The organism is Nocardioides sp. W7, assembly GCF_022919075.1.
Classification (GTDB): Bacteria; Actinomycetota; Actinomycetes; order Propionibacteriales; family Nocardioidaceae; genus Nocardioides.
The window spans coordinates 1644393-1700334 of record NZ_CP095078.1 but is presented as its reverse complement, the minus strand read 5'-3'; the positions used below and the strand labels follow the sequence as shown (position 1 = coordinate 1700334).

54 protein-coding genes (2 of these 54 only partly in view) are annotated in these 55942 nt (G+C 72.3%); 17 read left to right on the top strand and 37 right to left on the bottom strand.

Annotation, left to right across the window (positions count from 1 at the left end; all coding sequences use genetic code 11):
• Positions 1-1223, bottom strand: partial view of an aromatic ring-hydroxylating dioxygenase subunit alpha gene (locus tag MUB56_RS08010; protein ID WP_244931376.1) — the 5' portion only. The gene continues 100 nt to the left of window position 1, outside the view; only the first 1223 of its 1323 coding nucleotides appear in the window; it begins with the start codon at positions 1221-1223; its stop codon lies off the left edge, out of view.
• A gap of 151 nt (positions 1224-1374) precedes the next feature.
• Between MUB56_RS08010 and MUB56_RS08005 the strand changes: the two genes are divergently transcribed.
• A complete protein-coding gene (locus MUB56_RS08005; RefSeq protein WP_244931375.1) occupies positions 1375-2142 on the top strand; it encodes an IclR family transcriptional regulator in 768 nt (255 codons plus the stop codon).
• A gap of 78 nt (positions 2143-2220) precedes the next feature.
• Here MUB56_RS08005 and MUB56_RS08000 read toward each other — a convergent pair whose 3' ends face one another.
• The 17 genes from MUB56_RS08000 to MUB56_RS07920 form a co-directional block, all read right to left on the bottom strand.
• Positions 2221-3096, bottom strand: coding sequence for a VOC family protein (locus tag MUB56_RS08000; RefSeq protein ID WP_244931374.1), 876 nt, complete (start codon positions 3094-3096; stop codon positions 2221-2223).
• Between the two features lie 88 nt (positions 3097-3184).
• Complete coding sequence (locus tag MUB56_RS07995) at positions 3185-4375, bottom strand: flavin reductase (protein WP_244931373.1); 1191 nt, start codon at positions 4373-4375, stop codon at positions 3185-3187.
• A 32-nt stretch (positions 4376-4407) separates the two neighbouring features.
• Positions 4408-5232, bottom strand: coding sequence for an ABC transporter ATP-binding protein (locus MUB56_RS07990; RefSeq protein ID WP_244931372.1), 825 nt, complete (start codon positions 5230-5232; stop codon positions 4408-4410).
• Positions 5232-6008, bottom strand: coding sequence for an ABC transporter permease (locus MUB56_RS07985; RefSeq protein ID WP_244931371.1), 777 nt, complete (start codon positions 6006-6008; stop codon positions 5232-5234). Before MUB56_RS07985 ends, MUB56_RS07990 begins: the two co-directional genes overlap by 1 nt.
• On the bottom strand, positions 6005-6883 hold the full coding sequence (locus tag MUB56_RS07980; protein ID WP_244931370.1) for an ABC transporter permease: 879 nt from the start codon (positions 6881-6883) through the stop codon (positions 6005-6007). The genes MUB56_RS07985 and MUB56_RS07980 overlap by 4 nt, the downstream gene beginning before the upstream one ends.
• 1 nt (position 6884) lies before the next feature.
• Complete coding sequence (locus tag MUB56_RS07975) at positions 6885-7871, bottom strand: ABC transporter substrate-binding protein (RefSeq protein ID WP_244931369.1); 987 nt, start codon at positions 7869-7871, stop codon at positions 6885-6887.
• Between the two features lie 205 nt (positions 7872-8076).
• Complete coding sequence (locus tag MUB56_RS07970) at positions 8077-9249, bottom strand: acyl-CoA dehydrogenase family protein (protein WP_244931368.1); 1173 nt, start codon at positions 9247-9249, stop codon at positions 8077-8079.
• A gap of 20 nt (positions 9250-9269) precedes the next feature.
• Entirely contained in the window at positions 9270-10121 is an 852-nt protein-coding gene (locus MUB56_RS07965; protein WP_244931367.1) for an alpha/beta hydrolase, read from the bottom strand.
• Positions 10122-10245: 124 nt separating this feature from the next.
• A complete protein-coding gene (locus MUB56_RS07960) occupies positions 10246-10968 on the bottom strand; it encodes an IclR family transcriptional regulator (protein WP_244931366.1) in 723 nt (240 codons plus the stop codon).
• Between the two features lie 3 nt (positions 10969-10971).
• Entirely contained in the window at positions 10972-11730 is a 759-nt protein-coding gene (locus tag MUB56_RS07955) for a helix-turn-helix domain-containing protein (RefSeq protein WP_244931365.1), read from the bottom strand.
• 136 nt (positions 11731-11866) lie between these two features.
• On the bottom strand, positions 11867-12646 hold the full coding sequence (locus MUB56_RS07950) for an enoyl-CoA hydratase/isomerase family protein (RefSeq protein WP_244931364.1): 780 nt from the start codon (positions 12644-12646) through the stop codon (positions 11867-11869).
• 32 nt (positions 12647-12678) lie between these two features.
• Positions 12679-14139 (bottom strand): aldehyde dehydrogenase family protein, encoded by a 1461-nt coding sequence (locus MUB56_RS07945; protein WP_244931363.1) that lies wholly within the window; start codon positions 14137-14139, stop codon positions 12679-12681.
• Positions 14136-15356 carry a CoA transferase gene (locus MUB56_RS07940; protein ID WP_244931362.1) on the bottom strand — a complete coding sequence of 407 codons (1221 nt, stop codon included), beginning with the start codon at positions 15354-15356 and terminating at the stop codon, positions 14136-14138. The genes MUB56_RS07945 and MUB56_RS07940 overlap by 4 nt, the downstream gene beginning before the upstream one ends.
• A 68-nt stretch (positions 15357-15424) precedes the next feature.
• The gene (locus MUB56_RS07935; RefSeq protein WP_244931361.1) at positions 15425-16573 is read right to left on the bottom strand and encodes a citramalate synthase; all 1149 of its coding nucleotides are present in this window, start codon (positions 16571-16573) and stop codon (positions 15425-15427) included.
• Positions 16570-18039: an MmgE/PrpD family protein gene (locus MUB56_RS07930; protein WP_244931360.1), complete on the bottom strand. Its 1470-nt coding sequence runs from the start codon at positions 18037-18039 to the stop codon at positions 16570-16572. Before MUB56_RS07930 ends, MUB56_RS07935 begins: the two co-directional genes overlap by 4 nt.
• A 5-nt stretch (positions 18040-18044) precedes the next feature.
• Positions 18045-19223: an acyl-CoA dehydrogenase family protein gene (locus MUB56_RS07925; RefSeq protein WP_244931359.1), complete on the bottom strand. Its 1179-nt coding sequence runs from the start codon at positions 19221-19223 to the stop codon at positions 18045-18047.
• A 69-nt stretch (positions 19224-19292) separates the two neighbouring features.
• Positions 19293-20879, bottom strand: a complete 1587-nt coding sequence (locus MUB56_RS07920) for a thiamine pyrophosphate-dependent enzyme (RefSeq protein ID WP_244931358.1) — start codon at positions 20877-20879, stop codon at positions 19293-19295.
• A 184-nt stretch (positions 20880-21063) separates the two neighbouring features.
• On the opposite strand from MUB56_RS07920, the gene MUB56_RS07915 reads away from it, so the two are divergent.
• Genes MUB56_RS07915 through MUB56_RS07905 form a run of 3 tightly spaced genes read left to right on the top strand, consistent with a single transcriptional unit; the run spans position 21064 to position 24157 of the window.
• Positions 21064-21954: a fumarylacetoacetate hydrolase family protein gene (locus tag MUB56_RS07915; protein WP_244931357.1), complete on the top strand. Its 891-nt coding sequence runs from the start codon at positions 21064-21066 to the stop codon at positions 21952-21954.
• A gap of 11 nt (positions 21955-21965) precedes the next feature.
• Positions 21966-22943, top strand: a complete 978-nt coding sequence (locus MUB56_RS07910) for a cupin domain-containing protein (RefSeq protein ID WP_244931356.1) — start codon at positions 21966-21968, stop codon at positions 22941-22943.
• 26 nt (positions 22944-22969) lie between these two features.
• Positions 22970-24157, top strand: coding sequence for an FAD-dependent monooxygenase (locus MUB56_RS07905; protein WP_280637378.1), 1188 nt, complete (start codon positions 22970-22972; stop codon positions 24155-24157).
• A gap of 255 nt (positions 24158-24412) precedes the next feature.
• Here the strand turns inward: MUB56_RS07905 and MUB56_RS07900 are convergent, their stop codons facing one another.
• From MUB56_RS07900 to MUB56_RS07880, 5 genes are all read right to left on the bottom strand, one after another.
• Positions 24413-25636 (bottom strand): multidrug effflux MFS transporter, encoded by a 1224-nt coding sequence (locus MUB56_RS07900; protein WP_244931354.1) that lies wholly within the window; start codon positions 25634-25636, stop codon positions 24413-24415.
• Positions 25637-25709: 73 nt separating this feature from the next.
• Positions 25710-27131, bottom strand: a complete 1422-nt coding sequence (locus tag MUB56_RS07895; RefSeq protein WP_244931353.1) for an MmgE/PrpD family protein — start codon at positions 27129-27131, stop codon at positions 25710-25712.
• A 34-nt stretch (positions 27132-27165) separates the two neighbouring features.
• Positions 27166-27993, bottom strand: a complete 828-nt coding sequence (locus MUB56_RS07890; RefSeq protein WP_244931352.1) for a cyclase family protein — start codon at positions 27991-27993, stop codon at positions 27166-27168.
• Complete coding sequence (locus MUB56_RS07885) at positions 27990-28859, bottom strand: CoA ester lyase (RefSeq protein WP_244931351.1); 870 nt, start codon at positions 28857-28859, stop codon at positions 27990-27992. Before MUB56_RS07885 ends, MUB56_RS07890 begins: the two co-directional genes overlap by 4 nt.
• Positions 28860-30059, bottom strand: a complete 1200-nt coding sequence (locus tag MUB56_RS07880; RefSeq protein WP_244931350.1) for a CoA transferase — start codon at positions 30057-30059, stop codon at positions 28860-28862.
• Positions 30060-30284: 225 nt separating this feature from the next.
• On the opposite strand from MUB56_RS07880, the gene MUB56_RS07875 reads away from it, so the two are divergent.
• Entirely contained in the window at positions 30285-30980 is a 696-nt protein-coding gene (locus MUB56_RS07875; RefSeq protein WP_244931349.1) for a helix-turn-helix domain-containing protein, read from the top strand.
• Between the two features lie 25 nt (positions 30981-31005).
• Entirely contained in the window at positions 31006-32106 is a 1101-nt protein-coding gene (locus MUB56_RS07870; protein ID WP_244931348.1) for a cupin domain-containing protein, read from the top strand.
• A gap of 16 nt (positions 32107-32122) precedes the next feature.
• Here the strand turns inward: MUB56_RS07870 and MUB56_RS07865 are convergent, their stop codons facing one another.
• The 5 genes from MUB56_RS07865 to MUB56_RS07845 all read right to left on the bottom strand — a co-directional run bounded on the left by MUB56_RS07865 (position 32123) and on the right by MUB56_RS07845 (position 37198).
• Positions 32123-33031 carry an NAD-dependent epimerase/dehydratase family protein gene (locus tag MUB56_RS07865; protein ID WP_244931347.1) on the bottom strand — a complete coding sequence of 303 codons (909 nt, stop codon included), beginning with the start codon at positions 33029-33031 and terminating at the stop codon, positions 32123-32125.
• Between the two features lie 61 nt (positions 33032-33092).
• Complete coding sequence (locus MUB56_RS07860; protein ID WP_244931346.1) at positions 33093-33908, bottom strand: MaoC/PaaZ C-terminal domain-containing protein; 816 nt, start codon at positions 33906-33908, stop codon at positions 33093-33095.
• Between the two features lie 120 nt (positions 33909-34028).
• Positions 34029-35192: an acetyl-CoA C-acetyltransferase gene (locus MUB56_RS07855; RefSeq protein WP_244931345.1), complete on the bottom strand. Its 1164-nt coding sequence runs from the start codon at positions 35190-35192 to the stop codon at positions 34029-34031.
• Positions 35193-35216: 24 nt separating this feature from the next.
• Positions 35217-36020, bottom strand: a complete 804-nt coding sequence (locus tag MUB56_RS07850) for an SDR family oxidoreductase (protein ID WP_244931344.1) — start codon at positions 36018-36020, stop codon at positions 35217-35219.
• Complete coding sequence (locus tag MUB56_RS07845) at positions 36017-37198, bottom strand: acyl-CoA dehydrogenase family protein (protein ID WP_244931343.1); 1182 nt, start codon at positions 37196-37198, stop codon at positions 36017-36019. Before MUB56_RS07845 ends, MUB56_RS07850 begins: the two co-directional genes overlap by 4 nt.
• A 111-nt stretch (positions 37199-37309) precedes the next feature.
• Here MUB56_RS07845 and MUB56_RS07840 point away from each other — a divergent pair, with 111 nt between their 5' ends.
• From MUB56_RS07840 to MUB56_RS07825, 4 genes are read left to right on the top strand one after another with little or no spacing between them, the layout of a single operon-like run.
• Positions 37310-38203: an enoyl-CoA hydratase gene (locus MUB56_RS07840; RefSeq protein WP_244931342.1), complete on the top strand. Its 894-nt coding sequence runs from the start codon at positions 37310-37312 to the stop codon at positions 38201-38203.
• Positions 38200-39375 carry an acyl-CoA dehydrogenase family protein gene (locus MUB56_RS07835; RefSeq protein WP_244931341.1) on the top strand — a complete coding sequence of 392 codons (1176 nt, stop codon included), beginning with the start codon at positions 38200-38202 and terminating at the stop codon, positions 39373-39375. The genes MUB56_RS07840 and MUB56_RS07835 overlap by 4 nt, the downstream gene beginning before the upstream one ends.
• On the top strand, positions 39372-40355 hold the full coding sequence (locus MUB56_RS07830; RefSeq protein WP_244931340.1) for an acyl-CoA dehydrogenase family protein: 984 nt from the start codon (positions 39372-39374) through the stop codon (positions 40353-40355). Before MUB56_RS07835 ends, MUB56_RS07830 begins: the two co-directional genes overlap by 4 nt.
• A gap of 25 nt (positions 40356-40380) precedes the next feature.
• The gene (locus tag MUB56_RS07825; RefSeq protein ID WP_244931339.1) at positions 40381-41487 is read left to right on the top strand and encodes an acyl-CoA dehydrogenase family protein; all 1107 of its coding nucleotides are present in this window, start codon (positions 40381-40383) and stop codon (positions 41485-41487) included.
• A gap of 16 nt (positions 41488-41503) precedes the next feature.
• Here MUB56_RS07825 and MUB56_RS07820 read toward each other — a convergent pair whose 3' ends face one another.
• Positions 41504-42253 (bottom strand): SDR family NAD(P)-dependent oxidoreductase, encoded by a 750-nt coding sequence (locus MUB56_RS07820; RefSeq protein WP_244931338.1) that lies wholly within the window; start codon positions 42251-42253, stop codon positions 41504-41506.
• 137 nt (positions 42254-42390) lie between these two features.
• Positions 42391-43020: a TetR/AcrR family transcriptional regulator gene (locus tag MUB56_RS25885; RefSeq protein ID WP_280637377.1), complete on the bottom strand. Its 630-nt coding sequence runs from the start codon at positions 43018-43020 to the stop codon at positions 42391-42393.
• Positions 43021-43146: 126 nt separating this feature from the next.
• On the opposite strand from MUB56_RS25885, the gene MUB56_RS07805 reads away from it, so the two are divergent.
• Positions 43147-44742 (top strand): AMP-binding protein, encoded by a 1596-nt coding sequence (locus MUB56_RS07805; RefSeq protein ID WP_244931337.1) that lies wholly within the window; start codon positions 43147-43149, stop codon positions 44740-44742.
• A 57-nt stretch (positions 44743-44799) separates the two neighbouring features.
• On the opposite strand, the gene MUB56_RS07800 is transcribed toward MUB56_RS07805, so the two are convergent.
• Both MUB56_RS07800 and MUB56_RS07795 read right to left on the bottom strand, forming a co-directional pair.
• Positions 44800-46017 (bottom strand): acetyl-CoA C-acetyltransferase, encoded by a 1218-nt coding sequence (locus tag MUB56_RS07800; protein ID WP_244931336.1) that lies wholly within the window; start codon positions 46015-46017, stop codon positions 44800-44802.
• Between the two features lie 31 nt (positions 46018-46048).
• Complete coding sequence (locus MUB56_RS07795; protein ID WP_244931335.1) at positions 46049-46819, bottom strand: SDR family oxidoreductase; 771 nt, start codon at positions 46817-46819, stop codon at positions 46049-46051.
• Positions 46820-47016: 197 nt separating this feature from the next.
• Between MUB56_RS07795 and MUB56_RS07790 the strand changes: the two genes are divergently transcribed.
• The 6 genes from MUB56_RS07790 to MUB56_RS07765 are packed head-to-tail and all read left to right on the top strand — an operon-like array spanning position 47017 to position 51182.
• Positions 47017-47826, top strand: a complete 810-nt coding sequence (locus MUB56_RS07790) for an SDR family NAD(P)-dependent oxidoreductase (RefSeq protein WP_244931334.1) — start codon at positions 47017-47019, stop codon at positions 47824-47826.
• Between the two features lie 8 nt (positions 47827-47834).
• A complete protein-coding gene (locus tag MUB56_RS07785; RefSeq protein ID WP_244931333.1) occupies positions 47835-48299 on the top strand; it encodes a thioesterase family protein in 465 nt (154 codons plus the stop codon).
• Positions 48292-48750 carry a nuclear transport factor 2 family protein gene (locus tag MUB56_RS07780; protein ID WP_244931332.1) on the top strand — a complete coding sequence of 153 codons (459 nt, stop codon included), beginning with the start codon at positions 48292-48294 and terminating at the stop codon, positions 48748-48750. Before MUB56_RS07785 ends, MUB56_RS07780 begins: the two co-directional genes overlap by 8 nt.
• Before the next feature lie 50 nt (positions 48751-48800).
• Complete coding sequence (locus MUB56_RS07775) at positions 48801-49568, top strand: SDR family oxidoreductase (RefSeq protein ID WP_244931331.1); 768 nt, start codon at positions 48801-48803, stop codon at positions 49566-49568.
• Positions 49568-50356, top strand: coding sequence for an SDR family oxidoreductase (locus MUB56_RS07770; RefSeq protein ID WP_244931330.1), 789 nt, complete (start codon positions 49568-49570; stop codon positions 50354-50356). Before MUB56_RS07775 ends, MUB56_RS07770 begins: the two co-directional genes overlap by 1 nt.
• A gap of 46 nt (positions 50357-50402) precedes the next feature.
• Positions 50403-51182 carry a hypothetical protein gene (locus MUB56_RS07765; protein ID WP_244931329.1) on the top strand — a complete coding sequence of 260 codons (780 nt, stop codon included), beginning with the start codon at positions 50403-50405 and terminating at the stop codon, positions 51180-51182.
• Positions 51183-51219: 37 nt separating this feature from the next.
• Here MUB56_RS07765 and MUB56_RS07760 read toward each other — a convergent pair whose 3' ends face one another.
• The 5 genes from MUB56_RS07760 to MUB56_RS07740 form a co-directional block, all read right to left on the bottom strand.
• Complete coding sequence (locus tag MUB56_RS07760; RefSeq protein WP_244931328.1) at positions 51220-52851, bottom strand: NAD(P)/FAD-dependent oxidoreductase; 1632 nt, start codon at positions 52849-52851, stop codon at positions 51220-51222.
• A gap of 72 nt (positions 52852-52923) precedes the next feature.
• On the bottom strand, positions 52924-53769 hold the full coding sequence (locus MUB56_RS07755; protein ID WP_244931327.1) for an SDR family NAD(P)-dependent oxidoreductase: 846 nt from the start codon (positions 53767-53769) through the stop codon (positions 52924-52926).
• A 26-nt stretch (positions 53770-53795) separates the two neighbouring features.
• Positions 53796-54977, bottom strand: a complete 1182-nt coding sequence (locus tag MUB56_RS07750; protein WP_244931326.1) for a lipid-transfer protein — start codon at positions 54975-54977, stop codon at positions 53796-53798.
• Positions 54974-55417 (bottom strand): Zn-ribbon domain-containing OB-fold protein, encoded by a 444-nt coding sequence (locus MUB56_RS07745; RefSeq protein ID WP_244931325.1) that lies wholly within the window; start codon positions 55415-55417, stop codon positions 54974-54976. The genes MUB56_RS07750 and MUB56_RS07745 overlap by 4 nt, the downstream gene beginning before the upstream one ends.
• Positions 55418-55480: 63 nt before the next feature.
• Positions 55481-55942 carry the 3' end of an MFS transporter gene (locus MUB56_RS07740; RefSeq protein WP_244931324.1) on the bottom strand. 945 nt of this gene lie beyond the right edge of the window, so only the last 462 of its 1407 coding nucleotides appear in the window; its start codon lies off the right edge, out of view — the gene reads right to left on this strand; its stop codon occupies positions 55481-55483.

The window sequence follows — 55942 nt, the reverse complement described above, 5'->3', positions numbered from 1 at the left end:
AGGTCGAGGTAGTGGCGGTACATCCCACGCGAGCCCTCGTCGGCGTACGGGTGGTCGACGGTGAGGCCGGGCAGGCCGTGCTGGTCGCGCCTCGCCTCGCCCATCCGCATCGTGTAGACGAGCGGGCTGCGGCGGGCCATGTAGCCGCGCATGATCCGCTGCTCCTCGACCCAGTTCTCGGCGTCGTCCTGCTCGAAGAGGCCGCCGGGGCTGAAGGTGCGCAGCACCTTGACCCGGATCTCCTCCTTCAGCTCGGCCGGCGCGTCGGCCGGGACCATCGTCCAGGCCCAGACCTCGAACTCGTCCGGGCCGCGCGGGTGGGTGACCCGGATGGTGCCGTTATGCAGGAACATGAAGTTCGGGAAGATGTTGGCGTGGCCGCGGACGCCGTCGGCCCGGCGCTCGCCGACCCGCTCGACGACCTCCTCGCGGTGGTCCGCGAGCCAGGCGTCGCCGACCGAGGCGCGGCGGGTGTTGCCGCCGACGTCCCACCACCCGGTGCCGTGCCCGAAGGTGCCGCTGAACTGGTGCCCCTCGCGGTCCGGCGTCGGGCCGATCCCCATCACCTGCTTGGCCGACACGTGGGTGACGTCGCCGTGGTACATGTCGGACGAGGGCTGCTCGGCGTTGAGCTTCCAGTTCGCCCCGATCACCCACTTGTGCACCGCGATCGCCTCGAAGCCCGACGCGTAGCGGTCGAAGTGCGCGTCGAAGTACCACGCCATGTCGCCGAGGTAGTCCGTCAGCGAGGGCGCCTCGGCGTCCCAGGTGCCGAACCAGAAGCCGCGGTAGCTCTCCAGCCGGGCCACCGGTCGCGGCCCCCAGTCCGACTTGTCGAAGACCTCGGGCCGGTACGCCGTCTCCTCGTGCGGCACCTCGATCAGGTTGCCGGCGGTGTCGTACACCCAGCCGTGGAAGGAGCACATGAACGCCTTGGCGTTGCCGCGGTCGGCCCGGCAGATCCGCATGCCGCGGTGCCGGCACTGGTTGAGGAACGCCTTCACGCCGCCGTCGCGCTGGCGCACGACCACGACCGGGTCCTCGCCGATGTAGGTCTGGATGAAGTCGCCGCGCTTGGGGATCATCGAGTCGTGGGCCAGGAAGACCCAGGACCGGGCCCAGACCCGCTCCAGCTCCTGCTCGTAGATCTCCGCACTGTGGAAGATCTCGCCCTGGATCTCCCCGCGGTCGACGTCGATGAATCGGCTGACGTCGGTCGTCACTGCTTGCCTCCTGGAGGGGCCGTCGTTGGTGCCCTCACCCTCCGGCCGCCCCGGACGCCGCGCCAACGGACGCGTTCGGCACCCCGGAACGACCGCCTCACCTGGCGGAAATCGCGGTACGTCGGCCGCCGCCGGTCAGCACAGTGGTCACGTGACGGAACCGGTTCAACGCCAGAGCGCGGTCGCGAAGGCCGGCACGATCCTGCAGGCCTTCCGCGGTCCCGAGCGGGTCGTCGGCGTCAGCGAGCTGGCGCGCCGAACCGGCCTGTGGAAGTCCACCATCCACCGCACGCTCGGCGAGCTGGAGGCGATCGGCCTGGTCGAGCGCGAGGGCACCGGCTACCGGCTCGGCCTCCAGCTCTTCGAGCTCGGAGTCCGGGTCGGCGCCTACCGCCCCGGCGGCCTGCGCGACCTGGCCATCGGCGAGCTCAGCCAGCTGCACGTCGCCACCGGGCTGACGGCCTACCTCGCGGTGCTCGAGGGCACCGAGATCGTCTATCTGGAGAAGGTCCACCACCGGCGCACCGCGCGGCTGTCCCGGCCGGTGACCAGTCCCGGCGTCCGGCTCCCCGCGACCTGCTCCGCACTCGGCAAGGCGATGCTCGCGTACGCCGCCCCGGAGGTCGTCGGCGAGCAGTTCCGCGACGGTCTGCCGCGGCGGACGGCGTACTCCATCGGCGAGCCGGGGCGGCTGCTGCGCGAGCTGAGCACGATCCGGGAGACGGGCACGGCTCGGGAGCACGAGGAGATGGCCGTCGGAGCGGTCTCCGTCGCCTCACCGCTGCTCGCCCACGAGACGGCCGTCGCCGCGATCTCGCTGTCCGGTCCCGCCCTCGGCGTGGGCTGGGACCGCTCTGCCGCGCTGGTCGCGGCGGCCGCCGCGCGGATCAGCGCGCGGCTCTCCCCTGCCGGGGGCTGAGCCACCGCACGCCCGGGAACGAGAACACGGCCCTGCCCGAGGGGGGAGAGGGCAGGACCGTGTCGCTGAGGAGGGGGCTCAGACGCCCTCGGGACGCTTGTGACCCCAGTAGTGGGCGGAGTCGTAGCGGACCGGCAGCCAGGACTCGTCGTCGATCAGGATGCCGCCGACGCCGAACTCGATGCCGAAGCCCGAGGGGCTGCGGACGTAGAACGAGATCATCTCGTCGTTGGTGTGCTTGCCCAGCGTGGACAGGATCGTCACGCCGGCGTCCTGGACGGCGTCCCACTGGCGACCGAGCAGGTCGAGGTCGTCGATCTCGAACATGAAGTGACCGATGCCCGCCTTGCGGTGCGGGGCGTTCGCGAACGCGAACGAGTGGTGCCGCGGGTTGCAGTGCAGGAAGGTGCCGAGGTCGCCCGGCATCTCGATGTGGTCGCTGAGGCGGAACCCGAGGATCTCGCGGAACAGCCTGTTGTACGCGTCGTTGCCCTGGTGCAGCGCCTGGAAGGCGTGACCGAAGCCGAGGTCGCCGGCGACGAACCTCGCCCCGATCGGGGACACGAACTTCTCCGTGGTGCTCTTCAGGCCCCAGAACAGCTCGTGGTCGATGATGTCCTCGGGGTCGCGGAAGCGGACCACGTCCACGACCTTGCGCTCCTCGATGAGCTCCGGGGTGCCCTGCTCGACGGCGTAGCCGGCCTCGGTGAGGCGGGCGGTCAGCTCGGCGAGCGCCTCCGGGCCGCCGACGTCCCAGCCCAGCGCGAGGGCCCCGCCCTCGTCGGCACGACGTACGTCGAGGCGGTAGGCGTAGTGGTCCATCCGGAGCAGCAGCCGGTCGTCGTCACGGTGCGCCACCTGCAGCCCGAGCAGGCCGGAACCGAACTCCACCCACTCGTCCAGGTTGGTCGCGGTGATCACCGCGTACCCCAGGGCCTTGACCTTCGCGTGCATGTCGTTCTCCTCGTCTAGAAGTCCTGGTGTGATCCTGCGCCCCGGCGCCGGACGCTCCCAGTGCTCGTGGCACGGAGCGGAAAAGGACCTACGGTCGGGCCGCGGCGGCGCGGCCGGCGCGCTCGCGCAGCAGGGCCGCGCCCTCGTGGGCGACCCGGGACAGCGCCGCGATCCACTCCTCGACCCGCTCGACGGTGGCACCGTGCGGCAGCCCGGAGAGCCGCAGCGCGAGCCGGGTCTGCTCCTCGTCGGTCGGCATCGGGACGATCACCGAGTGCAGGTCGTGGGTCTGGTCCGGGTCGAGCACCGGCTCGTAGAGCGAGGCGCTCTCGGAGATCATCTGGCGGATCCGGCGCTCGTGGACGGGCATCACGTCGACCCCGGAGTAGTCGCTCATCAGCGCGACCCGGTCGGTCGAGACCTGGGGCACCAGGGAGAGCGAGTAGCCGTGCCGGCGTACGGCGGCGAGGTTCTTGCGGAAGCTGGCCCGGTCCTCGTCGGAGGCCTTGGCGCGGCTCAGCCAGCGCTCGACCTCGTCGTCCGGGGCCTGCGCGCAGAAGACCGTGCCGACCGGGGGGATCAGCGGGATCCGGTGGCCCACCGCCAGGCTGCCCGCCTCGTGGCCACCCCGACTGGTGACCGACACGAAGACCGCCTCGTCACCGACCCGGGCCATCACGCTGCAGTCGGCACCGAGCTCACGGGCGAGTGCCTCGAGCGGCCCGCGGACCACCTCGGCCATCTGGGCGCTCTCGATCAGCTCGGGGTCCGAGCTCGCGACCGGCGAGGGCAGGGCGAACCGGCCGTAGCCGCCCTGGAAGAACAGCAGCGGCAGCGTCGGCCGCTGGACGGCCAGGTCGAGGACCCGGCCGACCACGATCACGTGGTCGCCGCCGTCGAGCTCCTCGGTGACCTCGCACTCGATCCAGCCCACCGCGCCGGCCAGCACGGGCGACCCCTCGGCGGCGGGCTCCCACTCGACGCCCTCGAACTTGTCCTCGGCCCGCGAGGCGAAGCGGCCGCAGAGGTCCTGCTGGTCGGCCGCGAGGACGTTGACGCAGAAGTGCCGGCTGGTGCGCAGCCGCGCGTAGCTGCCCGACGAGCGCGTCGGCAGGTAGGCCACCAGCGGCGGGTCGAGGGACACCGAGGTGAAGGACCCGACGACCATCCCCACCGGCCGGCCGGTGTCGTCGATCGCGGTGACGACCGCGACGCCGGTCGGGTAGTGACCGAGCGTCTCCCGGAACAGCGCCGGGTCGAACGAGTGGGAGGTCTCCATGGTGGTGCTCCTGTCCCGGTCGGCTGCGACGATCAGGCCGGCGCCGAGGGAGCGACCGACTTCTTGATGAGCCGGTAGACCTCGGTGCGCAGCTCGGCGAACTTCGGCAGCGCCTTGGTGTCCAGCTGGTGCCGCGGCACCGGCAGGTCCACGGGGATCATCGCGGCGACGGTCGCCGGCTTGCCGGAGAGCACGAGCACCGTGTCGGCCAGGTAGACGGCCTCGTCGATGTCGTGGGTCACCAGCATCACCGTGATGCCGAGGTGGTCGCGCACCCGCAGGACCAGGTCCTCCAGCTCGGAGCGCGTCTGCGCGTCGACCGAGGCGAACGGCTCGTCCATGACGATCGCCCGCGGCTGGCAGGCCAGGGCCCGCGCGATGGCGACCCGCTGCTGCATGCCGCCCGAGAGCTGCCAGGGGTAGGCCCCCGTCACGTCGCGCAGACCGACCTCGGTCAGGGCCTCGGTGGCGAGCCGGATGCGCTCGGCCTTCTTGATCCCCATCGACCGCAGCGGCAGCGCCACGTTGTCCAGGACGGAGAGCCACGGCATCAGCGAGCGGCTGTAGTCCTGGAAGACGATCGCCAGGCCCTCCGGCGGTGACTTGACGGTCTTGCCCTCGAAGACGACGGCGCCCTGGCTGGGCTGCAGCAGGCCGGTGAGGCTCTGCAGCAGCGTGGTCTTGCCGACGCCGGACGGGCCGACGATGCAGACGAACTCGCCCTGACCGACCGAGAACTCCAGAGCCTCGAAGATCTGTCGTGGACCGTAGGCGTGGCCCAGGCCCTGGACCTGGATCACCGGGGTGTCCGAGCTGGCGGCGGGCTTCCCCGCGGTGTTCTCGGTGGTCACGGTCATCACTTTCCTCCGTTGTTGTGCGCGGTCATGCCGCGGTGCCATGCGAGCGTCCGGCCCTCGACGATGGCGAAGAGCTTGTTGAGCAGGTACCCGAGGATGCCGAGCGCGATGATGCCGGTCCACATGGCCACGGTGTTGAAGCTGCGCTGGGCGTCGAGGATGAAGTAGCCGACGCCGCCGGGGGTGCCGACCATCTCCGAGATCACCATCGCGACCACCGAGATCGCCAGGGCCGTCCGGGCACCCGCGAAGATCTGGGGCGCCGCGTTGGGCAGGATGATGAACCGGATCCGGTCGCTCATCTTGAGCCGGTGACTCGCGGCCACCTGGCGCAGCACCGGCTCCACGGAGCGGACGCCGTCGATCGTGTTGAGCAGGATCGGCCAGGTCGCGACCAGCGCGATGATGCCGACCTTCATGCTCGTGCCGAGGCCGAGCAGCAGCACCATGACGGGGAGGACGGCGACACCGGGGGTGGCGCGCAGGAACTCCACGATCGGGCGGACGGCGTTCTCCAGCCAGCCCACGACCCCGAGGACCATGCCCAGCACGACGCCGACCACGACGGCGATGCCGAAGCCCATGGCCAGGCGCTGAACGCTGGGCCAGATCTCGTTCTGGATGCCCTCGAAGAACCAGATCTCGACGAACTCGTCGGCGATGTCGGCGAGCGGCGGGAAGTAGAAGCTGGTGCTATTGGCGCTGGCGAACCACCAGACGGCCACCAGCAGCACGGGGAGCCACAGCTCCCACAGGACGCGGCGAATGACGTTCATCGGTTCTTCTCCCTCTCGGAGGGGTGCCACCACAGCACTCGCCGCTGGGCCGCCACGAGCAGGAAGTTCAGCGCGACGCCCAAGAGGGCTGCGGTGACGACGTAGACGAACATTCGGTCGTTGTCGTTGACGGTCAGCGTGCTGTAGAGCCGCTGGCCGAGGCCCGGGGCACCACCGAGGAACTCCGAGGAGATCGTGATCAGCAGGCTGATCGTCGCGGAGATGCGCAGCCCGGTCATCAGGAACGGCAGCGCCGAGGGGAGATAGATGTCCCGGATCCGGCTGGTGCGGCTGAGCCGGAACGACGTGGCGACCTGGCGCATCTGCGGCGACAGCTGCTGGGCGGCGTACGTCGCCTGCACCAGCATCGGCCACACGGCGCTGAACATCACCAGGATCAGGACCATCGACCGGTTCGAGCCGAAGAGCAGCAGCACGACCGGCAGGATCGCGACACCGGGGATGGTGCGCCCGAAGTCGATCACGAAGCGGGTGCTGCGCTCCATGGCGGGAAAGGAGCCGTTGAGCAGACCGATCGGTACAGCGATCAGCACCGACAGCGCGAACCCGATGAGTGCCGAGGTGAGCGTGTTGCCGACCGCCGACCAGTAGTCACCGGTGGTGACCATGCCCGACCCGGTGTCGACCAGCTCGAGCGGCGTCGGCACCCCGGCGGCCGAGCCGCCGGTCTTGGCGAACACGTGCCAGACCACGAGGGCGACGAGCAGCGCGCAGGTCTTCTGCGCGAGCGACACCACCGTGGCGCCGCGTGCGGCCCGGGAGCGCCGGCGCGCCGCGTCGTCGGGTGCGGCGCCCGCCGGCGCGGGGGTGGTGGCCCCCGCGTCGGTGGACGTCCGAGCGATCACTGCACCCATGTCAGTCGTCCGCGAGGAGGTCGTCCACGTCGGGGGCGTCCTCCTCGGCGATCAGGTCGTAGCGCAGCACGCGGGCGATCCCTGCCTCGACGATCTCGGCGTCGATCGGCTCCTCGCCGAACTTCTGGTAGACGGCCTTCTCCAGCAGGGCCGGCGGTGCGTCGACGTACGTCGCGGCGATCTCGGCCGGCAGCTTCGGGTCGGCGTTGAGCAGCTTGTTGGCGTCCAGGATCGCGGTCGCGAACTTGTCGACGGTCTCGGCGTTGGACTTCGCGAACTTGTCGCTCGTCACGTAGGTGTAGGCGACCTCGCCCTCGCCGCCGCTCACGAAGCCCGACAGACGCTTGAGGTCCGGGTCGGCGAGGGTGGCGGTGCCGGCGGGCTCGGCGGTCGTGACCACGTCGACGCTGCCGGACTTGAGGGCCGCGATCGTGTTGGGCACCTCGACGAACTCGATCTTGCCGGAGTCGCCGCCCTCGGAGTCGACCACCGTGCGGACGTCGACCCAGATCTGGCTCTTGGTCTGCGGGATGCCGAAGGTGGCGTCCTGGATGTCCGCGACGGACTTGATGTCGCTGTCCTTGGTGACCCAGAAGTTGCCGACGCCCATGCCGTCGGCGTTCAGGGCGGTGCCGGTCGCGCCGGGAGCCACCATGACGACCGGGACACCCTCGCTGCGGGCGATCACCGGGGTGGTGACGTCCATCAGGGCGAAGTCGACCTTGCCGCCGAGCAGCTGGGGCGTCGCCTCGGCCGGGGTGGCCACGGTGACGAACTCGACGTCGAGGCCCTGCTTCTCGAAGGTCCCCTCGATGTCGGCGGCGTGCGCGCCGAGGGCGTTGAAGCTCGGGAAGACGGCGATCTTGATCGAGTCGGTGCCGCCGGAGGCCGCCGAGCTGTCGTCTCCGCCACAGGCGGAGAGCGTGAGGGCCGCGACTGCCGCGACGACGAGGGCCGGGATCCGGATCGAGTGCTTGCTGGTGTTCATGGTGCTCCTTGGCACGAGAGGTCATGGCCAGTTCCTGGCCCTGCGTTGAGCGACCTCCACAGACAGTGTCGTCCGTCTCAGGAAGGGCTCGGACTTTGGCGAATCTGTCAGTCCGCCAGACCTCCGGGAAGCGCAATTCCGCCCAGTGAGGGCAATCACAATTTCCCTCTTCAGGTGCCCCCGGAGATCTGGTTTCAGACGTTGCTCACATCCGGACGTTGGCCGGCGGCTCGCCGCCGAAGACGACGGTCCCGGAGGCCTGGTAGACGGGCTCGGCGACGTTGGCGCCGTGACCGAGGGCGATGTGCATGTCGCGCCAGAAGCGCTGGATCGGGTTGTCCATCCGCATCGCCGAGCCGCCCGCGTGGGCGACCAGGCGGTCGACGGCGTCGCCGGCCCGGCGCGAGACCCGGACCTGGTTGCGACGCACCTCGGCGCGCAGCTCGAGGTCGATCGGCCGGCCCGACTCGGCGACGTCGTACAGCCGGTCGATGTCGGCGAGGAACTGCATCCGGCTGGCCTGGAGGTCCGAGGCCGCCTCGCCGAGCGCGTGCAGCTGGCGCGGGTCGGTGGCGGCGGTGACCCCGCGGGCCGAGACCCGGGTCTTGGTGTAAGCCACCCAGGCGGCGAGGGCGCCCTCGGCCGCGGCGAGCGTGCCCGCGGTGATCGCGCCGCTGAACATGGAGTGGAACGGCATCCGGTAGAGCGGTACGTCGCCCCGGCCGGCCTGGGCCGCGGCGGCTCCGGACCCGAGGTCCTCGGGGTCGATGAGCCGGTGGTCGGGCACGAAGGCGCCGTCGATCACGACGTCCTTGCTCCCGGTGCCCTTGAGGCCCACGACGTTCCAGGAGTCCTGGAGGATCGTGTAGTCGGCGCGCGGCAGGATGAAGTGGCGCAGCCCGTCGGGTCGCACCGCCCCCTCGTCGTCGGTGAGCATGCCGCCGAGCACGACCCAGTCGCACAGGTCGGTGCCGGAGGAGAAGGGCCAGCGGCCGCTGAAGATCCAGCCGCCGTCGGTGCGCTTGGCTCGCCCGATCGGGGCGTACGGCGAGGCGACCCAGGTGTCGGGGTCCTCCCCCCAGATCTCCTCCTGGACGGCCCGGGTGCCCTGCGCGAGCTCGAAGGAGTGCACGCCGACCACCGAGGAGACCCAGCCTGCGGACGCGGAGCGCGAGCCGACGGCCAAGATGGCCTCGAAGAACTCCCGGGGGTGGGTCTCGGTGCCGCCGAAGTCCTTCGGCTGCAGCGCCTTGACGATGCCCGCCTCGCGCAGCGCCTTGTGGGTCCGGTCCGGCAGGTGGCCGAGGGCGTCGGCCTCCTCGGCCTGGTCGGCGAGGAACTCGGAGAGCTCCTCGATGCGGTCAACCAGCTCACTCATGGTGGTGTCCCTCCCGGGTCTCAGTGCCCGGCGGGCGCTGCGTTGTCGATGAAGTCGCGCACGAGGTGGTTGAACTCCGCCGCGTGCTCGAGCTGGGCCCAGTGGCCGCAGCGGTTGAGCAGGACCAGGCGCGAGTTCTCGATCGTCGACACCAGGCGCAGGCCGGCCTCGAAGTGGACGACCCGGTCGTCGCGACCGTGGATGATCATGGCCGGCGCCTTGATCGAGGCGATGTCCTCCAGGGTGGACTCGCCGCGCCGCGGGCGGCCGAGCCCGGCGGCGAAGTTGGCGATGTGCTCGGGGTGCGTCGCGCAGCTGTCGAAGCGCTGCTGGACGAGCTCGTCGGTGGCGAACGCCTGGTCGAAGGCCATGATCTGGCACAGCGCCCGCATGTTCTCCAGGGACGGGTCGCGGTAGCCGCGGTGCAGCACCTTGAGGCCCTCCGTCGGGCCGCCGCCGGGGCTGAAGACCCGCGGGCCCGGGGCACCCGAGCCCATGGTCACCAGGTGGCTGACCCGGTCGGGGTGCCGACCGGCGACCTTGAGGGAGGTCGCGCCGCCCATCGAGTTGCCGACGAAGGCGGCCTTCTCGATGCCGAGGGCGTCGAGCAGCTGGATCGCCGCGGTGACGTGGTCCCGGTCCTCGTACGAGACCGGGTCCGACTCGCCCCAGCCCGGCATGTCCGGGGCGATCACCCGGAAGCGCTCGGCGAGGTGCGACAGGTTGGGGTTGAAGTTGCTCCACCCGGTCGCGCCCGGACCGCTGCCGTGCAGCATGACCACGGCGTGACCCTCACCGGCCTCGTGCAGGTGGATCCGCCCGCTCGGCGTCTCGACGAACTTGCTGGTCTCGCTCTTCGACAGGGATGGCATCCTCGCCCCTTCCTCAAGACGTTGACCGCGACGGCAGGTCGCGGCGGCTGGGACCAGCCTCACCCCGGGACGGTTGGATCACAGGCCCTTCTCGCACCCTGTGGAACAACCGCTTCGAGGTTGCTCAGCCGCCGATGGCGACACTGATCCGGCCGGCCGCGTCGGCCAGTCGGGTCACGATCTCGGAGTGCCGCTCGACGGGCATCCGGGTGGTCACGCTGGCCACGGCGAGCGCGGCGAAGACGCCCCCACCGGGGGCCCGCACGGGGGTCGCCACCGCCGTGAGGCCGTCCTCCATCTCACCGATCGACACCGAGACCCCGCGGTCGCGGATGGCGGCGAGCTCCTCGCGGGTGGGGAGCGTCCGGCCGCGGTGCTCCGGAAGCTCGCGCTCCACCGCCAGCTGCACCCGCTCGTCGGCGTGCGCGAGCAGCAGCTTGCCGGCGGCGCCGTAGCCCAGCGGCATCGGGCTGCCGAGCACCGCCACGGGCCGCAGGGTGTGCGGGCCCTCGACCGACAGCACGCAGACCCGGTGGTTGTCCTGGCGCACGTAGAGGTGGACGCTCTCGCGGACGTCGTCGCGCAGCTCGGTCATCACCGGCTCGGCCAGCGAGCGCAGCCCCACCGAGCGGTCCGCGAGGTGGCCCCACTGCACGAGCCGGTAGCCGAGGGCGTACTCCCCCTCGCCGGCGCGGCGCACCAGACCGAGCTGGGCGAGCTCAGCCAGCAGCCGGTGTGCCGACGACTTGGGCATCGCGACGTGCTCGGCGACCGCGCCCAGACGCATCGGCCCGGAGGCCCGGCCGAGGACGTCGATGACCTGGACGGTCTTGTCGAGGACGGACACGGATCAGCTCGCGGACGGCATCGCGACCGAGAGACCCTGGCTGACCGCCCGGGCCGCGCGGTGCACGGCGTGCGAGAGACCGACGGTGTTGAGCCGCTCGGTCGGAACCACGACGCAGATCGTCGAGCGGATCGCACCGGCACCGTCGAAGACCGGGGCGGCGACCCAGCCGGTCGAGCCGGGCTTGGTGCCGCGCGAGACGGCCACGCCGTTGCGCCGGATCTCCGCCATCCGCTGCCAGAACTGGAAGTCGACGGTGCCGCGGGTGCCGACGAGCCGGGTGGCCTCGTCGGGCTCGATGTTGGCCAGGAACACCGAGCCGGGCGCCGAGCCCACCATCGGGAGCTGGCGCGGGAGTCGCTGGAGCCGGGCCTCGGCGTTGCCGGCGATGATGTCGGTGACCAGCACCTGGTCGCGATCGCGGGAGGCCAGCAGGGTCAGCTCGCCGCAGGCGGCGTGCAGGTCGACGAGGAACGGCCGAGCGATGTCCTTGAGGGTGCGGGCGCCGGGGACGCCCCAGCCCAGCCGCCACAGCCGCATGCCGAGGCGGTAGCGCCCGCGGGAGGCCCGCTCGACGGCGCCCCACTCGGCGAGGTTGGCGAGCATCCGGTGCACGGTCGCCGGCGGGAGGTCGGTCTTCGCGCACAGCGAGCCGATGGTCTGCTCGGGCTCACCGTCGGTGAAGCACTCGAGGATGTCGAAGGCCCGGCCCAGGACCGACCGACGGCTGTCCGTCTCCCTGTCCAACGTCGTCTGACTCATCGTCGCACCCTTCCAGTTTGTGGAACGCCGTTCTGATATTCGGAACGACAGAGGCGATACTAGTGTCACCCGTCACCTGCTGGCAATGGCGGCGGGAGGAAACGTTTCAGCCGTGTTGCCGTGCCGACGCCGTGGGTCAGCGGCCCTGCCAGCGCGGCTCCCGCTTCTCCAGGAAGGAGCGAGCGCCCTCCTTCTGGTCCTCCGAGGAGTAGACGTCGGGGCCGATGTCGAGCCGGATGGCGGCGTGCGGGTCCATGGACTCGGTACGCCGGTAGGTCAGCTTGAGACGCTGCAACGACAGCGGTGCGGAGTCGGTGAAGGAGGCCAGGAGCTCCTCGGCGGCCTCGACGAGCCCCTCGGCCGGCGCCGTGCGGTTGACCAGGCCCCAGCGCTCGGCCTCGGCCAGCTCGATCCTGCGACCGCTGTAGAGCCACTCCATCGCGATGCCCTGGGGCACCATCCGGGGCAGGGCGACCGAGGCGTAGTGGGCGCCGCGACCGCGGCGCGACTCCGGCACCGCGAAGAAGGCGTGGTCGGCCACCACCCGCAGGTCGCACGACAGGGCCAGCTCGAAGCCACCGGCCACCGCCGGGCCGTTGACGACCGCGAGGGTCGGCTTGCGGCTGTCGATCATCACCTCGAAGAGGCTGCGGTACCGGTTGTGCAGCGGGCCGTACCAGGCCTCGCCCCGATCCGCCCGCGTCTTGGCGTCGGACAGGTCGGCACCGGAGCAGAACGCCTTCCCGGTGCCGGTGATGGCGATGGCGTAGACCTCGGGGTCGTGGTCGGCCTCCATCACCGCATCCACCAGCGCCTCGTTGAGCTCCAGGTTGAGCGCGTTGCGGCGGTCCGGGCGGTTCAGGGTCAGCCACCGGACCCGGCCGCGGGTCTCGACGTGGAGGACGGGCTCGGTCATCGGGTTCTCCTCAGTGGTTCGGTCGGGAGTGGTCACCACGGGTAGTCGGGCACGCTGCCCCGAACGGTGACCCACTGGAGCTCGGTGAACGCCTCTAGGTTGGCCTCGTGGCCGCCGTGCCGGGCCCCGTTCCCCGAGTGGCCGACGCCGCCGAAGGGCGCCACCGGCTCGTCGTTGATGGTCTGGTCGTTGATGTGCACCAGCCCCGCGGGGATCCGTTCCGCCAGGGCCAGGCCGCGCATCACGTCGCGCGTGAACACCCCCAGCGCCAGGCCGTACGGCGTGTCGCTCGCCAGCGCGACGGCCTCGTCGTCGCTGGCGAAGGTGACCACGGAGGCCACCGGGCCGAACACCTCGTCGCGGTACGCCGGTGCGTCGGCCGGGACACCGGCGAGCACGGTCGGCCGGTAGAACGGGCCCTCCGGCTCGCCGCCCGTGACCAGCCGGGCGCCGGCCGCGACGGAGTCGGTGACCATCCGGTGCACCCGGTCGCGCTGGGTGGCGTCGATGATCGGCCCCACGTCGGCGTCGGTGCGGGCCGGGTCCCCGAGCCGGAGCCCGGCGGCGACCTCGGCGAGCCGGGCGACGTACCGCTCGGCGATCGACTCGTGCACCAGGTGCCGGCCGGTGGCCATGCAGATCTGGCCGGCGTGGCGGAAGGAGCCCCACGCGCCGGCCGCGGCGGCCGCGTCGACGTCCGCGTCCTCCAGCACGACGGAGGCCGAGTTGCCGCCCAGCTCGAGGTGGGTGCGCTTGAGGTTCGCCGCAGCCGCGGCGGCGATCGCCTTGCCGGCCCCGGTGGACCCGGTGAAGGCCAGAACGGGCACGTCGGGATGGGCCACGATCGCCTCGCCGACGTCGACGCCGCCGGGCAGCACGTGCAGCAGGCCGGCCGGGAGACCGGCCGCCTCGAAGACCCGGGCCAGCAGCACGCCGCCGACCACGGCGGTGCGCGGGTCGGGCTTCAGCACGACGGCGTTGCCGAGGGCCAGGGCGGGCGCCACGGCACGCAGGGCGAGCAGGATCGGGGAGTTGAACGGCGCGATCACGCCGACCACGCCGACCGGCACCCGGCGGGCCATGGAGAGCCGGGGCTGCATCGAGCGCAGCAGGTCACCGGCGGGCATGGCCGCCAGGGCCGCGGCCTCGAAGCACTCCTCGGCCGAGATCGCCGCCTGGGGGCCGGCGACCCGCTGCGGGGCACCGGCCTCGCGGGCGAACAGGTCGGTGATCTCGGGGGCGTTCTCGCTGAAGACCTGCGCCGCACGTCGCAGGACGCCGGCCCGCACGTGGTAGCCCGCGGCCGCCCAGGCGCGCTGCGTCTGCCGGGCGGTGGCCACGGACGACAGCACGTCGTCGGGGGTGGCGACGCCGACGGTGCCGACCGCCGTCCCGGTGGCCGGCTCGGTCGTCGTCAGCGTGGCGGGGACCGCGCGCCAGGTGCCGTCGAATACGCGACCGCTCCACGCGGCCGGGTCGAGGAGGGTGGTCACGGCCGGTCCGCGACCGAGGCGACCACGCCGTCGCGGCGCAGTTCGGCGATGGACTCCGCGCTGACGCCCAGTCGGCTCAGCACGGCATCGGTGTCGGCCCCCAGCACCGGCGGCGGGCACTGGTGCTCGGGGTACTCGCCACCGAAGGTGATCGGCAGGTTCACGACCTCGAAGTTCTCCACCTCGGTGTGCGCCATCGGCTCGATCAGGCCGAGCGCCTTGACCTGCGGGTCGTCGACCATGTCGGGCACCGAGTTGACCGCCGAGCACGGGATGCCGGCCTCGTTGAGCAGCGTGATCAGCCCCGCGGTCTCGAAGCCCCGGGTCACCTCCGAGACGGCCGCCTCGACCTGCTCCCGGTTGGCCGAGCGCTCCGGGTTCGACCCGAACCCCTCCCGCGTCGCCAGCTCCTCGGCGCCGGTGGCCGTGCAGAAGCGGGTCCACAGGGCCTGGTTGCCGGCGGAGATGAAGGCCCAGCCGTCGCGGGTCGGGAAGGCGCCGTACGGCACCACCCCGGCGTGGCCGGAGCCGAGGTTCTTCGGCTTGCCGTTGCCCGCCAGGGCACCCATCACGTTGGCGTGGGTCCAGGTCACGGCGGTCTCCAGCAACGAGACCCCGACGTGCACGCCCTTGCCGGTCCGCTCCACGGTGCGCAGCGCGTCGAGCACGCCGATCGCGGCCCACATCGCGGTGCCCTTGTCGAGGATCGACAGCGGCACGCGGGCCGGCGGTCCGTCACCGGTGCCCATCATGTCGATGATCCCGGAGTACGCCTGCAGCAGCGGGTCGTACGCCGGCTCCGTGGCCTTCGGTCCGGTGCGCCCGAAGCCGGTCATGTCGCAGTAGACCAGCCGGGGGTTGATCTCCTGCAGCTCCTCCCACGAGAACCCGACCTTCGCCAGGGCGCCCGGTCGCAGGTTCTGCACCAGGACGTCGGCGGAGGCGATCAGGTCCCGCAGTACCCGCCGGCCGCGCGGGTCCTTGTAGTCCAGCTCCAGGCTGAGCTTGTTGCGGTTGAGGTGGAGGAACGCGATCGACTCGCCGTCCCACGCCGGCGGGGTCCACTGGCGGGTGTCGTCGCCGGAGCCGACGCGCTCGACCTTGATCACCTCGGCGCCGAGGTCGCCGAGGATCTGTCCGGCCAGGGGGCCGGCGACCGACGTGCTGATCTCGATGACGCGAAGCCCGGCGAGCGAGCCGCGGGTGCCTTCAGCCATGGGGTTCCTCCTGTGTGTGGTTCCCGGCGAGCCGGGCGGGCCCCTCGAGGGCCGGGTGCTGGGGGGTCTCAGTCGCTCTCGGGCAGCAGCAGGACGGCCGGCTGACCGGCCTCCGCGGCCGCGCGGGCGGGCGAGGTGATCGGCTGCTTGTACGGCGAGAGGCAGCCGGCGTACGTGTCGGGTCCGAGGCGGAAGTGCTGGGCCTCGGCGATGGTCTCGACGAACGGCATGTCCATCGCGTAGAGGTCCGCGCCGCGGGGGCGCGGGCCGACCTTGCTGACGTGGCCGTACAGCTCGTGGCCAACGACCTCCTCGGCGACGTGGGCCGCCTCGATCAGCCTCGCCAGGTCGATGCCGGTCTCGATGCCCTCCTCGTGCAGGAGGTCGACGAGGTCCTCGGTCGGGATCATCTTGGTGGCGCGACCGTTGCCGCAGTAGGGGCAACCGCCCATGCCGCCGATGGAGGTGTCCAGCGCCAGGGTGTGGTCGGCGCCGAGCGCGCGCAGGGCGACGTACGCCGAGGTCAGCGCGCTGCCGCGGCCGTTGTGCAGGTGCAGGTGGTACGTCGTGACCGCGGGGAACCGCTCGACGCAGGCCCGGATCGTCTCCTCGACGGCACGCGGGGTGTTCCAGCTCATCGGGTCGCCGATCCAGATGGTCCGCGGCTCGATGTCGGCGGCCCGCCAGGCGGCGAACTGGAGGTCGAGGACCGCGAGGCGCTGCTCCAGGGTGAACGGACCGACCCAGTTCGAGCCCCAGGCGGCGTTGATCGCGACCACGGCGTCGGTGATCCCCCGCTCGACCGCGCGGGTGATCGTGCCCTCGAGCGCGGCGATCTCGTCGCGCTGGGACTTGGCGGTGTTGCGCTGCACGAAGACGTCGCACAGGTGGACGGTGGTGCGCTGGACGTGGGGGGGCGGCGACAGCGGCGGGGTGTGCTCGGCGCGGCGCTCGGCGCCCTTGGCGTTGAGCGCGAGCGCGGAGTAGGAGACGCCCTCGACGGGGGTGAACCCGGCGATGACCTCCTCGACCCGGGCCATCTGCGGCACCCACCTCGGGCTGACGAACGAGCCGACGACGATGTTGCGCAGCCCGGTGGCGGACAGCGCGTCGAGCAGCCGGATCTTGGCCTCGACGGGGATGTCGGCGCTCTCGATCTGCATGCCCTCGCGCATCCCCTCCTCGAAGATCTCGACCTGAGGGTGGTTGCCGGTCACGGTCGCTCTCCTGCTCGATCGGGGATGGTGGGCGGGTCCGCGGCCAGCGCGGTCAGCGCCTGAGCCAGCGCGCCGGGTCCGGTCAGGGCGACCCGGACCTGCTCCAGCAGCGCCCGGCCGTCCGGCTCCGGCCAGCCGACCGCGGCGATGGCGCCGAGGAACTTCTGGTCGGCCTCGGCATCGGTGAGCGGGTTGCGGCTGTCGCCGCGGGTGAGGAGCACCAGGCGCTCATGCTGGGTGCCGTCGACCAGCCGCACGCACACGTGGGCGTACGGCGTACCGCTCAGGTCGGCGCGGCCGGGGGGCGTGTCGGCCGCGGTGACGTGGACCAGCGGCATCAGCACCTCCAGCGCAGGGTCGGCGAGCGCGGCGTCGGTGAAGTCGCCGACGACGAGCCCGCCCGTGAGCAGCGCCCGCGCAACCGTGAACGGCAGGCTGAACTTCGCCTCCGTGCCGGTGGCCGGCAGGTGGTCGATGAGCGGTCGCAGCGAGCCGGGGTGCACCTGCACGTCGACGCACTCGATCGCGGCCGCGATCTCGGACCGCAGCTCGAGGACCGCGTCGACGGCCCGATGGGTTCCGTAGCAGGACGGGAAGCGCTTGAGCGACCAGTCCTCGGTCCAGTGCCGCTCCCAGTGCCGGAGCCGCTCCTCGAGCCGGCCGACCGCCAGGGGGGTCGGCTCGCCGAAGAGGGCCAGGAAGCCGAGTCGGTGCTCGAGCTGGTCGGTGGCGGCGTCGAGGCCGTTCTCCACCATCCGCACCGCGATCACCGCGTCGCGCGCCGCGAGGCCCGCGTGCAACGGCTTGGTGCCGGTGCCGAAGTTGGCGATGCTGCCCCCCGCCATCGACGCGACGACGCCGAGTGCGTGCCGGGTCTGGTCCACGGTGAGACCGCGCAGCCGGGCGAGCGCGGCGACCGCACCCAGCCGGCCGACGGTCGCGGTGCTGTGCCAGCCGCGGCCGTAGTGCGCGTCCATCGGCAGCGCCTCACCGAGCGCCCGCACCACCGCGTTGCCCACGTCGAGCGCCTCGACCAGGAGGCCGGGGTCGGTCTCCCGGGCGGTGTCCGGGTCGGTGTCGGCGTTGCTGAGCGCCAGCAGCGCCGGCCACAGCACCGTGCTGGGGTGCAGCGGCATCGAGGGGCAGGCGTCGTCGAAGTCCAGCGCGTGGCCGGCCGTGCCGTTGACCAGGGCCGCCTGCGAGGCGCCCCGGCCGCCCGGCTCGCCCCACACAGCGGACGCACCGGCCGCGGGCTCGACGCCGACCCAGGCGCGTACGGCGCGGACCGCCGGCGTACTCCGTCCGGCCAGGGCCACGCCGACCGTGTCGACCAGGCTCCGGGTCGCCGCTGCGAGCCGGTCGGTCCCCGGGGGGCCGACCGGCTCCTGGCGGGTGCAGGCGAAGCGGGCCACGACCTCGGTCGCCCCGCTCACCTGCCCCGTCTCGCTCTCCACCGTGATCGTCATCCAGGTCAGTAGGACCGGGGCATGCCCAGGTCGCGCTGGGCGATGCCGGCCAGGATGATGTTGGTGCTGATCGGCGCGATCAGCGGGCCGCGGGCCGCGCGGAACTTCTGCTCGATGCCGTACTCCGAGGCCAGGCCGTAGCCGCCGAAGGTGTCCATCGCGGCGTTGGCCGCCTCCCACTGGGCCTTCGAGGAGAGCAGCTTGGCGATGTTCGCCTCGGTGCCCGAGCGGCTGCCGGCCTCGAACTTCTCGGCCGCCTGCCAGCGCAGCGCGCTCGCCGCGCGCAGGTTCGCGAAGGCGGTCGCGATCGGGAACTGGATGCCCTGGTTCATGCCGATCGGGCGGCCGAAGACGACCCGCTCCTTGGAGTACTCGACCGCGCGGTCGATGAACCACAGGCCGGACCCGACGTACTGCGACGCCGCGAGGATCCGCTCGGCGTTCATGCCGGAGAGGGTGACCTTGAAGCCCTTGTTCTCCTCGCCGATCAGGTTCTCGGCCGGGACCCGCATGTCGGAGAAGGTGAGCTGGTTGGTGTGGTGGCCGCTCATCACCTTGATCGGGTCGATCGTGAGCGTGCCGGCCGCGAGTGCGTCGCGCATGTCGACCAGGAACACCGAGACGCCGTCGGTCTTCTTCTCGACGTCCTCGTACTTCTTAGTCCGCGCGATCAGCAGCAGCAGGTCGGACTGCTGGGCCCGCGAGGTGAAGATCTTGCCGCCGTTGATGACGTACTCGTCACCGTCGCGCTGGGCGAAGGTCCGGATCCGGGTGGTGTCGGTGCCGGCGTCCGGCTCGGTGACGCCGAAGGACTGCAGCCGGAGTCCGTCGGCGATCTGCGGCAGCCACTTCTGCTTCTGCTCGGGGCTGCCGTGCCGCAGGATCGCGCCCATCGTGTACATCTGGGCGTGGATCAGGGTGCCCGGGGCGCCCCAGCGGTTCATCGTCTCGAGGAACACCGCGGCGTCCGGGATCGTCGCGCCGCCGCCGCCGTACTCGGTGGGGATGAGCATGGACAGCCAACCGCCGGCCTGCAGCTCGTCGACGAAGTCCTGCGGGTACTCCCCCGACTCGTCGACCTTGATCCAGTACTCGCGGTCGTACTTGGCGAGGATGTCCGAGACCACGTCGCGGAGCTCCTCGCGGTCTTCGGGCAGATCCTCGGCGAGCCAGTCTTGTGCCATGACGGAACCTCTCTCAGGTCGGGCGCCCGGCTGTGCCCGGGCGGTGGGGTTGCGGCGGGGGCCGCGGTTTCAGTTGGTGGTGACGGCGATGTCGAGCACCAGCGGCTCGGTGCGCTCACCGAGCCCGGGCACGACCTCGTCGAGGACCGCGAGCAGCTCGCCGACGGTCTCGATGCGGCGGGCGGGGCAGCCGAAGCCCGCGGCGAGGGTGGCCAGGCTGATCTCACCGAAGCCGGGCCACGGCGGCTGGGCACCGGCGTTGTGGGCGAGCCGGTCCATCACCGCGTAGCCGCCGTTGGACATCACGATGAACAGCACGCCCACGCCGTACTTCTGGGCGCTCCAGAGGGCCTGGACGTTGTAGAGCGAGGCGCCGTCGCCGACGATCGCGACCACCGGTCGCTCCGGCCGGGCCAGCTTCACGCCGACCGCCCCGGGAACGGCGAAGCCGAGACCGCCCATCCCGGCGGTCAGGAAGCCGAACGGCGCCCGGACCGGCAGCTGCGCGAGCAGCTGGCGGCGGGTCGAGGGGCTCTCCTCGAAGTACGTCGACTCCGCGGGGAGCCGCTCGGCGAGCGCAGCGAACACGTGCCCGGGGTCGATGGCGGAACCGGGCTCGGCGACGATCGGGGCCGGCACGGGGCGCGGCTCGCGCGGGCTGCTCGCCCGGACCGGAACGTCCTGGGCCAGGCACGCCGCGACGGCGGCGACCGGCGCGATGACGGCCAGCTCGGCGTCGCTGCGGATCGCCTCGTCGGCGTCGTCGGTGACGACCAGGACCCGGGTGGTCGCGGGCACGAACTCGCCCGTGTCGTGGAGGTACTGGCGGAACGCGTGGGTGCCGAGGACCAGGACGACGTCGTGGCCGCCGAGCGCCTTGCGCAGGCCGGCCCGGGCGGGCGGGAGGTGGCCGGCGAAGAGCGGCGAGGTCTGGTCGAAGCCCATCCGGTAGGAGTACGCCGCCTGCCAGACCGGTGCGTCCAGGGCGGTGGCGAGCTCGGCCACCGCGGCCCAGGTGTCCGGGTCGTCGGCGAGCGAGCCGAGGACCAGGGCGGGGCGCTCGGCGTCGCGCAGGGCGGTCGCCAGGACCGCCACGGCGTCGGGGTCGGCAGCGGTGCCGACGACCAGGCTGCGCGCGGCCGGCGCCCGCACCTCGTCGGCGGGCTCGCTCCAGTCGCTCATCGGGATGATCACGACGGCGGGGCCGCGGTGGACCGTGGCCGCGTGAAGGGCGCGGGCGATGCAGCCGGGCACGTCGCCGGGCCGGGCGGGCTGCTCGACGCTGACCGGGTAGCTGCCGGCGAGGCCGTCGAGATCGCCGGCCAGGAACGGGGCGGCCGCCAGGTGCCGGCGGTCCTGCTGGCCGACGAGCAGCACCACCGGGGCGCGGTTGGCCTGCGCCGTGGCCAGGCCCCCGACCGCGTTGCCGTAGCCGGCGGTGGTGTGCAGCAGGGCGAGCGCCGGCTTGTCGGCCGCGATGGCGTGGCCGGTGGCCATGCCGAGCACCGAGCCCTCGTGCAGGGCCAGCACGAACTCCAGTTCCTCGGGGAGGTCGGTGAGCAGGTCGACCTCGGTCGAGCCCGGGTTGGCGAAGATCCGGTCCACGCCGTGGTTCCTGAGCACCTCGAAGACGGCGTCGCGGACGGTGGTGGGCACTGGGGAACTCCTCGTCGTGCGGGGTGGGCAGGGTCGATCTGCACCTGGTGACACCCCGAGTTTCGGCCCGTCGAGGGGCCGGGTGAATGCGTCGTCGCATCCAACGGAACACGCCTTCCGGGTGCCTCGCGCCGGGCCTAGCGTCCGGTTGCAGCAGCAGCGGAACGTAGAGGAGAGCACCCGGATGAAGATCGCTCGGTTCGGCAACGGTCAGGTCGGCGTCGTCGTCGGCGACGACCTCGTCGACGTCACGGACGCCGCCGGCGTCGACCCCGCGGAGTGGCCCCCGGTGGGCCCCAACCGGCTCATCGCCGACTTCGACCAGCGCCGGGAGGCCATCGAGGCCGCGGTCGCGACCGGTGCCCGGATCCCGCTCGCCGAGGCCCGGCTGCTCACCCCGGTGCCGTGGCCGAACAAGGTCATCGCCTACCCGGTGAACTACCACGACCACGGCCGCGAGATGCAGGCCGGCTACCGCGCCGACGTCCAGGGCTTCTTCCTCAAGCCGCCGTCGTCGCTGTCGGGCCCCGAGGACGCCGTCGAGCTCCCCGCTCTGCCCAACCGCGAGGTGCACCACGAGTCCGAGCTGGCCATCGTCATCGGCAAGGGCGGGCGCGACATCGCCCGGGAGAACTGGGCCGAGCACGTCTTCGGCTACGCCTGCCTGCTCGACATGGTGGTGCGCGGCCGCGAGGAGCGGGTCTTCCGCAAGGCCTACGACACCTTCTGCCCGGTCGGTCCCTGGATCACCACCGCCGACGAGGTCGACGACCCGACCCAGCTCGAGATGAGGCTCTGGGTCGGCGACGAGCTGCGCCAGCACGCCAACACCCGCGACCTGGTCCTCGACATCCCGGGCATGGTCGCGATGGCCTCGACCGTGATGACGCTGCACCCCGGCGACATCATCGCGACCGGCACCCCGGCGGGCGTCGGGCCCGTCGTCGACGGCGACGTCATCCGGATCGCCATCGACCAGCTCGGCGAGATGAGCGTCCCGGTCCGCCAGGGCACCCGCGGCAACACCGAGGTGTTCGCGAACGCCTACACCCCCGACATCATCAAGCAGCGCTGAAGGAGCTCCCGATGACCACCGACATCACCGTCCCCGGCTCCGAGGCCATCGAGAGCCTCGAGCAGCTCTACGGCATCTTCGACGACCTCAGCATGGAGGGCGGCTGGCACCGGCGCTTCCCGGCGCTGTGGCCCGAGCCGCGCAAGAACCTCGTGCCGTACCGCTGGAAGTACGACGACATCCAGTCCGTCCTCGACGCCGCCGGCCGGCTGGTCGACCACTCGATGGCCGACCGCCGCAACGTCACCATGCGCAACCCCGTCGAGGGCAACGAGTACGCCACCGTCCGCACCCTGGTGGCGGCGTACCAGCTGATCCGCCCGGGCGAGACCGCCGACTGCCACCGGCACACCCCGGCCGCGCTGCGGATCATCCTCGACGGCACGGGCACCTACACCGTCGTCAACGGTCACCGCGTGGAGATGCGCCCCGGCGACGTGCTGCTCACCCCGTCGACGTTCTGGCACAGCCACTCGCACGAGTCCGACGCGGACGGTGACGACTGCTACTGGGTCGACATCCTCGACGTACCCCTGATCCACCTGCTCGAGCCGATGTTCTTCAAGCAGCACCCGGACCGGCTCGAGGCCGACCCGGTCGACGTCGACTCCTCGCCGCTGGCCTTCCGCTGGGAGGACTCGGTGTCCCGCCTGGACGCCGCCGAGGCGCCGGCCGACGGCCTGGCCTCCAAGGTGATCGAGCTGGGCGAGCCCGCCATGCCCACGATCTCGATCCACGTCCTGCGCCTCGACGCCGGCTTCACCTCGCAGGTCCACCAGACCACGGCGAACTCGATCTTCACCGTCGTCGAGGGCTCCGGCTCGCTCGACATCGACGGCGAGGTCATCACCTGGGAGCGCGGCGACGTCATCGCCGTCCCCTCGTGGCGCCCGTACTCCTTCACCGCCGAGGCCGACGCCCACCTGGTGCGCTGCAGCGACGAAGTCGTCCTCCGGGCCCTCGGCCTGCTCCGCACCGCGGCTCTCTGAGTCCCGGCCCACCAGAAAGGCATCACATGCGCGTCGTCATCGCAGGCGGTGGCATCGGCGGAATGACCGCTGCCCTCGCCCTCCTGCAGCGAGGCTTCGAGGTCGAGCTCTACGAGCAGGCCCAGGAGATCAAGGAGGTCGGCGCCGGCATCCAGATCAGCCCGAACGGCAACCGGGTCCTGGACGCCCTCGGCGTCTTCGACCAGCTCCGGAAGCTGTCCTGCGACCCGGAGCGCAAGGAGCTGCGGCTCTGGAACTCCGCCGAGCCGTGGCCGCTGTTCGACCTCGGCGCGCTGGCGGTCGAGCGGTACGGCTACCCGTACCTGACCGTCTACCGCCCGGACCTGCTCGACACCCTGCGCCAGGCCGTCATCGCCGAGGACCCGGGCGCGATCCGCCTGAAGTCCCGCGTCGTCGGTGTCTCCCAGGAGCCGGGCTCGGCCTCGATCACCCTCGAGGACGGCACCGTCGTCACCGGCGACGTCGTCATCGGCGCCGACGGCTGGCGCTCCGGCATCCGCGACGCGCTCTGGGGACCCAGCGCTCCCGAGTTCGCCGGCATGGTCGCCTGGCGCGGCCTGATCCCGATGGAGAACCTCCCCGAGCACCTGCGCTCGTGGGTCGGCACGACCTGGATCGGCCCGCGTGCCCATGCGGTGCACTACCCGCTGCACGGCGGCAAGCTGATGAACTTCGTCGCCACCATCGAGGGCAAGGAGTGGACGGCCCAGGGCGGCACCGTCCACGGCACCGTCGAGGAGTGCCTCGAGGACTTCGCCGGCTGGCACGAGAACATCCAGACCCTCATCAAGCTGTCCCCGCAGCTGATGAAGTGGGCCCTCGTCCGCGGCGAGCCCATCGCCAACTGGTCGAAGGGCCGGGTCACCCTGCTCGGCGACGCCTGCCACGCCACCCTGCCGTTCCTGGCCCAGGGTGCCGTCCACTCGATCGAGGACGGCCTGGTCCTGGCCCGCGCGCTCGAGGCGTACGGCTCGGACCCGGAGAAGGCGCTGCTGCGCTACGAGCACGCCCGCATCGACCGCACCTCGAAGATGGTGCGCGGCGCGACCGCGAACACCGCCCGCTTCCACTCCCCCGAGCTCGCCGAGCCGGAGGCCGCCAAGGCCTACCTGGAGCGCGAGTGGAGCGTGGACCCGATCGCCGACCGCTACGACTGGCTCTACTCGTACGACGCCTCGACCGTCGAGATCTGAGCCCACCCGAGCCACATCTCGAGCCGAGCGGCCACCACCCTCCCACCGCTCCGGCCCCCGAAGGGGGCACGTCCCGACCGGACGTGCCCCCTTCGGCTATGTGCGGGTGTTCGGACCACCGGCGCGGATGACGTCCCCGGGGGACGTCGTACGACCGGGGCGCCAGGACCACCGACTCTAGGACGTCTGGCCGCCGACCGGCTCCTCCCACCTGCCGGGGGCGCGGCGCGCGGCGGCCCCTCGGCGCGCGACCACTCAGGCCGGCTCGAGCTCCCGGTCCCGGGTGGCCGAGCGGATCAGGGTCACGCCGACGACCGTCAGCAGCACCGCCACCGCCATCACGGACACCATCGGCACGGCCGTGTGCTCGCCGGCGATGCCGACGAGGGGGGCCACCAGGGCGGCGGTGCCGAACTGGGCGCCGCCCATCAGCGCGGCGCCGGTGCCGGTGCGCGGCTTGGCCCGCATCAGCCCGATGGCGTTGCAGTTGCCGGTCAGCATGGCCTGCGAGGCCTGCACCAGGAGGAAGCCGACGACCATCCCCGGCAGCGGCAGATCGAGGGCCAGGACGCAGACCAGCAGGACGGCCACGCCGGCGCCCTGGCCGAGCACGCCGAAGACCACCATCCGCCGCGGCGGCACCGAGCGGACCAGGCGCCGGTTCACCATGATCATCGCGACCATGGCGGCGGCGGTGCCGGCGAAGATCCCCGAGTAGGCGTACTCCGAGAGCCCCATGATGCTCTGGATCACGAACGGGCTGCCGGAGATGTAGGCGAACATGGTCCCGAAGCTGGCGGCCACCGTGATCACGGCGCCCAGGTAGCCGCGGTCGGCCAGCAGCAGCCGGCCGTCGCCCAGGAGCCGGCCCAGTCCGCTGGCCCTGCGGTTCTCGGGCGGCATGGTCTCGGGGACCAGCCGCCAGATCGCCGCCGACATGCACACGGTCATCGCGAACAGCAGCCAGAACGCCGCCCGCCACCCGAGCGGGCCGATCAGCAGGCCGCCCATCACCGGGGCGGCGATCGGAGCCACCGACTGCACCGCCGAGAGCGTGGAGAAGGCCCGGGCCGCGTCGGCGCCGGTGGACAGGTCGGCCACCACCGCGCGGGCGACCACCATCACGGCCCCGGTGCCCAGGCCCTGCAGCGCCCGCGCCACGACCAGCAGCCAGACCGACTCGGTGAGCGCACAGGTGAGGCTGGCCGCCACGCCGACCGCGATGCCGCCGAGCAGCACCGGCCGGCGGCCGATCTGGTCGGACAGGGTGCCCCACACGACCTGCCCCACGGCGGTGGCGAGCATGAACGCGGTGAGCGTCAGCTGGACCTGGGCGGCGGTCGCGTCCAGGTCGTCCGCGATCTGCGGGAAGCCCGGCAGGTAGGTGTCGATCGCGAACGGGGGAAAGCCGCTGCACGCCGCCAGGATCAGCAGCAGCGGCACCGAGAGGCCGACCGGGGTGCGGGGCGGTGCTGGCAACGTGATGCCTTTCGTCGACGGCCGGGCCCGGCGGCGGCTGCTGTCGGGCCCGGCCGGGTGGGTCGGCGCGAGCTCAGCTCGCGGTGGTGCCCTCCAGCAGCCGGCTGACGTCGTCGTACGACGCGACGTCCGCGATCCGGCGCCCGATCTCGTCGGCTCCCCCGGGAAGGCCGGCGGCGTTGAGGCGGAACTTCAGCATGATCTCGTCGTCGCTCAGCGGGCGCTCGGAGGTGCCGCGCGTGGTGAGCACCTCCTCGACCAGCTCGCGCCCGTCCTTGGTCTGCACCCGCACGATCGAGGGGAAGTGGCTCGGGAAGATCTCGTCGCAGCGCGGGTCCGCGACGTGGGTGATCCGCGAGGCCAGGTCCAGCAGCACCGGGTCGGCGACCTGCTCGTCGGTGAAGTCGTCGAGGTAGACGCCCAGACCACCGCCGCCCCCGAGCGCGATCGCGAACGTGAACGGCCCGGAGAACTGTGCGTGGTAGCCCGACTCGGGGCGGACCTTCGCCTCGCGCGGCTGGGCGATCGTCCGCAGCACCGGCGACGGGACGCCGATCTCCACGGACTCGATCTCCTCCGGCTTGAGTCCCTGCGCGCGCAGCGCCAGGGCCGCGTCGATGCCGGAGTGGGTGAAGACGTTGGTCGGGTACGGCTTCACGAAGCAGTCGCCGGTCGCCCACACCTCGCCGAGGCCGTCGAGCAGCGCGGCCTCGTCGTACGTCTCGCCGCAGTAGGCGTGGAAGAAGCCGAAGCGGCCCTCGAGCACGGTCGGCGGGCCGGTGAGGCCCGCGTCGGCGCACTGGGCGGCGACCACGCCGGAGTGGGCGGCCCAGCCGCAGTGCATGCGCTTGACCGAGCCACCGGCGCGGTTGGCCTCCAACAGGCCGGCGCCCATCGACGCCGCGATGCCCATGGCGTGCGCGATCTGGTCCTCGGGCAGGCCCATCACGGTCGCCGCGGCGGCGGCGGAGCCGAGGGCGCCACAGATGGACGTGGCGTGCAGGCCGCGCTCGAAGAAGACCGAGTTGTTGATCGCCGGGTCGTAGCCGGCGTTGCCCAGCCGGATGCAGATCTCGTTGCCGACCGCGATCGCGGCGAGCAGCTCGCGCCCGCTCGCGCCGCACGCCTCGGCGGCGGCCAGCGCGGCCGGGACGACCGAGGCCGACGGGTGCAGGATCGACGGGACGTGGGTGTCGTCGAAGTCCAGGGCGTGGCCGAGCGTGCCGTTGACCAGCGCGGCGGTCGGTGCGGGGACCTTCTCGGCCAGGCCGAGGGCGGTGGACTGGGCGTGCCCACCCCAGGTCCGGGCCAGCTGGTGCACGATCGCCGCGGGGCCGGTGCCCAGCGCCGGCACCGAGATGCCGATCGTGTCCAGCAGCCGCTGGCGCGCGTCGTCCAGGGCGGGTTCGGTCGGGGCGGCGCGGAAGGCGGCGGCGAAGGCGGCCAGGCGGGCGACGGCCGTCGCACCTTCGGTGGACGGGACGGCTGCGGTCACGGGTCGGGACTCCTCGGGGTACGACGTGGGTGGGTCAGGCGCCGACGAGCGCCAGCGGACGCAGCGGCGAGCCGGTGGCGCCGACGATCGGCAGCGGTGCGGCGACGACGGTGCACGTGTCGGGGGCGAGCCGGGCGAGGCGCTCGAGCTGGAGCATCTCCATGATCGGGACGCCGGCCTCCACGAGCAGCACCCGGTGGCCGGGCAGCCGGGCGTGGCCCTCGCCGGCAGGGATGTGCTCGAAGGCGGTGGTGTCGGAGCCGACCAGGCGCGGGCCGAGCGCGGCCAGCCACCGGCAGCCGCCCTCGTCGGGCCCGGGCACGCCGGCGTCGTGGCTGAGGAAGGCGTGCGGGTCGTCCCACAGCTGCGCCCAGCCGGTGCGGACCAGGAGCACGCTGCCGGGCTCGATCTCGCGCCCGCCCGCGGCCGCGGCGAGGTCGTCGGCGGTGATCGCCTGGCCGGGCGCGAGCCGCTCGACGCCGAGCAGGGCCGGGAGGTCGAGCAGGACGCCGGGCGCCACGACCGGGGCGATGGTGTGCACGCCGTGCTCGAGGAACCGGCCGCCCTCCTGGGCGGCGCGGGCGTCGACGCCGCCGTGCAGCAGGCCGTCGTGGCTGATGTGGGCCAGGGCGTCCACGTGGGTGGCCGTGTGGGTGCCGAGGACGAGCAGGTCGTTGGCGCCCGAGGTGCCGTCCACGCGTACGGCGTCCCCGTGCCGCCGCTGCAGCGAGTGCTTGAAGCCGGGGTGGCTGGGTGAGACCGGCACCGCGGGATGCAGTGGCTGGGCGAGGTCGACGACCGTGATGTCGGCGCCGGCGAGCCGGCCGGGTCCGATCCCGGTCTCGATCCCCGGTGCGCTCACTCCCCCGCTCCGGCCCGGGCCGCGATCCGCTCGGCCTGGCGCACGATCGCCGGGTCGACGAAGGACCCGTCGGACAGCACCGATGCCGCGCTGTCCGCCCCGTCCTGGGCGCCGGACTCGGCGAGCACCGAGCGGGCCCACGCGACGTCGGCCGGGGTGGGTGCGAAGCCCTCCCGGACGACAGCGGCCTGCCGGGGGTGGATGCACGAGCGGCCGACGAAGCCCAGGGCGGCCAGCCGGTGGCTGGTCTCCCGGAGGCCGTCGATGTCGGCGACGTCGGTGAACGCGCTGCCCACCGGCGAGGGCAGGCCCGCGGCCCGCGAGGCGAGCACGCAGGTCTGGCGGGCCAGCAGCAGCCCGGGGTCTCCGGCGGCACCGCGCGGAAGGCGCAGGTCGGCGCGCAGGTCGGCCTCGCCGAGCATGATCGAGTGCACGCCGTCGGCGGCCGCGATCTCGTGGGCGCGGGCCACGGCGCCGGCCGACTCGAGCTGGCAGACCAGGCGGGGCTCGGGGCCCCAGGCAGCGGTGGCGGCCCGCGCGATCGCGACCTCCGCGGCCGACTCCACCTTGGCGATGCGAATGGCGGCGACGTGGCCGGCCCGCACGAGCGGGGTGAGCGCCGCGACGTCCGCGGCGAAGTCGGCGGTGCTGACCGGGTTCACGCGGACCACGACGAACGCGGCCCCGTCGTACGCCGGCAGCACCTCGGCGAGGTGCTCCCGCGCGGCCGGCCGCTGGCGCGGGTGCACGGCGTCCTCGAGGTCGACCACGATCCCGTCGGCGACCGACGCTGCCTTGGCCAGCAGCTCACCGGCGCGCGGTGCGGGGACGTAGAGCCAGGCGAGGGCGTCCTCCAGGACCCGCACTCAGACCGCCCCGCTCTCGCGGAGCTGGACGATCTCGTCGGCCGCGAGGCCCAGCTCGCCGAGGACGGCGTCGGTGTCGGCGCCGTGCCCGCGGCCGGTGTGCCGGATGGCGCCGGGCTGCTCGGAGAGGCGGAACATCACGTTCGGCATCCGCACCGGGCCCAGGTCCTCGTCCTCGACGGTCGCGATGGCGCCGATGGCGTTGTACTGCTCGTCGACGATCACCCGGCTCATGTCGTTGACGACCGCGAGCGCGGCCTCGGCCTTGGCGAACTCCTCGACGACGACCTGGGTCGGGCGCTGGAGGATCCAGGAGCCGACCGCCTCGTCGAGGACGTCGGCGTGCTTGGCGCGCTGGTGGCCGTCGCCGAACCAGGGCTCCTCGATCAGCTCGGGGCGACCGACCAGGCGCATCACCCGCTCGGCGATGGTGTGGGCGCTGGTGGAGATCGCCACCCAGTCGCCGTCGGCGGTCAGGTAGGTGTTGCGCGGCGCGTTGTTCTCGGAGCGGTTGCCGGCCCGCTGGGCGATCACGCCGAGCTGGTCGAAGACCGTGAGCTGGGAGCCGAGCATCGACAGGATCGGCTCGATGATGGCCAGGTCGACCACCTGACCCCGTCCCGTCGTGTCGCGCCCGCGCAGCGCCATCAGGGTGGCGATGGTGGCGGCCAGGCCGGAGATGTTGTCGGCCAGCGCGAGCGGCGGCAGGGTCGGGGGGCCGTCGGGCTGGCCGGTGGAGTGCGCGAAGCCCGACATCGCCTCGGCGATGGTGCCGAAGGCCGGTTCCTTGGAGCGCGGCCCGAACTGGCCGAAGCCGGTCACCCGGGTGAGCACGAGGCGCGGGTTGACCTCGGAGAGCACGTCGTACCCGAGACCCCAGCGCTCCAGGGTGCCGGGGCGGAAGTTCTCGATGACGACGTCGGCGTCGGCGACCAGCCGCAGGAAGACCTCGCGGCCCTCCGCCTGGGAGAGGTTGAGCGTGATCGCCCGCTTGTTGCGGCCGAGCACCTTCCACCACAGGCCCTGGCCGTTCTTGGAGTGGCCGTGGGTGCGCGCGGGGTCCGGCTTGCGCGGGTGCTCGACCTTGATCACGTCCGCCCCGAAGTCGGCCATCAGGGTCGCGGCGGAGGGCCCCGCGAAGAGGGTGGCGATGTCGAGGACCTTCAGGCCTTCGAGCGGGGGCGGCGAGGTGGCGGTCATGGCAGGGGGACTCCTTGGCGAGGGTGACGGGTGTCCGCAGAGACCCGACCGTAGGAACCAGCCGAGTCGGACGCCACGGGCCGCGTCACCCAGTGGAAGAACGATTTCCCGCCGCCCCACCTCGGCCGGGCGGCCCGGCACGAGGTTGACGACTCCCGCCCGCCGTGGTTTCGTCGTGACCGGTTATCGCACCCGATGACCGACTATCAACACTGACGGAGTGCCATGAGCTCCTCGCCGAGCCACCAGGCGGACCGCACCCTCTCCCAGAGCGTGCTGCGCGCACTGGACCTGCTGGAAGAGGTCGGCGAGCACCGCGGTCTCGGCGTCGGCGAGCTCGCCGAGCGGATCGAGGTCAACCGGACCATCGTGGGCCGACTGCTCAAGACCCTCGAGGTGCGCGGGTACGTCGTCCGCGACGATCGGCAGTTCCGCCTCGGCCCGCGCCTGCTCGGCCTGGTCGCGCACGCCGACCTCGACCTCCGGCAGGTCGCGCGGCCCGTCCTCCAGCAGGCGGCCGGCGAGCTCGGGCTCACGGTGCAGCTGGTCGGCGCAGAGGCCGACGAGGCGGTCGTCGTCGCGGTGGCCGAGCCGGAGGACACCCCGTTCCACATGAGCGTGCGCGCCGGAGCCCGTCGCCCGCTCGGCCGGGGCGCCTCGGGCATCGCGCTGCTGGCCGCCCGCGCGCCCCGCGACGGCGAGGACCCACGGATCGGCGACAGCCGCGCGCGCGGCTGGAGCACGACGTACGGCGACGTCCAGCGCGGGGCCGGCGGGGTCGCCACCTGGGTGCGCCGGGCTCCGGCGTACTGCGTGGGGGTCGTGGCCTCGGGCGAGGTCGAGGACGCCGACCGGGTCGCCCGGACGCTCCTCGACGCCGCCGACCGGATCGGTGCCCTGCTCCACCCGGACCGACCCTGACCCTCCCGACCGACAGGAACGCCGCATGACCACCACCGACCCCACCACGCCCGAGCAGGCGGCGACGACCGTCGAGGTCGGCATCGACGAGCTGTGCGGGATGTTGATGGCCAAGGACCTCAAGCCGCTGTGGAAGCAGGTCGAGCGCCTCAACACCGACACCCCGGTGCCGGCCACCCTGCCGTGGCTGTGGAAGTGGAGCTCGGTCCTCCCGCTCGCCGAGCGGGCCGGCTGGGAGGTGCCGATCGACCGGGGCGGTGACCGCCGGGTGCTGGCCCTGACCAACCCCGGGCTGGGCGGCCTGCCCTTCACCAGCTCGACGCTGTGGGGCGCGGTGCAGTACCTCGGCCCCGGTGAGACCGCCCCCGCGCACCGCCACACCGCGTCGGCGATCCGCTTCGTCTTCGAGGGCGAGGGCGTCTACACCACCGTCAACGGCGTGGCCTGCGCGATGAAGGAGGGCGACCTGCTGCTCACGCCCAACTGGCACTGGCACGACCACACCAACACCGGCGACGGGTCGATGGCCTGGTTCGACGGGCTCGACCTGCCGATGGTCTACGAGCTGGACGCCGTCTTCTTCGAGCAGTACCCCGACGACCGCCAGCCCGTGGTCCGCGACGACACGACCCTGGACCCGATGCTGGTCCCGGGCCGCCTGCCGATCGACGCGCCGCGCCCCAGCAGCCCCTTCTCCTCGCAGTTCCGCTACACCTGGGACGACACCGACGCGCTGCTGACCCACCTCGCCGCGCAGGCGGAGGGACCCGTGGTCGGCATGGTGTACGTCGACCCGCTGACGTCTCGCGACGTCACGCCGACGATGGGCTGCGAGGCCTACCGGGTGATCCCCGGACGGCGCTCGCGGACCGTACGCCGGGCGGGCAGCTCGGTGTACGCCGTCTACCGCGGCCGGGGCCGCTCGGTCATCGACGGCATCGTCTACGAGTGGGAGAAGGGCGACATGTTCGTCACCCCGTCGTGGGCCGCGGTGGACCACGAGGCCGACGAGCCCTCCGACCTGTTCGCGATCACCGACCGTCCCGCCCTCGAGGCGCTCTCGCTCTTCCGCCAGGAGGTGGCGGAGACCCGGCAGGAGGTCACGGGCGTGTTCACCCCCCGCTGAGCCCCGCCGGTGCGTCTCAGCGCACGGCCGCGCGCGCCATCTCCTCGAGCATCGGCCGTACGTCATTGCGCCGGTAGCCGAGCAGCTCCACCACGGCGGGGTCGGGCTCATAGCTGATCACCGCGCCACGTCCGGGCACGATCATGCCGTCCGGGAGGAAGGGGTGCGACTCGTCGCGCAGCTCCACGGTCCGACCGCCACCGCTGACGTCGAAGACGAGCTGGAAGTAGTCGCGGTAGCTGAGGTTCTCGTCCCCGATCAGGTACGCCGCCCCGGACTCGGCGTTCTCCAGGGCACCGGCGATCGCCTCGGCCAGCGAGCGCACCGACAGGTAGTTGGTGCCGCCCGGCGGGGCCGTGTCCGGCACCTTCGCGGTCAGCTCGCCGCGCCCCCACGCCAGCATCTTGGCGAAGCCGCGCGCGTTGCGGCCGGGGATCATCCCGACGATGGACGGCGGGTTGAGCGTCGAGACGTTGAAGTCGGCGTCGGCGAGCTCGCGGGACCGCTCGTCGGCCAGCTGACGGGCCTTCACGTAGGGGTTCGTCTCGGCCAGGTCGGGCCGCACCATGTGGTAGTAGCTGCCGACCTGTACGGCCCGTCGTACTCCGGCTCGCTTGGCGCGGGCCATGAAGGCGGGCACGCCCTCGGACTGGTACGCCGCCCAGAAGCGGTCGTCGGCGTCCTCGGGCCGCACGTGGCGCACATCCTGGCCGGCCGCGAAGACGACCGCGTCGAAGGGCTCCAGCTCGGCCTCGGTGAGCCCGCCCTGGGCGTAGTCCCCGAGCAGCACCGGGTAGGCCGCCACCGGCGACTCCTCGGCCGGCGCGCTGCGCGCGCCGATCGTCACCTCGTGGCCTCGTTCGGTGAGCAGCGTCGCGGCGTGGCAGCCGATCATTCCGGTGCCACCGATCACCAGCGTCTTCATCCAGACATCCTTCGGGTTGGGGTGCGTCGTGCGGGGGGTGAGGTCGGCCAGGCGAGGTTGGTCAGGCGAAGTCGGCCAGACCGCCGGCCAGCACCGGTCCGCGCTCGGAGACCACGTCGAAGACACCGCCGTCCCAGCCGCGCACCTCGAGGGTCTCGCCGGGGAAGACCGGGGCCGCGAAGCGCCCTTCGAGCCGGCGCAGGTCGGCGGGGTGCGCCCCGGCCCGGTCGGCCAGCACCAGGGTGGCGGCCGACAGCGTCGCCAGGCCGTGCAGGATCGGCCGGGGCTGGCCGATCCCGGCGGCGGCCTCGGGGTCCACGTGGATGTGGTGGCGGTCGCCGAGCAGGCGGTAGAGGACGGCCGCGTTGTCGGCGACCGGCAGCTGAGCCGTCCAGGCCGGCGCCACGTCAGGGGCCGGCGACCTGCTCGGCCCGCGCTCGCCGCCGAAGCCGCCGCGGCCCGGGGCGAACAGCGACCAGGTCGCCAGGAAGTAGTCGCTCTCCACCGTCACGTCGTAGACGGCCGCGCTGCCCTTGTCCCAGACGCCGCTGACCGTCGCCTTCATCGTCAGCTCACCGCTGGCCGGCATCGGCGCGCGCGCCTCGAGGACCTGCGAGCCGTGCAGCGCGTTGGTCACGTCGAAGGCTCCGGCACCGCCGAGCACGTCGGGCGCCCACTGGGCCAGGGTGAGGGCGAACGACGGCAGCACCCGCAGCCGCTCCTCGAAGACCAGGTCGAGCTGGTCGGGACGCGCGCCGACGGCCAGGGCGAAGAGGATGGCGTCGCGGTCGGTCCAGCTCGCCGTGCGCTCCCCCAGCGAGCAGCCGAGCCACTCCCCGGCCGGGGCTCCGGGGGCGGGGTGCGGGGTGCCGGTCATGTCTGTCTCCATCGTCGTCAGGGGAGGCCTTCGCCTCGGAGGGTGCCGAGCAGCGGCTGAGCCGCTGAGCGCGTGCTGGGTCCGGAACCCGGCTGCGGCCGGGCATCGAGACGACGAGGGTCAGAGACGCTCGATGATGGTGACGTTGGCCTGACCGCCGCCCTCGCACATGGTCTGCAGGCCGAAGCGGCCGCCCGTGCGCTCGAGCTCGTGCAGCATGGTGGTCATCAGCCGGGTGCCGGTCGCGCCGATCGGGTGACCCAGCGCGATGCCGCCGCCGTTGACGTTGACCTTGTCGTGGGGCGCGCCGGTCTCCTTCATCCAGGCCAGCACGACCGAGGCGAACGCCTCGTTGCACTCGAACAGGTCGAAGTCGTCGATGCTCATGCCGGTCTTGGCCAGCGCGTGCTTGGTCGCGCCGATCGGGCCGGTCAGCATCCAGATCGGGTCGTCGCCGCGCACCGACAGGTGGTGGATCCGGGCCCGCGGGGTGAGTCCGTGGTCCTTGACGCCCTGCTCGGAGGCGATCAGCATCGCCGAGGCGCCGTCGCAGATCTGCGAGGCGACACCGGCGGTGATCCGGCCGTCGGGGGCCAGCGGGTTCAGGCCGGCCATCTTCTCCAGCGAGGTGTCGCGCGGGCACTCGTCGGTGGTGAAGAGAGTGCCGTCGGCCAGCGTGACCGGTGCGATCTCACGCTCGAAGCGCCCCTCGGCGATCGCCCGCTTCGCCCGCTCGTGCGAGGCGAGCGCGAAGCGCTCCATGTCCTCGCGGCTGCAGTCCCACTTCTCGGCGATCATCTGGGCGGAGTTGAACTGGCTGACCTCGACGTCGCCGTAGCGGGCCCGCCAGCCCGGGGACTCGGCGAACGGCGTGCTGAAGCCGTACTGCTCGGCGACCAGCATCGCGGCCGAGATCGGGATGGCGGACATGTTCTGCAGACCGCCGGCGACCACCAGGTCCTGGGTGCCGGACATGACGCCCTGGGCCGCGAAGTGCACGGCCTGCTGGGAGGAGCCGCACTGCCGGTCGATGGTCACGCCGGGCACGTTGTCCGGGAGCCCGGCCACCAGCCAGGCGGTGCGCGCGACGTCGCCGGCCTGGGAGCCGATCGTGTCGCAGCAGCCCATGATCACGTCGTCCACGGCGGACGCGTCGATGCCGGTGCGCTCGACGAGCGACGAGAGCACGTGCCCGCCGAGGTCGGCGGAGTGCATGGACGCGAGCGAGCCGCCGCGCTTGCCGACCGGGGTGCGGACGGCATCGACGATGTAGGCCTCAGCCATGTCAGTTCTCCTCAAAACTCAGGGTCAGGCGTGCTGGCTGGACACGGCGAGGACCTCGCCGGTCATGTAGCTGGAGTAGTCGCTGGCCAGGAAGACCATCACGTTGGCGATCTCCCACGGCGCCGCGGCCCGGCCGAAGGCCTCCTTGCCCTTGAGCTCGGCGAGCAGCTCGGGGCTGGTGACCTTCTCCAGGAAGGGGTGCATGGCCAGGCTCGGCGAGACGGCGTTCACGCGGATGCCGTACTGCGCCAGGTCGGCGGCGGCCGAGCGGGTCAGCGCCTTCACGCCGGCCTTCGCGGCGGCGTAGTGGGACTGGCCCTCCTGGAAGCGCCAGCCGATCACCGAGGAGTTGTTGACGATGACCCCCTTCTTACCAGCGGCCACGAAGCGCTTGCCCGCCTCGCGGATGCAGCGCATGGTGCCGGTCAGCGTGATGTCGAGGACCAGGTTCCAGGTCTCGTCCGGCATCTCGAGGATGTCGTTGGTGCCGCCGAGGCCGGCGTTGTTGATCATCACGTCGACGCCGCCGAAGGGCTCGGCCGCGTCGAGCAGCGCGACCACGTCCTCCTCCTTGGTCACGTTGCAGACGACCGAGGCGACCCGGTCCGCACCGAACTCGGCGGCCAGCGCCGCCTGGGCCTCGCCCAGCCGGCGCTCGTGGGTGTCGGAGATGACGACCGCCTTGGCCCCCTCCTCCAGCACCTTGCGAGCCACGGCGGCACCGATGCCGGCGCCGGCGGCCGCGGTCACCACCACGGTGCGGCCGGTCAGCAGCCCGTGTCCGGGGACGTAGTCGGGCGTGGGCTGTTCGGGCTTCGCGGCACTCACGGGCGGGGCTCCTTCGGGAGGCCGAGCACGCGCTCGGCGATGATGTTGCGCTGGATCTCGTCGGAGCCGCCGTACAGCGTGTCGGCCCGGCTGAAGAGGAAGAGCGTCTGCTGGTCGTCGAGGTCGTACGGCGCCTGCGCCACCGTGAGCCCCGCTGCGCCACGCACCTCCATGGCGAGCTCGCCGAGGTCGCGGTGCCACCGGGCCCACAGGAGCTTGGAGACCGAGGCCTCGGGCCCCTGGGAGCCGGAGTCGTAGGCGCTGAGCGTGCGCAGGGCGTGGGTCCGCATCACCGCGAGTCCGAGCCGGGCCTGCGCGATCCGGTCGGCGATCACCGGGTCGTCCCAGGTGCCGTTGCTCCGGGCGATCGCCTCGATCTCGTCGAGCTCGCGGGCGAAGCCGACCTGCTGGCCGATGGTCGAGACCCCGCGCTCGAAGCCCAGGGTCGCCATGGCCACCCGCCATCCGTCTCCGGGGGCACCGACGACGAGGTCGGCCCCGGTGCGGGCGCCGTCGAAGAAGACCTCGTTGAACTCCGAGGTGCCGGTGAGCTGGAGGATCGGTCGCACCTCCACCCCCGGCTGGTCCATCGGGACCAGGAGGTAGGAGAGGCCGGCGTGGCGCTGCGACCCGACCTCGGTCCGGGCCACCACGAAGCACCAGTCGGCCTGGTGGGCCAGCGAGGTCCACACCTTCTGGCCGTCGATCACCCACTCCTCGCCCTCCAGGCGCGCGCGGGTGCGTACGGCGGCGAGGTCGGAGCCGGCGCCGGGCTCGGAGTAGCCCTGGCACCACAGCTCGGTGACGTTGACGATGCCGGGCAGGAAGCGCTGCTTCTGCTCCTCGGTGCCCAGCGCGATCAGGGTCGGGCCGAGGAGAGTCTCACCGAGGTGGTTGACCCCGGCCGGCGCGTCGGCGCGCGCGTACTCCTCGTAGAAGATCACCTGCTGGAAGAGGCTCAGCCCGCGGCCGCCGTACTCGACGGGCCAGCCCAGGCAGGTCCAGCCGGCCTTGGCGAGGTGCTGGTTCCAGGCCACGCGCTCCTCGTAGGCCTCGTGCTCGCGCCCGGATCCGCCACGGCCCTTGATCTCGGCGAACTCGCCGACGAGATTCTCCTCGAGCCACTGCCGGACCTCCTGGCGGAACTCCTCGTCCGCCGCGGAGTGGGTCAGGTCCACGATCAGTCTCCTTCCCGGCCAGCGAGGGCCGGTGTCGCCCGGACTGACCACACTACCAAACCAAGCACTTGTTTGGTAGTGTGCGGTCCTCCGCCCCCGAGAAGGAGATCGATGTCCGTCCACCATGCACCGGAGCCGACCAGCACCGAACAGGCGCAGGTCGTGACCTACGAGGTGCGCGGAGCCGTCGCCGTGGTGACGCTGAACCGGCCGGAGTACACCAACGCCCAGAACTCCCAGATGACCTACGCCCTCGACGCCGCGTTCGTCCGAGCCGTCGACGACGACGACGTCAAGGTCATCGTGCTGGCCGGCAACGGCCGGCACTTCTGCGGCGGGCACGACATCGGTACGCCGGGCCGCGACATCGACCGGTCGTTCGAGCGCCAGGCCGTCATCCACTGGGACCACGTGGACAAGCAGGGCGTCGACTCGCGCTTCGCCCGCGAGTCCGAGGTGTACCTCGGCATGTGCCGTCGCTGGCGCGAGATCCCCAAGCCGATGATCGCCATGGTCCAGGGCGCCTGCATCGCCGGCGGCCTGATGCTGGCCTGGTCCTGCGACTTCATCATCGCCTCCGACGACGCCTTCTTCTCCGACCCGGTCGTGCGGATGGGCATCCCGGGCGTGGAGTACTTCGCCCACCCGTTCGTGATGAACCCCCGCGCGGCCAAGGAGTTCCTCTACACCGGCGGCCGCTTCGACGCCGTCCGGGCCCGGGAGCTCGGCATGGTCAACCACGTCGTGCCGCGCGCCGATCTCGAGCGCGCCGTCTTCGACATGGCCGACCGGATCGCCGAGATGCCCCGCCTGGGCCTGGCCCTGACCAAGAAGGCCGTCAACCAGGCCGAGGACCTGCAGGGCCTGCGGGCCGGCATGGATTCGGTCTTCGGCCTGCACCACGCCGCCCACGCGCACAACGCGGAGGTGGGCAAGGACTCGCTCGCCGGCCTCGACGCACGGTCGATGGCCCGGAGCAACAAGAAAGCGGATGGTGACGTATGAGCCTGGGATTCACCGAGGCCGAAGAGGCCTTCCGCGCCGAGGCGCGCGCCTGGCTGGCCGAGAACTCCCCCGGCCGGCTGCCCTCCATGGACACCGAGGAGGGCGCCCGCGCCCACCGGGACTGGGAGAAGGCACTCGCCGGGGGGCGCTGGTCCGTCGTGGCCTGGCCCGAGCAGTACGGCGGCCGGGACGCATCCCTGGTCGAGTGGGTGATCTTCGAGGAGGAGTACTACCTCTCCGGCTCCCCCACCCGGATCACCCAGAACGGCATCTCGCTGCTGGCGCCGATCATCTTCGGCCACGGCACCCCCGAGCAGCAGGAGCGCTACCTGCCCGCGATGGTCGACGGCACCGAGGTCTGGGCGCAGGCCTGGTCCGAGCCCGAGGCCGGCAGCGACCTCGCCGGCATCCGCAGTCGCGCCGAGCGTGACGACGAGCGCGGCGGCTGGGTCCTCAACGGCCAGAAGACGTGGAGCTCGCGCGCGCCGTTCGCCGACCGTGGCTTCGGCCTGTTCCGCAGCGACCCGGCGGCCGAGCGGCACCGCGGCCTGACCTACTTCCTCTTCCCCCTCGACGCCGAGGGCATCACGGTGCGACCCATCGCCCAGCTCGACGGGGACGCCGGCTTCGCGGAGATCTTCTTCGACGACGTGTTCGTGCCCGACGCGGACGTGCTAGGCGGGGTCGGCGACGGCTGGCGGGTGGCCATGAGCACCGCCGGCAACGAGCGCGGGCTGTCGCTGCGCGCACCCGGCCGCTTCCTGGCCGCCGCGGACCGACTCCTCGACCTGTGGCACGAGCGCGGCGAGGAGTCCCCGCAGCTGCGCGACGACGTGGTCGACGCCTGGATCGGCGCGCGGGCCTACCAGCTCTACACCTGGGGCACGGTCGACCGCCTCCAGGGCGGCGGCGACATGGGCGCCGACGGCAGCGTCAACAAGCTCTTCTGGTCCCAGCTCGACGTCGACCTGCACGAGACCGCGCTCGATCTGCTCGGCCCCGAGCAGGAGCTGCGCGGCGAGGGAGCCGTGTCGAACGGCGCCTGGGTGGACGACTACCTCTTCTCGCTGGCCGGCCCGATCTACGCGGGCACCAACGAGATCCAGCGCAACATCGTGGCCGAGCGGATCCTCGGCCTTCCCCGCGGCGACAACAGGAGGTCGGGAGCATGAGGTTCGCCCTCACAGCAGAGCAGCGCTCCTTCGCTGAGGCGCTCGACGGACTTCTCGGCGCCGCCGAGGTCCCCGCCGCCACCCGCGCCTGGGGCGCCGGCGACACCGCCCCCGGGCTGCGCCTGTGGGAGCAGCTCGCCGAGCTCGGCGTACCGGCCCTGGTGGTCCCCGAGGCCCTCGGCGGCATCGGCGGTACGCCGCTCGACGTCGTCGTCGCCTTCGAGGCGCTCGGCCGGCACGGCGTGCCCGGCCCGTGGGTCGAGTCCGTCGCGCTGGCGCCCAGCCTGCTGGCCGGCACCGAGCACGAGGGTGTCCTGGCCGACCTCGCGGAGGGGGCGGCCCGGGTCACCGTCGCCGCGCCGCCGCAGACGCCGTACGCCCTGGACGTTGCTGCCGCGACGCACACCTACCTGCTCGACGCGGACGGCCTCGCGGCCGCCACCTCGACCCGGAAGCTCACCTCGGTCGACCCGTCCCGGCACCTGCACAGCGTGCAGGCCGAGGGCACCGCGGTCGCCGTCGACAGCACGGCCGTGGCCCGCGGGCTCGACCTCGCGGCGCTCGCCTGCGCCGCCAGCCTGGTCGGCGCCGGGGAGCGGATGCTGCGCGAGTCCGTCGCCTATGTCGCTCAGCGTCGCCAGTTCGGCCGGGCGATCGGCGAGTACCAGGCCGTCAAGCACGCCCTCGCCGACGTGCGGGTCGCCCTGGACTTCGCGCGGCCGCTGGTGCACGGCGCCGCCCACGAGCTCGAGGCCGACTCCGAGGTCGCAGCACGCGACGTCTCCGCCGCCAAGGTCGCCGCGACCGATGCCGCCCACCTCGCCTCGCGCACCGCGCTGCAGGTGCACGGTGCCATCGGCTACACGCTGGAGCACGACCTGAGCATCTTCATCCTGCGCGCCCGCGCGCTGGCCGGCGCCTGGGGCACCACGTCCCAGCACCGGGCCCGCGTGCTGCACCACCTGACCGCAACCCGCTGACCTCGACGACGAGAAGGAGCTGACCGTGCACTTCGGACTGAGCGAGGAGCAGCAGGAGCTGGGGCGCGCCGTGCGCAGCCTGGTGGAGCGGCGTGCCGGCCAGGTCGACGTCCGCACCGCGGCCGCGTCCGAGGAGGGCTACGACACCGCGCTCTGGCAGACCCTGTGCAGCCAGATCGGGGTCACCGCCCTGGCCGTCCCCGAGGAGTACGGCGGCGCCGGCTTCAGCTCGTTCGAGACCCACGTCGTGCTCGAGGAGCTGGGCGCGACGCTCTCCCCGTCCCCGCTGCTCGGCTCGGGCGTGCTGGCGGCCCGCGCCGTACTGCTGGCCGGCAGCGCGGACGACTGCGAGCGGCTGCTGCCCGACATCGCCGAGGGCTCGTGCGTCGCCGCACTCGCCTGGGCCGACGAGCGGGGCCACTGGCGCCGCGACGGCTCCGACGTCCGCGCCGTCCGCGCGGGCGAGGCGTGGCAGCTCACCGGCGTCTCGACCCTGGTTCTCGACGCCACCGGCGCCGACGTACTGCTCGTGGTCGCCAGCACCGACGACGGACCGGCCGTCTTCGAGGTCGACCCCGCAGGTGCGGGGGTGGAGCGGGTGCACACGCCCGGTCTCGACCTGACCCTGCGCTTCGGCCGGGTCACCTTCAGCGACGCCGCCGCCGTCCGGCTCTCCGGCGACGCCGATGTCGAGGGGCTCCTGGGCAGGCTGCACGCCGAGGCTGCGGTCGCGGTCTCGGCCCTCCAGGTGGGCGGCGCGCAGAGCGCCCTGGACCTCACCGTGGCCCACCTGAAGGAGCGCGAGCAGTTCGGCCGGCCGCTGGGCTCGTTCCAGGCGCTCAAGCACCGGGCCGCGGACATGCTCGTCAGGGTGGAAACGGCCCGCTCGGTCTCCTGGTCGGCCGCCTGGGCCTCCGCCCAGGGCAGCGCCGACCTCGTCACCCAGGCCGCCACCGCGAAGGCGTGGTGCTCGGACGCCTTCTCCGACGTCGCCGGCGAGATGGTGCAGCTGCACGGCGGCATCGCCATCACGTGGGAGCACGACGCGCAGCTCTACTTCAAGCGGGCCCACGCCACCGGCCAGCTGTTCGGCAGCGCGCGCGAGCACCGGCGCCTCCTGCTGGGCGCCTGACAGCGGGACGGGCCGCTCAGGCCTTCATGCCGCCGTCGATCACGAACTCCTGGCCGGTGCAGTAGGAGCTCGCCGAGCTGAGCAGGAACGCGACCAGCGCGCTCGCCTCCTCGGGTCGTCCGGCCCGGGCGATGGGCAGGCCTGCGACGACGCCCCTGCCGTCCCGGGCCTCCTCGGAGATCATCTGGGTGTCCATCGCGCCGGGGCAGATGCAGTTGACCCGGATCCCGTGCTCGCCGAGCTCGAGGGCCGCGGTGCGGCTCAGGCCGCGCAGCGCCCACTTCGACGCGGAGTACGCCGAGGCCTGCGGGTAGCCGGCCAGCGCCGCCACGGAGGCGATGTTGACCACGGCCCCACCCGCGTCGCGCATGAGCGGGACGACGGCCTGCATCCCGAGCATCGGACCCAGGAGGTTGACCCTCAGGTGCAGGTCGAGCAGGCGCTCGTCGGTCTCGAGGAACGGCGCGCGCAGGAAGGCGCCGGCGTTGTTGACGAGCCCGTCGATCCGGCCGTGGCGCTCGCCCACCCGATCCACCACGGCGGCCCACGCCGCCCGGTCGGTCACGTCCAGCGCCAGGCCCAGCGCGTCGCCTCCGCCTGCGGTGATCTCGGCGGCGACCGCCTCGGCCGGCCCGGCCGTCAGGTCGGTGACCACGACGCGCGCGCCGTGGTCCGCGAGCACCCGGGCGTGGGCCGCTCCCAGCCCCTGTCCGGCACCGGTGATGAGCACGACCCTGTCGGTCAGGTCGACGAGCGGCTGGGTCATGGATCCTCCTGGTGACGGGCACGCGAGCGCCTGGTGTGAATCGCGCCCGGCAACCTCGTCCGGGGCCGCGTTCCCTGCTACCGTACCCAAACAAGCGCTAGGTTTATCGGAGGCACGCATGCGTGACCAGACCGCTGCTAACGGGCGAGCAGGCCTCCGTGCAGCAGGGTGATGAACTGCTCGGCGACCTTCTCGTGCTGGAGCTTCCCGCGCGGGTTGTACCAGCGCACCGAGACCCACACGGTGTCGCGGATGAAGCGGTACATGATGCCGCTGTCAAGGTCCTCACGGAAGTCCCCGGCCTCCCGACCGGCCGCGAGCACGTTGAGCCACACGGCCTCGACCGCACGACCGGTCTTCGGGACGAACTCGAACTCGGGGACGTGGGAGAGCAGGGCCACCTCGTTCTGGTACAGCGCCACCGCGTGGGGATCGACGTGGATGGTGGCGAACGACACCCGGATCAGCTCGTCGAGCGTCTCCCGGGGGCTGGCGCCGGCGGCCACGATCGCCTCGAACCTCGAGAGCAGCCCGTCCATGAACTGGCGCAGGATCTCGTCGAGCATCGCCTCCTTCGAGTCGAAGTGGTGATAGAGGCTGCCGGAGAGGATCCCGGCCTCGTCCGCGATGTCGCGCACCGTCGTCTGCGAGTAGCCCCTGGTGGCGAACAGCTCCGCGGCGATGGCCAGCAGCTGGGTACGACGCGCCGAGCCCTTCTGATTCCCCTGGCCGCGTTTGCGTGCCTTGTCCTGGCCCTGCGACGCCATCGCCATCTCCGTTTCCCTGGGGTGGCGACCCCAGCGCCGACACCGCATTCTTACCGCGGGTGCCCCTCAGGGCGACGCGGGTGCATCTAGGCTACCGAACAAGCACTTGCTTAATAAGGAGATCCGTTGTCCAGCCCTCACACCATCCCTGCCCTGCTCGACCATGGTGCGGCGAAATTCGACTCCAGTCCCGCTGTCGTGGACGGTGACTTCCGCCTGTCCTACGCCGAGCTGGCCGTCGAGGTCCGTCGTACCGCTCGGGCCTACCTGGCCGTGGGCGTCCGGCCCGGTGACCGGGTCGCCGTCTGGGCGCCCAACCGCGGCGAGTTCATCCTGGCCCTGCTCGGCGCCCAGGTCATCGGCGCCTCGGTGGTGCCGCTCAACACGCGCTACCGCGGGCACGAGGCCCGGACGGTGCTCGACCGCTCCCGCGCCAGCGTGCTGGTCGTCTGCAACGGGTTCCTCGGCACCGACTACCTCGCCATGCTGACGGAGTCCGCCGAGCCGGGCGCGGCGGCCGGGGAGCACCCCGTCGCCGGTCTCCCCCACCTGCACACGGTGGTGGACATCGACGCCGGCGGCAAGGCGGGCACCCTGGCCTGGGCGGAGTTCCTGGCCGGCGCGGAGCAGGTCTCCACCGACCAGCTCGCCGAGGCCGAGGCGACCGTCACCCCGGACACCATCTGCGACATCCTCTACACCTCCGGCACGACGGGGATCCCCAAGGGCGTGATGAGCGCGCACCACCAGACCACGGGCGTGGCCCAGGTCTGGGCCACCGGGGCCTCCCTGACCGAGGCCGACCGGTACGCCGTGGTGAACCCGTTCTTCCACGGCTTCGGCTACAAGGCCGGGATCGTCGCGGCCCTGTGCGCCGGCACGTCGATCCACCCGGTGCTCACCTTCGACCCGGCCGGTCTGATGGAGCTCGTCGAGCGCGAGCGGATCACCGTGCTGCCGGGGGCGCCGACGATCTTCCTGACCCTGATCAACCACCCGCGGCTGCGCGACTTCGACCTCTCGTCGCTGCGCTTCGCGATCGCCGGCGCCTCCTCGGTGCCCGAGACCCTCTTCGAGGAGATGCTCGACGTCCTCGGCTTCGAGACCGTGGCCCAGGCCTACGGCCTGACCGAGTGTGTCGTGGCCACCCAGTCGCGACCCGGCGAGGACCCGCGCCACGTCGCGGAGACCACCGGCCCGGCCTGTCCCGGCATCGAGATCCGGATCGTCGACGCCGAGGGGGCCGACCTGCCGGTGGGCTCCGACGGGGAGATCCTGCTGCGCGGGGACAACGTGATGCTGGGCTACTTCGAGGACGAGGAGGCGACGGCGGCCGTCATCGACTCCGAGCGCTGGTTCCACACCGGGGACGTCGGGCGGCTCGACGAGCACGGGTGCCTCAAGATCACCGACCGGATCAAGGACATGTTCATCGTCGGCGGCTTCAACGTCTACCCGGCCGAGGTCGAGAGCGTGCTGTGCAGCCACCCGGACATCGTCGAGGCGGCGGTGATCGGCGTCCCGGACGACCGGATGGGCGCCGTCGGCCGGGCGTACGTCGCGCTGCGGCCGGGTGCGCAGATCGACGAGGCCGCGGTCGCGGCGTACTGCAAGGACCGGCTGGCCAACTTCAAGGTGCCGCGCGAGCTCGTGGTGATCGGCGAGTTCCCCCGCAACGCCAGCGGCAAGATCCTCAAGAAGGACCTGCGCACCGAGGCCTGATCGGCACGCGGAAGAGGCCCCGCCCGGCAACGCCGGGCGGGGCCTCTCTCGTGGGCGTCAGCTCAGGCGCTCGAGGACCAGCGCCATGCCCTGGCCGCCGGCCGCGCACATGGTCTCGAGACCGAACTGGGCGTCGCGCTCCTGCAGGCCGTGGATCAGGGTGGTCGCCATCCGCGCGCCGGTGGACCCGAAGGGGTGGCCCAGGGCGATCGCGCCGCCGTTGACGTTGACCCGGTCCAGGTCGAGACCGAGCTGGTCGACCGAGGGCAGCACCTGGGCGGCGAACGCCTCGTTCATCTCGACCAGGTCGATGTCGGAGATCGAGATCCCGGCCCGGGCGATCGCCTGCCGGCTCGCCTCGACCGGTCCCATGCCCATGATCTCCGGGCTCAGCGCGGAGACACCGGACGCCACGATCCGGGCCAGCGGCGTGATGCCCAGCTCCTTGGCGCGGGTGTCGCTCATGATGACCAGCGCGGCCGCCCCGTCGTTGAGCGGGCAGCAGTTGGCGGCCGTGACGGTGCCGTCGGGCCGGAAGACCGGCTGCATCGACGAGACCTTCTCCATCGTGACGCCCCGGCGCGGACCGTCGTCGGTGTCGACCACGGTGCCGTCGGCCAGCACGACCGGCGTGATGTCGGTCTTCCAGAAGCCCCGGTCGGCCGCCGCCTCGGCCAGGTTCTGGCTGCGCACGGCGTACTCGTCCTGGGCCCGGCGCGAGACGTCGAAGAGCTGCGCCACGTTCTCGGCCGTCTCCCCCATCGCGAGGTAGGCGTCGGGCACGAAGCCCTGGGTGCGCGGGTCGACCCACGGCTCACCCCGCTCGGCGCGCTCCTTGCCCCGCTCGGCGGCCTCGGCGTAGACCGGGTTGCGGGTGTCGGGCATCCCGTCGGACTTGCCCTGGGCGAAGCGCGAGACGCACTCGACCCCGGCCGAGACGAAGACGTCGCCCTCGCCGGCGCGGATGGCGTGCAGGGCCATCCGGGTGGTCTGCAGCGACGAGGCGCAGTAGCGGTGGACGGTGGTGCCGGGCACCCCGTCCAGGCCCAGGCGCAGCGCGACCATCCGGCCCAGGTTGTAGGCCTGCTCACCGGCCGGCTGGGCGCAGCCGAGCATCAGGTCCTCGACCGTCGTACGGTCCAGGGCCGGTACGGCGGCCAGCGCGGCCTCGACGATCTGGGCGCCGAGGTCGTCGGGACGCAGGTCCTTCAGCGACCCCTTGTAGGCACGCCCGATCGGGGAACGGGCGGCTGAGACGATGACTGCTTCGGGCACGGGAGCTCCTGGTGGTTGGGGTGACGACGAGTCAGGCGTTGGGGGTGTGCTGGAGGAAGGCGGGCCACTCGCCGCCCCCGTCCACGTTGAGCACCGCGCCGGTGACGTGGCTGGCCAGCGGCGAGGTCAGCAGCAGGCAGGCCTGGCCGACCTCCTCGGGCGTGGCGAAGACGCCGCGCGGGATCGTGGCGGCCACCTTGGCGAACTGCTCGGCGTCGCCGTAGTGGTCGGCCGACCCGGGGGTGGCGACCAGGCCACAGCTCACGGCGTTGACCCGGATGTCCGGGGCCCACTCGACGGCGAGGCTGGTGGTCAGGCTCTCCAGGGCCGCCTTGGCCGCGCCGTACACCGCGGTGCCGGGGCTCGGGCGGCGGGCCGAGATCGAGGTGATGTTGACGACGACCCCGTGCTCGGCCTCCTTCAGGTGCTGGTACGCCGCGTGCATGACGTGCAGGGCGGACATGAAGTTGAGGTCGTTGATCTTGGCGTGGAAGCGCGGCGACCCCGCGACGAAGTCGGAGTACGGCGCCCCACCGGCGTTGTTGACCACGACGTCGATCCGGCCGCGGCGGGACACGATGTCCTCGATCCACGCGGACACCTGGTCGGACTCGCGGACGTCCACGGCCGTGAAGTGCGAGCTGCGACCCTCGACCTCGCTCAGGCTCTCGGGCGTGCTGCGACCGCAGATCTCGACGTGCGCCCCGGCAGCCAGGTAGGTCCGCACGATCCCCTCGCCGACGCCGCGTGCGCCGCCGGTGACCAGGACGACCTGGTCGGTCAGGTCGATGGTGAACGCCATGGGTCTGCCTCTTCTCTGCGGGATGATTCGTACCAAACAAGTGCTAGGTTGCTCTACCGTACAGGAAGAGCCGATCCGCGAGCAGCAGTCGTGGAACGCGCCACTGAACCTCTGGACCCATCACCGGCCCACTCCCCCATCGCGCGCGAGACGTCGCACACCCTGGACATGAACCAACCAAGTGCTAGGTTGTCAAAATGAGCAGAGTGAGCATTGTCAGCGGGGGCGCACTCGGTATCGGCGGGGCCACCTCGCGACGTCTCGCGGCCCGCGGGGACACCGTGGTGCTCAACGACATCGACGGGGACGCGGCCGCGGCGACCCGGGACGAGATCGTCGCCGCCGGGGGCAGCTGTGTCGTCGTGGTCGGCGACATCGTCGAGCCCGACGTCGTGGCGCGCGTCGTGGAGACCGCGCTCGGGATCACCGGGCGCATCGACGTCCTGATCAACAACGTCGGCGACTTCCGACCCGCGTCCAAGGACTTCCTGCGCAGCCGTCCGGAGCAGTGGGAGCGACTGCACGAGCTCAACCTCCTCCACGTGCTGCGGCTGACCCACGCGGCACTGCCGCACCTGATCGAGCAGGGCGGCGGCGCGGCGATCGTGAACAACTCGACCGTCGAGGCCTTCCGGGGCATCCCCGGCAACGCCGTCTACTCGGCGTACAACGCCGGCGTCTCGGCGTTCACCAAGAGCCTGTCCGTGGAGGTGGGCCGCCACGGCATCCGGGTCAACGCCATCGCACCCGACCTGGCCGACAGCGAGCAGACCCCGGCCGCGCTGATGCTCAACGGCAAGGACCCGGCCCTCATCCCCACCTGGGTGCCGCTGGGTCGCTTCGGTCGGGTCGAGGAGTACGCCGCCGTGATCGAGTTCCTCTCCTCCGATGCCGCGTCCTACCTGACCGGCCACACCATCCCCGTCGACGGGGGCACCCTCGCGGCGTCCGGGTGGTACGCCCGGGTCGACGGCAAGGGCTGGACCAACTTCCCCCTGCACGCCTGAGGAGAGCCATGCCAGCACCACCCAGCACGCCGGCCCTGCATTCACTGACCTTCCGGCTCAGCTACGCCGACACCGATCCCGCCGGCATCCTCTACTACGGGGCGTGGTTCCCGTGGATGGAGCGGATGCAGAGCGAGTGGTTCTTCCTCAACGATCTGCGCCAGGACCAGCTCAGCGAGCGGCACGGCTTCTGGTCGGTGACCTGCCACACCGAGTGCGACTACCTCGTACCGGTCGGTCTCTTCGACGAGATCCGGATCGAGCTGCGCGTGGGCCGGGTCGGCAAGGGCTCCTTCGACATGGTCCACCACATGGTGCGCACCAGCGACGGCGTCCTGGTCGCCCAGGCGCTGATCACCGTCGTGACCGTCACGCCGGCCGGCGCGGCGACACCGATCCCGGCGATCCTGCAGCGCCACCTGGACAGCTGGGCGCGCGGCGTCGCGCTGGAGCAGGAGGACGAGCATGTCTGACGTGAGCGCTCCTCAGGATCCAGCGGCGTTGAGGCTCGCTCTCGGCGATCTGGTGCACCGGTACGCCGCGCTGGCCGACCAGCGTCGTACCAGCGACCTGGCCGAGCTGTTCGCCGAGGACGGCGAGCTGGTGGTGCCGACCCCGCCGGAGCGGCTCGAGCCCCATCTGGAGCTGCGCGGCCGGGCGGCCATCGCCGAGCACCTGTCGGTCCTGGCCGGCCTCATGCTGACCTCGCACCAGCTCGTCGGCGAGGTGTACGACGCCCTCGACGACAACCGCGCCGTCGGTCGGGTCGCCTGCGTGGCCCACCACCTCGACGGTGAGCGGGACGTGGTCTGGCACCTGCACTACGACGACACCTACGTCCGGGAGTCGGGCGTCTGGCGGATCCGACGGCGCGAGCTCCGGCTCGACTTCATCCACACCCAACGGATCTCCGCGCACCGCTGAGGAGACGACATGACCCGCATCAGCTGCCAAGGACCCACGGAGGCGCCCGCATGACCGAGACCCCAGCACCCTCGACCTCCCCCCGGCTGGCCCTGGTGACCGGGGCGAGCGGGGGCCTGGGTCGCGCGATCTGCCGCCGTCTCGCCGAGGACGGGCACCGCCTGGCCCTGCTGACCCGCAGCAGCCGTCCCGACGACCTCGTCGAGGAGCTCGGCGACCGGGTGGTGCACGTCGAGGCGGTCGACCTCGCCGACGGCGACGCGGTCGCGTCCACGCTCGAGGCGCTGGTCCGGGACCTGGGTGACGTCTCCGTGGCGGTGCACGCGGCCGGTCCGCACGTCCCGATGGTGCACCTCTCCCGCGTCGGGCCCGCGCAGTTCTCCCAGCAGCTCGACTCCGACGCCAAGGCGTTCTTCAACCTCATGCACGCCCTGCTCCCCTCGCTGCGAGCCACCCGGGGCTCCATGACCGCCGTCACCACGGCGGCCACCTCGCGCTACCCCACCCGCGATGGTCTCTCCTCGGCGCCGAAGGCCGCGGTGGAGGCACTGGTCCGGGCGTTCGCCGCCGAGGAGGGCCGCTTCGGCGTCCGCGTCAACTGCGTGGGTCCGGGGATGCTGACCGACGGGATGGCCGAGCGGCTCATCGCCTCCGGCGACCTGGACGAGCGCGCCCTGGCCGTGGCCCGCTCCAACATCCCGCTGCGCACGTTCGGCACGGCCGTCGACATCGCCGAGGCGGTCGGCTTCCTGGCCTCCGACAAGGCGGGCTTCATCACCGGGCAGAAGCTCGACGTCGACGGCGGGTACGGCGTCTGATGACCGGGCAGCCGGGTCGGGGACGACCCCTGGACCCCACCACGCAGGACCGCGTCGACCTGGGCTTCACCCGGGGCGACACCCTGCTGGTGACGGGCGCTGCATCCGGAATCGGACGTGCCGTGGCCCTGAACGCCGCGCGGATGGGACTGCGCGTCTCGGCCTGGGACCTGCAGGCCGGGCCGCTGGCGACCCTGGCCGAAGAGATCGGGGCCACGGGCGGCGAGGTGATGACGGTCGTCGGGGACGTCTCCGACGAGGCCACGGTCCGAGACGGCTTCGCCGAGCTCGCCGGGAGGTTCGGCCCCGCCCGCTACCTGGCCAACAACGCCGGTCCGCCGTCCTCGGTGCCGCTGGAGTTCGACGAGGCGGTGCGGATCAGCGTCGGCAGCGTCCGGCGGATGACCGAGACCTGGGCGGCCACCGGTCTGCCGGAGGGCGCCGCGATGGTCGCCACCACCTCCGTGGCCGGCAACCTCGTCGGCACGGAGAGCGACTGGTACTCCGCGTCCAAGGCCGCGGTGATGGGCTACGTCCGGCACCTCGCGGCCCACCGGGCCGGGGAGTTCCGCAGCAACGGCGTGGCGCCCGGGATGACCGACACCCCCCGGCTCGCCGGCTACGCCGACTCCGAGGCCGGACAGCACATCCTAGGCCGGATCCCGCTGCGCCGGATGGGCTCCGCCGACGACATGGCCCTGGCCATCCTGTTCCTGCTCTCGCCCCTCGCCGCCTACGTCAACGGGGTCCTCCTGCCCGTGGACGGCGGCTGGACCGTCACCCAGTGAGCCGGCCCGACCGACAACCTCCCCCTACTCCCGATAGGTAGACGTCATGGACCTGGCCTTCTTCTCGTTCGTCACGCTGAGCGACGCGACCCCCGCGGACCACCGCGTCTACAACCAGTGGCACCAGCTGGACCACCGCCCGGAGAACCTGGCCCTCCCCGGGGTGGCCTGGGGCGACCGGTGGGGTCGGCCGGAGGACTACAAGGCGGTCGGTACCGGCACCGACGCCACGCACGCCGAGACCGACTACGTCGCCATGTACTGGTTCCGCTCGCCCCTCGAGGAGTCGGTCGGCGCCTGGGACCGGCTCGGCGAGGACTCCTTCCAGTGGGGGCGCGGCCCGCTGCTGCCCGGGGTGCACCGCAACCTGCTGGGCTTCTTCCGCCCCGTGAAGGGGTACGCCGCCGCCTCGGCCCTGGTCAGCCCCGAGGTGCTGCCCTTCCGACCCAACCGCGGCCTGCACGTCACCCTCACCCGCCACGAGGACCACCACAGCGCGGCCACCCACGCCCGGCACACCTGGGAGGACCGCCGGCTGATCCCGGCCCTCCTGGACCTCGACGGCGTCGCCGGCGCCTGGACCTTCAGCTTCTCCCACCACCAGAAGCACACGACGCTGCCGATGAAGGACACCAACGTGCACGCGCCCAGCTCGCTGCGGCTGCGCCTGGTCTACCTCGACGGCGAGCCCCTCGAGACCACCGAGCGGATCCGGGCCGCGGAGCAGGCGCTGACGGACGCAGGCGAGGGCGATCCCTCGGGTGCGGGCACCGACGTACTGCTCTCCACGCCGGTGCGCACCATCATCCCGTGGCAGGACTGGTGAGTCCCGCGGGAGCGGCGCGCGCCGGCACCCGAGGGCCTCAGGAGGAGAGGACGATCCCGGCGTAGCCGGCGTCGCGCACCTCCGCGCACCGGTCGGTGTAGCCCTTGAACCCGCCGAGGTAGGGCATGAAGCTCTGCGCCTTGCCCTCGATGTTGGCGCCGGAGTACCACGAGTCGGCCTGCGGGAAGAGCGTCCCGTGGGCGACCTGGTCGACGTGCTCGGTCCACGCGGTCGCCGCGTCGGGCCGGGCCTCGACCCTGGTGTGACCGCCCGCCTCGGCGTGCTCGATCAGCTCCAGCACCCAGTCGACCTGGTGCTCGGCGCCCATCACCATGTTGGCGAAGACCGACGGACTGCCGGGGCCGTGCAGGGTGAACAGGTTCGGGAAGCCCGGGACGAGCAGGCCCAGCAGGGTCTCGGGACCGTCGGCCCAGGCCTCCGCCAGCACGTCGCCACGAGGACCGCGCAGGTCGACCCGGGTCAGCGCGCCGGTGAGAGCGTCGAAGCCGGTGGCCAGCACCAGCACGTCGAGCTCGTAGGAGCCGGTCGTGGTCTTGATGCCCCAGCCGGTGATCTCGGTGATGGGCTCACGGCGCAGGTTGACCAGCTCGACGTTGTCGCGGTTGAAGGTCTCGTAGTACCCGCTGTCGGTGCAGATCCGCTTGGTGCCGATCGGGTGGTCGGCGGGGATCAGGTCCTCGGCCACCTGCGGGTCCCGCACGACCGAGCGGATCTTCTCCACGGCGAAGTCGCGCGCCGCGGCGTTGACCACGGGGTCGGTCATCTGGTTGTCGAAGACCTTCCCGAACAGCACCCCGCCGGTGGCCCAGCCGGCCTCGAACGCGGCCCGGCGCTCCTCGTCGTCGATGTCCTCGAAGGCCTTCGGGTAGGCCTGGTGCATCGACCCGCCGCCGCTGGCCCGGGAGACGGCCCGCCGGTGGCCGTAGTTGCGCTTCTCCTCCTCGAGCCGCTCGGGCGGGAGGTCGCGGTTGAGCACCGGCACGCTGAAGTTCGGCGAGCGCTGGAAGACGGTGAGCCGCTCGGCCACCCCCGCGATGATCGGGATCGCCTGGATGCCCGAGGCGCCGGTGCCGACGACACCCACCCGCTGGCCGGTCAGGTCGACGCCCTCGGGCCACTCGGCGGTCAGCAGGATGCGGCCGGCGAAGCTGTCCAGGCCGGGAATCGGCGGGACGTTCGGCGTCGAGAGGCTGCCGGTCGCGAAGAGGACGTAGTGGGCCCGGTGCACGTCGCCGGTGTCGGTCCGCACGGTCCACAGGGCGGTCGTCTCGTCGAAGGCCGCGCTCGTCACGCGGACACCGAGCCGGAGGTCGCGGTAGAGGTCGAAGCGGTCGGCGACGTGCTCGGCGTACCTGCGGATCTCCGGCTGGGTCGCGTAGCGCTCCGACCACACCCACTCCTGCTGCAGCTCCTCGTCGAAGGAGTAGGAGTAGTCCAGGCTCTCCACGTCACACCGGGCGCCGGGGTAGCGGTTCCAGAACCAGACCCCGCCCACGCCGTCGGCCGCCTCGAGGCCGAGCACCGTCCGGCCGCTGCGCCGGACCTGGATCATCGCGTACATGCCGGCGAAACCGGCCCCGACCACCAGGACATCGAGGGGGTCGACGGTGGGTGCGGCGCGGTCGGGGGTGCATTCCAGATCATTCACAAGAGGAATGTATCTGTTAGGCATAGTTTGTCTAGGTCCGGCCAACCATTCAGGCTGAATCTGAGAGCGACGTCACGGCTGGACGGGCAGGCCCCCCGCGAGCAGCTGCTCGCCGCGCTGACGCATCAGGCGGGGCCCGCGGTCGTCGGTGAAGACCCAGAAGTCCCCGCCGGCCAGGCCCTCGACGATCCGGTCCGCAGCGTCGAGCGGGTCCAGGCCGCGTTCCTGGTTCGAGACCGTCAAGGCCTCGAAGTGCTCCCCGGCCCCGGAGGCACCCTGCGGAGCGTGCGAGCCGGCGTCGGCGAAGATCCGGGTGCGCACCCAGCCGGGCAGCACCACCGAGACCTGGAGCGACGACCCGGTCTCGGCGAGGTCGTGGAAGAGGCACTCCGAGAGTCCGACCACGGCGTGCTTGCTGGCGATGTAGGCCCCCTGGAAGGGCATCGAGGTGACTCCCCCGACCGAGGCCACGTTGGCCACCGTCCCGGGCGAGCCCTGGGCGATCATCCGCGGCACGAAGGCCGCGATGCCGTGGAAGACCCCGCCGAGGTTGACGGCCACCAGGCTGCGCCACCGGGCGGGATCGACCTCCCAGACCCGCCCGCCGGTCTCGATCCCCGCGTTGTTGACCAGCAGCTCCAGGCTGCCGTGCCGCTCGAAGACCTCCTGGGCGAGCCGGTCCACGGCGGCCGGGTCGGTGACGTCCACGGCGTGGGCCCGGGCATCGCCGCCGTCGGCCCGCACCCCGACGGCCACGGTCTCGGCACGGTCGAGGTCGATGTCGGCCACGAGCACCGTCATCCCCCGGCGGGTCAGCCGGCGTACCAGCCCCTCGCCGATCCCCGATCCCCCTCCGGTCACCAGGGCGGTGCCGCGGGTCAGACGCTCGGCGTCCGGGAGTGAGACGTCGGGATGCATGGGACTCCTGTCGGGTCGGTACGTCGTCAGCGGTCGGCGCTGAGCACGAGTCCGCTGTGCGGCACCGGCGAGCCGCCGGTGACCAGCACGTTGTCGATCGCCTTCGGCGGCTGGTTGGTCGAGGTGCCGCGGACCAGCCGGACGCCCTCGGCGATGCCGTTGACACCGTGCAGGTAGCCCTCGCCGAGCTGCCCGCCGTGGGTGTTGACGGGCAGCGCGCCGTCGACCTCGAGGTGTCCGTCGAGCAGGTAGTCCTTGGCCTCACCGCGACCGCAGAAGCCGTACTCCTCGAGCTGCAGCAGCACCATCGGCGTGAAGGCGTCGTAGATCACCGCCGCGTCGATCTCCGCGGGCCGCAGCCCGGACTGCTGCCACAGCTGCCGGGCCACCAGCTCGACCTCTGGCATCTCGTCGATGTCGGGCCGGTAGTAGCTGCTCATCGAGATCTGCTGCGGCCCCACCCCCTGGGCGGCACCGCTGATCAGGGCCGGCGGGTGGGGCAGGTCCCGGGCCCGCTCGGCGCTCACGATCACCAGCGCCTGACCGCCGTCGCTCTCCTGGCAGCAGTCCAGCAGCCGCAGCGGCTCGGCGATGAACCTCGAGCTCTGGTGCTCCTCCAGCCTGATCGGCCGACCGTGGAACCACGCCTTCGGATTGTTCGCCGCGTGCTTGCGCGACAGCACCGAGACCCGCCCGAAGTCCTCGCTGGTGGCGCCGTACTTGGCCATGTACCGCTGGGCCAGGAACGCCTCCTGCTGGGCCGGGGTGAGCAGCCCGTAGGGGTTGATCCAGTTGCGGTACTCCTGGTCGGTGTTCTGCGCGTAGGCGAAGGGCGGCGGGCCCGCGCCGAAGCGGTGGCCGGAGCGCTCGTTGAAGGCCCGGTAGACGACCACGACGTCGGCGACGCCGCTGGAGACCGCGAGGGCGGCCTGCTGGACGGGCGCGCAGGCGCCGCCGCCGCCGTGCGGGATCCGGCTGAAGAACTTCAGCTCCGGGATGCCCAGGGCGCGGGCGACCGCGATCTCCGGGTTGTTCTCCATGGTGAAGAGGGCGAAGCCGTCGACCTCCTCCACCCCGATCTGGGCGTCCGCGAGGGCGGCGAGCACGCTCTCGCAGGCCAGTCGCCACTCGCTGCGGCCGGAGTCCTTGGAGAACTCGGTGGCACCGATGCCCGCGATGGCGGCGCGTCGGGAGAAGGTCTGGCTCATGCGGTGATCCCGTCGGGCTCGGAGGGGGTGGCGGCGGCAGGAACGGGCCGCAGCCGCGGCAGCGTCTCGTCGTGTGCGTGCGCGCCGAAGACGACCTCCAGCTCCATCCCGAGCTGCAGGTCGCCCGGCTCGACACCTTCGATGTCGGCGACCAGACGAGTGCCCTCCGCGAGGTCGATCAGCCCCACGGCCAGCGGGTAGGTGAAGGCCGGGTCCTGCGGGTGGTGGATCACGGTGAAGCTGTGCAACGTGCCCCGGCGCGAGGACTCCATGGTGTCCCACTCGAAGGATCGGCACGCCGGGCAGGCGGGGCCGGGTGGGTGGCGGAGCGTGGCGCAGTCGGCGCAGCGCTGGATCAGCAGGCGACCCTGCTGGGCGCCGTCGAACCAGAAGACGTTGTCGTGGGTGCGGGTGATCGGGGGCACGGACGTCTTGCTCACGTGGTCTCCTTCGGGTGGGGGTCCTGGCTGCAGTACGACGTAATTTGAGCAAGCATTTGGTTGTTAACGTAACAGGGACTCGCCGTCCCCGGGAGTGGGTTCGCCCGACCGGGCCGGGCGGCTCATGAGCAGGGCCGCGACCAGCGACGCGACCAGGCAGATGCCGGCGCCGACGAGCGTCGCGGTCTCGAAGCCCAGCCGGCTCGGACTCGTGGCGCTGCCCCCGAAGGCGGAGAGGAAGGCGACCGCGACCGCGCTGCCCATCGCGAACCCCACGAACCGCAGCACGAGATTCACGCTCATCACGCTGGCGGTCTCCTCGTTGGGCACCGCGCGCACCACCAGCCACGGGATCGCGTTGAAGGTCACGCCGCTCGCGATGCCACCGACGCTCATCGCCAGCACGAGCTGCCACGGATTCGCGTGCCAGTGCCACAGCGAGAGCAGCGCGGTGGTGTACAGCAGGCACCCGATCGGGATCAGCCGCTCCGGCCCCACGCGGTGTCCGGCACGCAGCGCGATCCG

What these genes read in the sequence shown, in the direction of transcription:
- MUB56_RS07780 (WP_244931332.1), top strand. Translation starts at nt 48,292, where the DNA reads ATGTCTGACGTGAGCGCTCCTCAGGATCCAGCGGCGTTGAGGCTCGCT.
- MUB56_RS07770 (WP_244931330.1), top strand. Translation starts at nt 49,568, where the DNA reads ATGACCGGGCAGCCGGGTCGGGGACGACCCCTGGACCCCACCACGCAG.
- MUB56_RS07790 (WP_244931334.1), top strand. Translation starts at nt 47,017, where the DNA reads ATGAGCAGAGTGAGCATTGTCAGCGGGGGCGCACTCGGTATCGGCGGG.
- MUB56_RS07765 (WP_244931329.1), top strand. Translation starts at nt 50,403, where the DNA reads ATGGACCTGGCCTTCTTCTCGTTCGTCACGCTGAGCGACGCGACCCCC.
- MUB56_RS07930 (WP_244931360.1), bottom strand. Translation starts at nt 18,039, where the DNA reads ATGACGATCACGGTGGAGAGCGAGACGGGGCAGGTGAGCGGGGCGACC.
- MUB56_RS07835 (WP_244931341.1), top strand. Translation starts at nt 38,200, where the DNA reads ATGAGCCTGGGATTCACCGAGGCCGAAGAGGCCTTCCGCGCCGAGGCG.
- MUB56_RS07955 (WP_244931365.1), bottom strand. Translation starts at nt 11,730, where the DNA reads ATGAGTCAGACGACGTTGGACAGGGAGACGGACAGCCGTCGGTCGGTC.
- MUB56_RS07875 (WP_244931349.1), top strand. Translation starts at nt 30,285, where the DNA reads ATGAGCTCCTCGCCGAGCCACCAGGCGGACCGCACCCTCTCCCAGAGC.
- MUB56_RS07750 (WP_244931326.1), bottom strand. Translation starts at nt 54,977, where the DNA reads ATGAGCCAGACCTTCTCCCGACGCGCCGCCATCGCGGGCATCGGTGCC.
- MUB56_RS07925 (WP_244931359.1), bottom strand. Translation starts at nt 19,223, where the DNA reads ATGGCACAAGACTGGCTCGCCGAGGATCTGCCCGAAGACCGCGAGGAG.
- MUB56_RS07755 (WP_244931327.1), bottom strand. Translation starts at nt 53,769, where the DNA reads ATGCATCCCGACGTCTCACTCCCGGACGCCGAGCGTCTGACCCGCGGC.
- MUB56_RS07795 (WP_244931335.1), bottom strand. Translation starts at nt 46,819, where the DNA reads ATGGCGTTCACCATCGACCTGACCGACCAGGTCGTCCTGGTCACCGGC.
- MUB56_RS07865 (WP_244931347.1), bottom strand. Translation starts at nt 33,031, where the DNA reads ATGAAGACGCTGGTGATCGGTGGCACCGGAATGATCGGCTGCCACGCC.
- MUB56_RS07970 (WP_244931368.1), bottom strand. Translation starts at nt 9,249, where the DNA reads ATGAGTGAGCTGGTTGACCGCATCGAGGAGCTCTCCGAGTTCCTCGCC.
- MUB56_RS07965 (WP_244931367.1), bottom strand. Translation starts at nt 10,121, where the DNA reads ATGCCATCCCTGTCGAAGAGCGAGACCAGCAAGTTCGTCGAGACGCCG.
- MUB56_RS07915 (WP_244931357.1), top strand. Translation starts at nt 21,064, where the DNA reads ATGAAGATCGCTCGGTTCGGCAACGGTCAGGTCGGCGTCGTCGTCGGC.
- MUB56_RS07980 (WP_244931370.1), bottom strand. Translation starts at nt 6,883, where the DNA reads ATGGGTGCAGTGATCGCTCGGACGTCCACCGACGCGGGGGCCACCACC.
- MUB56_RS07940 (WP_244931362.1), bottom strand. Translation starts at nt 15,356, where the DNA reads ATGGCTGAAGGCACCCGCGGCTCGCTCGCCGGGCTTCGCGTCATCGAG.
- MUB56_RS07830 (WP_244931340.1), top strand. Translation starts at nt 39,372, where the DNA reads ATGAGGTTCGCCCTCACAGCAGAGCAGCGCTCCTTCGCTGAGGCGCTC.
- MUB56_RS07990 (WP_244931372.1), bottom strand. Translation starts at nt 5,232, where the DNA reads ATGACCGTGACCACCGAGAACACCGCGGGGAAGCCCGCCGCCAGCTCG.
- MUB56_RS07775 (WP_244931331.1), top strand. Translation starts at nt 48,801, where the DNA reads ATGACCGAGACCCCAGCACCCTCGACCTCCCCCCGGCTGGCCCTGGTG.
- MUB56_RS07910 (WP_244931356.1), top strand. Translation starts at nt 21,966, where the DNA reads ATGACCACCGACATCACCGTCCCCGGCTCCGAGGCCATCGAGAGCCTC.
- MUB56_RS07840 (WP_244931342.1), top strand. Translation starts at nt 37,310, where the DNA reads ATGTCCGTCCACCATGCACCGGAGCCGACCAGCACCGAACAGGCGCAG.
- MUB56_RS07870 (WP_244931348.1), top strand. Translation starts at nt 31,006, where the DNA reads ATGACCACCACCGACCCCACCACGCCCGAGCAGGCGGCGACGACCGTC.
- MUB56_RS07785 (WP_244931333.1), top strand. Translation starts at nt 47,835, where the DNA reads ATGCCAGCACCACCCAGCACGCCGGCCCTGCATTCACTGACCTTCCGG.
- MUB56_RS07975 (WP_244931369.1), bottom strand. Translation starts at nt 7,871, where the DNA reads ATGAACACCAGCAAGCACTCGATCCGGATCCCGGCCCTCGTCGTCGCG.
- MUB56_RS07820 (WP_244931338.1), bottom strand. Translation starts at nt 42,253, where the DNA reads ATGACCCAGCCGCTCGTCGACCTGACCGACAGGGTCGTGCTCATCACC.
- MUB56_RS07995 (WP_244931373.1), bottom strand. Translation starts at nt 4,375, where the DNA reads ATGGAGACCTCCCACTCGTTCGACCCGGCGCTGTTCCGGGAGACGCTC.
- MUB56_RS07950 (WP_244931364.1), bottom strand. Translation starts at nt 12,646, where the DNA reads ATGACCGAGCCCGTCCTCCACGTCGAGACCCGCGGCCGGGTCCGGTGG.
- MUB56_RS07880 (WP_244931350.1), bottom strand. Translation starts at nt 30,059, where the DNA reads ATGACCGCCACCTCGCCGCCCCCGCTCGAAGGCCTGAAGGTCCTCGAC.
- MUB56_RS07860 (WP_244931346.1), bottom strand. Translation starts at nt 33,908, where the DNA reads ATGACCGGCACCCCGCACCCCGCCCCCGGAGCCCCGGCCGGGGAGTGG.
- MUB56_RS07985 (WP_244931371.1), bottom strand. Translation starts at nt 6,008, where the DNA reads ATGAACGTCATTCGCCGCGTCCTGTGGGAGCTGTGGCTCCCCGTGCTG.
- MUB56_RS08000 (WP_244931374.1), bottom strand. Translation starts at nt 3,096, where the DNA reads ATGCACGCGAAGGTCAAGGCCCTGGGGTACGCGGTGATCACCGCGACC.
- MUB56_RS07905 (WP_280637378.1), top strand. Translation starts at nt 22,970, where the DNA reads ATGCGCGTCGTCATCGCAGGCGGTGGCATCGGCGGAATGACCGCTGCC.
- MUB56_RS25885 (WP_280637377.1), bottom strand. Translation starts at nt 43,020, where the DNA reads ATGGCGTCGCAGGGCCAGGACAAGGCACGCAAACGCGGCCAGGGGAAT.
- MUB56_RS07855 (WP_244931345.1), bottom strand. Translation starts at nt 35,192, where the DNA reads ATGGCTGAGGCCTACATCGTCGATGCCGTCCGCACCCCGGTCGGCAAG.